The sequence below is a fragment of the Sorangiineae bacterium MSr11367 genome (assembly GCA_037157805.1).
GTDB lineage: Bacteria > Myxococcota_A > Polyangia > Polyangiales > Polyangiaceae > Pendulispora > Pendulispora rubella.
Genome location: CP089983.1, coordinates 8,963,601 through 9,021,271, shown reverse-complemented (window position 1 = coordinate 9,021,271; position 57,671 = coordinate 8,963,601). Strand labels below are relative to the sequence as shown.

Annotated in this window: 39 protein-coding genes (2 of these 39 cut by a window edge); 11 read left to right on the top strand and 28 right to left on the bottom strand. The window is 62.9% G+C overall.

The window, feature by feature from the left end; all coding sequences use genetic code 11:
• From LVJ94_34430 to LVJ94_34415, 4 genes are all read left to right on the top strand, one after another.
• Positions 1-1,604, top strand: the final stretch of a protein-coding gene (locus tag LVJ94_34430; protein WXB10774.1) for an SDR family NAD(P)-dependent oxidoreductase. 2,281 nt of this gene lie to the left of the window's left edge; 1,604 of the gene's 3,885 nt are visible here — the last part of the coding sequence; its start codon lies beyond the left edge, outside the window; its stop codon occupies positions 1,602-1,604.
• A 147-nt stretch (positions 1,605-1,751) separates the two neighbouring features.
• Entirely contained in the window at positions 1,752-5,195 is a 3,444-nt protein-coding gene (locus tag LVJ94_34425) for an AMP-binding protein (protein ID WXB02000.1), read from the top strand.
• Positions 5,192-10,855 (top strand): type I polyketide synthase, encoded by a 5,664-nt coding sequence (locus LVJ94_34420; GenBank protein WXB01999.1) that lies wholly within the window; start codon positions 5,192-5,194, stop codon positions 10,853-10,855. The genes LVJ94_34425 and LVJ94_34420 overlap by 4 nt, the downstream gene beginning before the upstream one ends.
• Entirely contained in the window at positions 10,848-13,643 is a 2,796-nt protein-coding gene (locus LVJ94_34415; GenBank protein WXB01998.1) for an acyltransferase domain-containing protein, read from the top strand. Before LVJ94_34420 ends, LVJ94_34415 begins: the two co-directional genes overlap by 8 nt.
• 301 nt (positions 13,644-13,944) lie before the next feature.
• Here LVJ94_34415 and LVJ94_34410 read toward each other — a convergent pair whose 3' ends face one another.
• The 3 genes from LVJ94_34410 to LVJ94_34400 all read right to left on the bottom strand — a co-directional run bounded on the left by LVJ94_34410 (position 13,945) and on the right by LVJ94_34400 (position 17,577).
• On the bottom strand, positions 13,945-15,198 hold the full coding sequence (locus LVJ94_34410) for a DUF790 family protein (GenBank protein WXB01997.1): 1,254 nt from the start codon (positions 15,196-15,198) through the stop codon (positions 13,945-13,947).
• Complete coding sequence (locus LVJ94_34405; GenBank protein WXB01996.1) at positions 15,137-16,513, bottom strand: DEAD/DEAH box helicase family protein; 1,377 nt, start codon at positions 16,511-16,513, stop codon at positions 15,137-15,139. The genes LVJ94_34410 and LVJ94_34405 overlap by 62 nt, the downstream gene beginning before the upstream one ends.
• A gap of 134 nt (positions 16,514-16,647) precedes the next feature.
• Positions 16,648-17,577, bottom strand: coding sequence for a hypothetical protein (locus LVJ94_34400; protein ID WXB01995.1), 930 nt, complete (start codon positions 17,575-17,577; stop codon positions 16,648-16,650).
• A 2-nt stretch (positions 17,578-17,579) separates the two neighbouring features.
• Here LVJ94_34400 and LVJ94_34395 point away from each other — a divergent pair, with 2 nt between their 5' ends.
• The gene (locus LVJ94_34395; protein WXB01994.1) at positions 17,580-18,080 is read left to right on the top strand and encodes a PKD domain-containing protein; all 501 of its coding nucleotides are present in this window, start codon (positions 17,580-17,582) and stop codon (positions 18,078-18,080) included.
• Positions 18,081-18,098: 18 nt separating this feature from the next.
• Here LVJ94_34395 and LVJ94_34390 read toward each other — a convergent pair whose 3' ends face one another.
• The 14 genes from LVJ94_34390 to LVJ94_34325 form a co-directional block, all read right to left on the bottom strand.
• Positions 18,099-19,253, bottom strand: coding sequence for an acyl-CoA dehydrogenase family protein (locus LVJ94_34390; protein ID WXB01993.1), 1,155 nt, complete (start codon positions 19,251-19,253; stop codon positions 18,099-18,101).
• A complete protein-coding gene (locus LVJ94_34385) occupies positions 19,250-20,029 on the bottom strand; it encodes an SDR family oxidoreductase (protein WXB01992.1) in 780 nt (259 codons plus the stop codon). Before LVJ94_34385 ends, LVJ94_34390 begins: the two co-directional genes overlap by 4 nt.
• Entirely contained in the window at positions 20,026-21,492 is a 1,467-nt protein-coding gene (locus LVJ94_34380) for an SDR family oxidoreductase (protein WXB01991.1), read from the bottom strand. Before LVJ94_34380 ends, LVJ94_34385 begins: the two co-directional genes overlap by 4 nt.
• Positions 21,492-22,514, bottom strand: a complete 1,023-nt coding sequence (locus LVJ94_34375) for a CoA transferase (GenBank protein ID WXB01990.1) — start codon at positions 22,512-22,514, stop codon at positions 21,492-21,494. The genes LVJ94_34380 and LVJ94_34375 overlap by 1 nt, the downstream gene beginning before the upstream one ends.
• Positions 22,511-23,734: a hypothetical protein gene (locus LVJ94_34370; protein ID WXB10773.1), complete on the bottom strand. Its 1,224-nt coding sequence runs from the start codon at positions 23,732-23,734 to the stop codon at positions 22,511-22,513. The genes LVJ94_34375 and LVJ94_34370 overlap by 4 nt, the downstream gene beginning before the upstream one ends.
• Before the next feature lie 65 nt (positions 23,735-23,799).
• On the bottom strand, positions 23,800-25,149 hold the full coding sequence (locus LVJ94_34365) for a hypothetical protein (protein ID WXB01989.1): 1,350 nt from the start codon (positions 25,147-25,149) through the stop codon (positions 23,800-23,802).
• Between the two features lie 28 nt (positions 25,150-25,177).
• Positions 25,178-25,990, bottom strand: a complete 813-nt coding sequence (locus tag LVJ94_34360; protein ID WXB01988.1) for an SDR family oxidoreductase — start codon at positions 25,988-25,990, stop codon at positions 25,178-25,180.
• Positions 25,987-26,766: an SDR family NAD(P)-dependent oxidoreductase gene (locus LVJ94_34355; GenBank protein ID WXB01987.1), complete on the bottom strand. Its 780-nt coding sequence runs from the start codon at positions 26,764-26,766 to the stop codon at positions 25,987-25,989. The genes LVJ94_34360 and LVJ94_34355 overlap by 4 nt, the downstream gene beginning before the upstream one ends.
• Before the next feature lie 52 nt (positions 26,767-26,818).
• Positions 26,819-27,790 (bottom strand): ketoacyl-ACP synthase III, encoded by a 972-nt coding sequence (locus tag LVJ94_34350; protein ID WXB01986.1) that lies wholly within the window; start codon positions 27,788-27,790, stop codon positions 26,819-26,821.
• Positions 27,780-28,820: a ketoacyl-ACP synthase III gene (locus LVJ94_34345; GenBank protein WXB01985.1), complete on the bottom strand. Its 1,041-nt coding sequence runs from the start codon at positions 28,818-28,820 to the stop codon at positions 27,780-27,782. Before LVJ94_34345 ends, LVJ94_34350 begins: the two co-directional genes overlap by 11 nt.
• Complete coding sequence (locus tag LVJ94_34340; GenBank protein ID WXB01984.1) at positions 28,817-30,517, bottom strand: hypothetical protein; 1,701 nt, start codon at positions 30,515-30,517, stop codon at positions 28,817-28,819. Before LVJ94_34340 ends, LVJ94_34345 begins: the two co-directional genes overlap by 4 nt.
• A 120-nt stretch (positions 30,518-30,637) precedes the next feature.
• Positions 30,638-31,906, bottom strand: coding sequence for a beta-ketoacyl-[acyl-carrier-protein] synthase family protein (locus LVJ94_34335; protein ID WXB01983.1), 1,269 nt, complete (start codon positions 31,904-31,906; stop codon positions 30,638-30,640).
• 1,177 nt (positions 31,907-33,083) lie between these two features.
• Positions 33,084-33,821 carry a hypothetical protein gene (locus LVJ94_34330; protein ID WXB01982.1) on the bottom strand — a complete coding sequence of 246 codons (738 nt, stop codon included), beginning with the start codon at positions 33,819-33,821 and terminating at the stop codon, positions 33,084-33,086.
• Between the two features lie 52 nt (positions 33,822-33,873).
• Positions 33,874-34,500, bottom strand: a complete 627-nt coding sequence (locus LVJ94_34325) for a TetR/AcrR family transcriptional regulator (protein ID WXB01981.1) — start codon at positions 34,498-34,500, stop codon at positions 33,874-33,876.
• 89 nt (positions 34,501-34,589) lie between these two features.
• Between LVJ94_34325 and LVJ94_34320 the strand changes: the two genes are divergently transcribed.
• Positions 34,590-35,411, top strand: a complete 822-nt coding sequence (locus LVJ94_34320; GenBank protein ID WXB01980.1) for an SDR family oxidoreductase — start codon at positions 34,590-34,592, stop codon at positions 35,409-35,411.
• Between the two features lie 3 nt (positions 35,412-35,414).
• Here LVJ94_34320 and LVJ94_34315 read toward each other — a convergent pair whose 3' ends face one another.
• Together LVJ94_34315 and LVJ94_34310 are read right to left on the bottom strand one after the other, a co-directional pair.
• Complete coding sequence (locus LVJ94_34315) at positions 35,415-36,284, bottom strand: hypothetical protein (protein ID WXB01979.1); 870 nt, start codon at positions 36,282-36,284, stop codon at positions 35,415-35,417.
• 188 nt (positions 36,285-36,472) lie between these two features.
• Positions 36,473-37,453, bottom strand: coding sequence for a hypothetical protein (locus LVJ94_34310; protein ID WXB01978.1), 981 nt, complete (start codon positions 37,451-37,453; stop codon positions 36,473-36,475).
• Between the two features lie 159 nt (positions 37,454-37,612).
• Between LVJ94_34310 and LVJ94_34305 the strand changes: the two genes are divergently transcribed.
• From LVJ94_34305 to LVJ94_34290, 4 genes are all read left to right on the top strand, one after another.
• The gene (locus LVJ94_34305; GenBank protein WXB01977.1) at positions 37,613-38,617 is read left to right on the top strand and encodes an alpha/beta hydrolase; all 1,005 of its coding nucleotides are present in this window, start codon (positions 37,613-37,615) and stop codon (positions 38,615-38,617) included.
• A 94-nt stretch (positions 38,618-38,711) separates the two neighbouring features.
• Positions 38,712-39,176, top strand: coding sequence for a VOC family protein (locus tag LVJ94_34300; protein WXB01976.1), 465 nt, complete (start codon positions 38,712-38,714; stop codon positions 39,174-39,176).
• The gene (locus LVJ94_34295; GenBank protein ID WXB01975.1) at positions 39,173-39,508 is read left to right on the top strand and encodes a metalloregulator ArsR/SmtB family transcription factor; all 336 of its coding nucleotides are present in this window, start codon (positions 39,173-39,175) and stop codon (positions 39,506-39,508) included. Before LVJ94_34300 ends, LVJ94_34295 begins: the two co-directional genes overlap by 4 nt.
• Positions 39,505-39,984 (top strand): SRPBCC domain-containing protein, encoded by a 480-nt coding sequence (locus LVJ94_34290; GenBank protein WXB01974.1) that lies wholly within the window; start codon positions 39,505-39,507, stop codon positions 39,982-39,984. Before LVJ94_34295 ends, LVJ94_34290 begins: the two co-directional genes overlap by 4 nt.
• A gap of 299 nt (positions 39,985-40,283) precedes the next feature.
• Here LVJ94_34290 and LVJ94_34285 read toward each other — a convergent pair whose 3' ends face one another.
• Both LVJ94_34285 and LVJ94_34280 read right to left on the bottom strand, forming a co-directional pair.
• Positions 40,284-42,434, bottom strand: coding sequence for a M1 family metallopeptidase (locus LVJ94_34285; GenBank protein ID WXB01973.1), 2,151 nt, complete (start codon positions 42,432-42,434; stop codon positions 40,284-40,286).
• A 448-nt stretch (positions 42,435-42,882) separates the two neighbouring features.
• Positions 42,883-43,872: an MBL fold metallo-hydrolase gene (locus tag LVJ94_34280; GenBank protein WXB01972.1), complete on the bottom strand. Its 990-nt coding sequence runs from the start codon at positions 43,870-43,872 to the stop codon at positions 42,883-42,885.
• A 366-nt stretch (positions 43,873-44,238) separates the two neighbouring features.
• On the opposite strand from LVJ94_34280, the gene LVJ94_34275 reads away from it, so the two are divergent.
• Positions 44,239-44,712: a group II truncated hemoglobin gene (locus tag LVJ94_34275; GenBank protein WXB01971.1), complete on the top strand. Its 474-nt coding sequence runs from the start codon at positions 44,239-44,241 to the stop codon at positions 44,710-44,712.
• Positions 44,713-44,721: 9 nt separating this feature from the next.
• Here LVJ94_34275 and LVJ94_34270 read toward each other — a convergent pair whose 3' ends face one another.
• The 7 genes from LVJ94_34270 to LVJ94_34240 all read right to left on the bottom strand — a co-directional run.
• Positions 44,722-46,317, bottom strand: coding sequence for an AMP-binding protein (locus LVJ94_34270; protein ID WXB01970.1), 1,596 nt, complete (start codon positions 46,315-46,317; stop codon positions 44,722-44,724).
• A gap of 1,813 nt (positions 46,318-48,130) precedes the next feature.
• Entirely contained in the window at positions 48,131-50,701 is a 2,571-nt protein-coding gene (gene ppsA / locus LVJ94_34265; protein WXB10772.1) for a phosphoenolpyruvate synthase, read from the bottom strand.
• Positions 50,702-51,204: 503 nt separating this feature from the next.
• The gene (locus LVJ94_34260) at positions 51,205-52,635 is read right to left on the bottom strand and encodes a cytochrome B6 (GenBank protein ID WXB01969.1); all 1,431 of its coding nucleotides are present in this window, start codon (positions 52,633-52,635) and stop codon (positions 51,205-51,207) included.
• A 484-nt stretch (positions 52,636-53,119) separates the two neighbouring features.
• A complete protein-coding gene (locus tag LVJ94_34255) occupies positions 53,120-54,766 on the bottom strand; it encodes a S41 family peptidase (GenBank protein WXB01968.1) in 1,647 nt (548 codons plus the stop codon).
• A 37-nt stretch (positions 54,767-54,803) separates the two neighbouring features.
• The gene (locus tag LVJ94_34250; GenBank protein ID WXB01967.1) at positions 54,804-55,772 is read right to left on the bottom strand and encodes a trypsin-like serine protease; all 969 of its coding nucleotides are present in this window, start codon (positions 55,770-55,772) and stop codon (positions 54,804-54,806) included.
• A gap of 9 nt (positions 55,773-55,781) precedes the next feature.
• Positions 55,782-57,392, bottom strand: coding sequence for a hypothetical protein (locus LVJ94_34245; GenBank protein ID WXB01966.1), 1,611 nt, complete (start codon positions 57,390-57,392; stop codon positions 55,782-55,784).
• Positions 57,393-57,553: 161 nt separating this feature from the next.
• Positions 57,554-57,671: the end of a hypothetical protein gene (locus tag LVJ94_34240; GenBank protein WXB01965.1), read on the bottom strand. It continues 1,394 nt past the right edge of the window; the window shows 118 of its 1,512 coding nt (coding positions 1,395-1,512); the start codon falls outside the window, past its right edge — the gene reads right to left on this strand; the stop codon is at positions 57,554-57,556.

The window sequence follows — 57,671 nt, the reverse complement described above, 5'->3', positions numbered from 1 at the left end:
ACGGTACGGGTACGGAGTTGGGTGACACCATCGAGGTCAATGCGCTGAGGACCGCATTTGCCGAGCTGTCTCGAGAGAGCGGAGGTGGCGAGATGGCCGGCCCGCACTGTGGCATAGGTTCCGTGAAGACGAACATCGGCCACTCGGAGCTCTCCGCCGGCGTGGCCAGCGTGATCAAGGTGCTCTTGCAATTCAAACACAGAAGGCTGGTGGAGAGCCTTCATTGCGAGCAAATCAACCCGAATATCGATCTGCGAGACGGTCCCTTCTACATCGTACAAGAGTCGCGACCGTGGGAGGCTCTTCGTGACGACGCGGGTGAAATGCTGCCGCTTCGCGCAGGGGTGAGCAGCTTTGGCTTCGGCGGTGTGAATGCTCATGTCGTCCTGGAGGAATACAGGGCGGAGCCAAGGCATCGCGCGAGCGTCGGCGCGACGCTCGAGGCTCCCGATCCGGCGGTCGTCGTGTTGTCGGGCCGGAGCACGGAGCGCGTGCGAGAGTATGCTGGAAAGCTTCTGCGTTTCATTCAGCGCGAGGCAGGTCCGGCTTCCAACCTCCGTCTCGAGGACCTTGCTTACACACTCCAAGTAGGGCGGGACGCGATGGAGGCCCGCTTGGGCCTCCTCGTCCATTCGACTGCAGAGCTGGCAGAGCGACTGCAGCAATTCGTCGACGGCAAAGAGACGACTCTTGGCCTCTATTCTGGACAGGTCAAACCGGACAGAGAGATTTTGGCAGTCTTTGGTTCCGATGAAGAGCGTCGGAAGGCGACCAGCGAATTCATCGAAACCAAGAAGTTCGGCGAGCTTTTGGACGCGTGGGTGCAGGGGCTCGATGTCGATTGGAGTCGACTCTATGGCGAGCGCCGACCGCAGCGTATCAGCGCGCCTACCTATCCGTTCGCGAGAGAGCGGTACTGGATAGAGTCCGAAAGGCCGTCGGTGTCCGATAGCGTGGGGGCGGACACCCGCCATGCACCGCCCTCGGACGACGTCGCGGCCTCCGTGAAGGCCGGCCCCCACGCGGGCGTGGGTGAGCCGAACTTTTCGCATGGGTGGGCACGAGAGCTGAGCGCCATGGATGCGCCGCGCCGTGCAGCGGCGGTGATGGACGCGGTGCGCGCCGAGCTCGCGCGTCTGTTGTCGCTCTCGAGCGCCGACGCGGTGGCCCCCGATCGTCCACTCGGCGAGCTGGGCCTCGACTCGCACACGGCCCTTCAGCTCCGCGATGCGCTCGGCAGACGCGTCGGCACCACGCTGCCCGCGACCCTCGCCTTCGATCACCCGTCGCCCGCGGCGATCGCCAAGTTTTTGCTCGACCGGGTACTCTCGACAGCGAAACCACAGTCGACCCTTTCTGCGGACGATTTGCTTGCAGCACTCGATCGATTTGATGCCTCTGTCTCCGCACGAGATCTTCCCGACAAGCTCCGTACGGCCCTCGCGACAAAGATGAATTCGCTCCTCTCGAACTCGGTGAACGTCGCTTCCGCGCAAGCCGATGCCGCCTCTCTGCCCAATCGCATCATCACGGCGGATACCGAAACGCTCTTCGAGCTTCTCGACAATACGTTCGACATTGGAGCGGGCAATGGGCACGGGTAGCGAGCAAAACGAAGCGCGCCTCCTCGACTATCTCAGACGCGCGACCCTGGCCGGCACCACTCGCGCCAATTCCTATTCGGTTGGCGCGATGCACCCCAACGCCATCCTTTGACCGGTAGATAACTTCTGATATTTCCAGGATGACCAATGACCATCAGTCAAACCGAGAGAACGCCTAGCATCAGCGCAAGCCGGCGAGACGTCATACTCGACCGCCTGGAGGACGACGTTCAGGCAAACCCCGACGCTTTGGCCTTGGTGATGTTGACGCTCGACGGTGAACGTAAGCGATGGACTCGTGGTGCCCTCTGGGAGGCGGCTCGCCGTGCGGCTGGAGTACTGGCCAAGAACGGAGTGCAGCGAGGCGACGTGTGCGCACTGATATTGCGCCACCATCCTCTCTTTGCCCCATTCTACCTCGGCGCGAGCATGCTCGGAGCATTGCCAACCGTACTCGCGTGGCCAACTCCGCGATTGCATCCCGACAAGTTTCGAGCCGGCCTTTCCGGAATGGCGCGAAAATCGGGCCTCGACGTGATCATCACCGAGCCCGATTTCCTTCCAATACTCGAACCGCTACTTGAAGACTCGACGGTACGTTCGACCATTCTGGCGGAAGAGGACCCCACCGTCGCCGGCCAGAACCGCGTGTTGGTCCCTCCATCGTCCCCCTTTCTTCTGCAACATTCCTCAGGCACGACGGGACTACAAAAGGCCGTCGTGCTCAATAACGAAGCAATTCTCCGCGATCTCGATGGGATGGCCAAGAGAGTGGGAAGGCCCGACGACGTCCTCGTGAGTTGGGCGCCGCTCTACCACGATATGGGGTTGGTCGGAAATTACCTCTATGCGTTGTGCATGGGCCGCCCACTCTACCTCCTCGACCCCATTGATTGGGCCACGCAGCCAGCCTCTCTTCTCCTTGCACTGAGTCGCTATCGCGGGACGCTAGCCTGGTTGCCCAATTTCGCGTTCGCACACCTGGCACGTCGAGTGAGCGACGCCGAGCTCGACGCTGCGAACGTGAGGCTCGATTGCGTGCGAATGTGGATCAGTGGCGGAGAGCCGGTGCGTTCAGGCAGCATCAGTGCCTTTGTGAATCGCTTTGCCCGGTGGGGCGTCCGGCGAAATCAGATTGGGGTTGTCTACGGCATGGCCGAAGCAGTGCTCTGCCTCAGTGTGACACCTCCTGGTGTCGAACCCCGGGAGCTGACCGTGGATCGCGTTGCACTCGAGCAGCGCGGCCAAGTTCAATTGGCCAGCGACGGCTCGAGTGGAAGAACGTTCGTATCGTGCGGAATTCCACTCGAAGGCGCAGAGGTTCGGATCGTGGATACCTCTCGTCGGTCGCTCGATAGCGACACTCTTGGCGAGGTGGCGCTCCGAGCACCGTTTCTCTTTGCAGGCTATCATCGCAATCCGGAACGGACGAGCAAGGTGCTCGATGATGGGTGGCTGTACTCGGGGGATCAGGGATTTCTTCACGAAGGCGAGATCTACATCCTCGGCCGGAAGGACGATCTCATCATCATTGCGGGCAAGAACATCGCGCCGGAGGATCTCGAGTACGCCACCGGTGAGGTTCCCCAAGTTGCTGCGGGCCGCGTGATCGCGTTTGGTCTCGAGAACGAGAGCTCGGGAACGGCAGAAGCGCATCTGCTCGTCGAGCCCGTGCCCAGCGCCTCGGACCTTCCCGCGCTCGCGGCAGAGATCACCGAAGCCGTTGCAGCGGCCACGGACGTGACCGTCAGCGGCGTTCACTTTGTGCCCCCGCGTTGGCTGATCAAGTCTTCCGCCGGTAAACCAGCACGTCGTGAGAATATCGAGCGCTTCGTGAAGGGTGAGCATAGGGGCGCCTTTTCAAAGGATGCCTCTCAGGCCGACACATACGCTGAGCCGCAAACGCAGGACGAGAAGGATCTCGCTGAGATCTGGGCACATGTCCTAGGCGTCCAACGGGTGGGACGCAACGACAGCCTACTCCTACTCGGCGGAGATTCGTTGAAGGCAGCGTCCATTGCCGCCCTCGCCGCAAAGCAGGGCTTTGCAGTGACACAACAGCAGATCGTCAAGTATGGAACGGTTGCTCGTATCGCAGCCGCCGTGTCTCGTTCGCAGGGCGAAGCGCCACAAGCAAACGTTGGCTCCGTAGGGGCGTTCGGATTGTGCCAGCTGGATAGGCGATTCGTCGAACGATTGCGACAGGAGCACGATATCGTCGACGCGTATCCTTTGAACGACGTGCAGGAGCAACGCTTGTTCCTTTGGGTGACGAATAAGACTCTCCCATACTGGGTGGAAACCATATCGTTGACCATCCGGGGCAAATTCGATGTCGTGAAATTTCGGGCTAGCTGGGAACGCATTGTCGAGCGCCACGACGCGCTTCGTACGAGCTTCGTTTGGGACAACGTTCCCCGGGCGCATCAGATCGTACACCGTCGAGCTGCTTTGGCTTGGAAGGAGCTCGACTGGACGCAGATGCCAAAGGACCGACAGGCGGCCGCCCTCGAGGCTTTGATGCAAGAAGAGGTCGGACGGCCATTCGACCTTTCACAGCCATCGTTGTTCCGAATCGTCATCGTGCGCGTCGCCGCCGATCGCATTGTATTTCTATCAAACTGGCATTTGATCACGTTGGACGGTTGGTCGTTGGAGATACTTTTGCGTGAAGCCTTCCAAACTTACGAAGGTCTCGTACGTGGAAGTGAAACCTCATTGCCGCCGAGCATTTCCTTCAGAGATTTTCGCGCTTGGGCCGAGCAACAGGATTATTCTGCCGGCATCGCTTACGCGGGTAACGCAGCCAAACGGTCGACCGCCAAGCCAAATCGTATCGAAGATTTCGTCGCGGCTGCTTTCGACAAGATGCCGAGGTTTTCGTTCGTCCCGCTGTCGGTCGGGCGCCTGAGTTCTCGGAGCTGGGGAAGGCTCCCAACGCTGGAGCGAGCCGTTGCGTCGGCTGACTTCGAAAAGTTCGCGCGGAACGCCGGCCTCACACTGAACACGCTACTCCAGGGGGCTTGGTCCGTGATGATCGCGCGCGCAAAACGAGAGACTAGTACGTGGTTGTCGACAATCCATCATGCACGCAATCCGTCCGTGACCGGCGTCGACAACATCGTGGGGCAGATTGCAAACCCTATTCTCTTTCTTGCCGAGTCGGCCGATCAGTCTGTCGGCAAGTGGCTGGCAGCCATGCAGGAACGTTATTTGGACGTCATCAACTATTCAAATACGCCTTTGGGTAAGTACGTCCCATTCTTCAAGAAACTCAGTAACGTTCACCTGTACGACAGCCTCGACTTCCTGAGGACGTGGCATGGCAGATCTCTTGGTGAGGATTGCGTCGTCGAAGTAGACAAAGTTTCAGCGATCATCCCCAACGTAATAGACACGATCTTTGCGCCGCATCGCCTGGGTGACAAACTCGTTCTGTTATTCGGACACAAGCTGAGCCACGTCGACGCAACCCTCCTTCTCGAACAGTACGAGGCGTTGTTGCGCATGATTATCGTCGATCCGGATCGCAATGTTGCCGATCTCTTCGTCCAATCGGTCTTCGAATCGGAGACGCCACTCATCTCATGAAGGGTAGCGAGCAAAACAACGAAGCGCGCCTCCTCGACTATCTCAGACGCGCGACCCTCAAACTCCATGGCGCTGAAGAGCGCCTGCGCCGCATCGAATCGGAACGCAACGAGCCGATCGCCATTGTCGCCGTGGGTTGTCGCTACCCGGGTGCCGTGCGCGATGAGGAGTCGTTCTGGCGGCTACTGGACGAAGGCATCGACGCGGTAACGGAGGTGCCTCTCGAGCGGTGGGACATCGACGCTTGGTACGACCCAGACCCCGACGCGGCAGGCAAGATGATCTCGCGTTGGGGCGGGTTTTTGAATACCGCCGAGCTCGAGCGGTTCGATGCACCTTTTTTCGGCCTCTCGCCCGGCGAAGCGCGGAGTATCGATCCCCAGCTGCGGCTGCTCCTGGAGACCAGCTGGGAAGCGCTCGAGCGGGCCGGCATCTCGCCCGAGCGGCTGATGGGCTCGGACACCGGCGTCTACGTGGGGCTCAGCTCGACCGAATACCAAGTCCGCGCGATGGCCGACATCACCCGCGCCGATGCCTATTCGGGTTTGGGCACTGCGCACAGCGCAATGGTAGGCAGGCTGTCGTATTGGCTTGGGCTCAAAGGGCCCGCCATGGCCATCGACACCGCCTGCTCGTCGTCGCTCGTCGCCGTGCACCTCGCCTGCCAGGCCCTGCGCTCGGGCGAATGCAGCCTCGCGCTGGCCGGAGGCGTCAACGTCACGCTGGGCCCCGAGAACACGGTTTATTTGAGTCGCCTTCGCGCGCTCTCGCCCACGGGGCGATGCCGCACGTTCTCCAACGACGCCGACGGCTACGTACGTGCCGAGGGCGCGGGCATGGTGGTGCTCGAGCGCTTGTCGGATGCACGCACGCACGGCCACGAGGTTCTGGCGCTCATCCGCGGCTCGGCCGTCAATCAGGACGGGCGCAGCAGCGGGCTGACCGCGCCGAATGGTCCCTCGCAGGAAGCGGTGATTCGCGAGGCGCTCGCGCGCGGTGGGGTCGAGGCGTCTTCGGTGGATTATCTCGAATGCCACGGCACCGGCACCCCCCTTGGAGATCCCATCGAGGTGCAGGCCGCTGCCGCGGTGCTCGGGCAGGGACGCGATTCGGACAAGCCGCTGGTCTTGGGATCGGTCAAGAGCAACATCGGCCACACGGAGGGAGCGGCCGGCGTCGCGGGCATCATCAAGGCCGTGTTGGCGCTGCGGCACGGACGCATCCCGAAGACGCTGCATGTGGCGGCTCTCAATGCGCACGTGCCCTGGCAAGGCCTCCCCGTCCATGTCGCGGCCTCTGCGCTCGACTGGCCGCGCGGTCCGATGCCGCGCCGAGCAGGCGTCAGCTCCTTTGGGTTCGGCGGCACCAACGCGCACGTGGTGCTCGAGGAGGCACCGGCGCCAGACACGACCGACCAGCGTCCCGGCGACACCGACCCCCATGCATCGCACGGGTTCGTCCCGATTCTCCTTTCCGGCAAATCCGAACTCGCCCTCCGCGCGCAGGCCGAAAAGCTCCGGGATTTTCTCGATGCCCATCCCGACCTCGACCTCCTCGATGTCGCCTACTCCCTCGCAACTACTCGCGCGCACTTCGAACACCGTGCGGTCCTCGTCACCCAAGACAAAGGCGATCTCCGCACAGAGCTCGACGCGCTCGCGGGAGGAACGCCATCGGAGGCTACCGTCGCGGGACGGACGCTCGATCGCCTCGGCAAGCTCGTCTTCGTCTTCTCGGGACAGGGATCTCACTGGCCAGGGATGGCGCGCACGCTACTCCGCGAGGCAAACGTATTCCGCACCGAAATCGAGCGCTGCGAGCATGCCCTGTCCCCTCACGTGGATTGGTCGCTCATGGCCGTGCTCGAGGGGAGAGACGGTGCCCCATCACTCGAGCGTGTCGATGTCGTCCAGCCGGTCTTGTTCGCCGTCATGGTCGCGCTCGTCGCCCTCTGGCGTTCATTCGGTATCGAGCCAAATGCGCTCGTCGGACACAGCCAGGGGGAAATTGCAGCGGCTTACGTCGCGGGCGCACTCTCGCTCGAAGACGCCGTCAAGATCATCGCCCGACGGAGCCGTGCCCTGACTGCCTTCGTGGGACAGGGGAGTATGGCCGCCGTGCAGTTGTCCCTCGCCGAGCTCGAGCCCCTGCTCGACCCTTTCCAGGACCGACTCTCCATTGCTGCCATCAACGGCCCTAGCTCGATCACCATCGCCGGAGAAAACGACGCCGTCGAGACCCTCCTGCAGGTTTTGGAGTCGAGGGGCGCCTTCGCCCTCAAGTTGCGTTCGGCGGTCGCCTCTCACTGCTCTTTGATGGAGCCCCTTCGTAAAACTCTCTCGCATGATCTCGCGGAGATTCAGCCACGGAAGGCTCGCATCCCGCTCTACTCCACCGTCACGGCATCGCCCATCGACGGCGTCGAGCTCGAGGCGAGCTACTGGTTCGACAACCTCCGACGCACCGTCCGCTTTGCCGATGCGGTCGAGCGATTGGTTGCCGATGGGCATCGCTTCTTCGTCGAAGTCAGCCCTCACCCTCTCCTCATGCTGCCTCTGCAAGAGACGCTGCACACGGGTGAGCCTTCCTGCACCGTGGGCTCGCTCTGGCAAGACGAGGGTGATCTCCACCGCATCCTTCTTTCTCTCGGCGAGCTCCACGTTCACGGCTATGGCGTCGACTGGACAGCGTTTTTGCAGCGTCTCGGCGGCCGACGCGTGGCGCTGCCTACCTACGCGTTCCAACGCGAGCGCTACTGGCTGGACGCAGGCGCAAGCCGAAGCGCCGATGTCGCTTCGGCGGGGCTCACCGCCGCCGAACATCCGATGCTCGGCGCTGCCGTGGCGTTCGCGGACGGAAACGGGTTCCTGTTTACTGCGCGCGTGTCGTTGTCCGACCATCCATGGCTCAGCGGACACGTCGTGTTCGGCCATGTGCTTCTACCCGGCACCGCCGTGCTCGAACTCGCGCTCGTCGCCGCGCGCCACGTCGGCCTCGAACGCGTCGAGGAGCTCACGATCGAAGCCCCGCTCCTCCTCTCTTCTTCCTCCGCCGTCCGTCTCCAGCTCTCCGTTGGCGGCCCTGGCGAGTCCGGCCGACGGGCCTTGACCCTCTATGGTCGTGAGGAGCGTCGCGACGAGCGAGAGGGAGACGGTCCTTGGACCCGCTTCGCCACCGGTACCCTCGCACCGACGGAGGAGCCGGTCTCCTTCGACATGGGGACTTGGCCGCCCCGAGGCGCCACCGCGCTTCCCATCGCCGGCCTGTACGAGCGCCTGCGCGAAGCGGGCGGTGACTACGGTCCGGAGTTTCAGGGTCTACGTGCCGTCTACGAGCGCGGGAGCGACCTCTTTGCCGAAGTGGTCCTGCCCGAAGCCGTCGCCAAGGACGCTCCCGCGTTCGGCATTCATCCGGCCTTGCTCGACGCGGCCATTCATGCTCTCTCGGTGCAAGGCATCCAGGAGGGGAGCGCTATCAGGCTGCCCCACGCGTTCTCCGGCGTCACGCTCCTCGCCACGGGCGCCACGACGATACGCGTCCGGATCGCCCCGAGCCCGGAGCAAGGCGCCTTCTCGCTGGACGTCGCCGATGCCTCAGGACAGCCCGCCCTTCGCATCGAGGCGCTGACCACGCGCCCCGGCTCGGCCGAGCAGCTCCTCCAGTCGAGCACCGACGCGGGGCTTCTGCGTATCGAGTGGTCCGCGCTGCCCGCGACCTCGAGCGAGTCAAGAAGCACCGATGCGGCCGATGCGTATTGGGTCGTCCTCGGCGACGACCGCGTCGGCCTCCGTTCTCTCCTCGAGCCTCATCTCCGCCAGGTCGACCACCATCTCGACCTCGACGCCTTGAAGGCCTCCCACGACGGAGACGGCGCTTGGCCCGATGCCGTGGTGGTGCCGCTCTCGTCCAAGACGGAGACCACCGACCTCATCGCAGCGGCGCATCTCGCCACCGAGCAAGCGCTGACCTTCCTCCAAGCATGGCTCGCCGATGACCGCACCGCGAGGACGCGCCTCATCCTTCTCACCCACGGCGCCGTGGCCACCGCGGGCGGCGACGTCGACCTCGTCCATGCCCCCCTCTGGGGCCTCGTCCGCTCCGCTCAAAACGAGAACCCCGACGTCCCGCTCTTCCTCGTCGACTCCGACGACGATCGGGATTCCCGGCGCGCACTCGCCACCGTCAGCCATGCCAGAGAGCCTCAGGTCGCCCTTCGACGAGGGCACGCCTTCGTCCCGAGGCTCGCCAAGGTTCCGTCCTCCACGACCCCATCCTCTTCGTCGTTCGCTATCGCGCCCCAGGGCACGGTCCTGATCACGGGAGGGACGGGCACGCTCGGCGGGATGGTGGCGCGACATCTTGCGCGCACGCATTCGGTGAAGCATCTGCTGCTCGCCTCTCGACAGGGCCCGAAGGCCGAGGGCGCCCTCGCGCTGAAAGCGGAGCTCGAGTCGCTCGGCGCCGAAGTCACCCTTGCGGCGTGCGACGTCGCCGACCGTCCATCGCTCGAAGCGCTCTTGAAGGGGATCGCGCAAGATCACCCGCTCACCGCCGTGGTGCATACGGCGGGCACCCTCGATGATGGGCTCTTCAATTCCCTCACCGGCGAGCAGCTACGCTCCGTCTTCCGCGCGAAGCTCGACGCCGCCGTCCACTTGCATGCGTTGACCGAACCGCTCGAGCTCGCCGCCTTCGTGCTCTACTCCTCGGCGGCTGGCGTCCTCGGCTCGCCGGGGCAGGCCAACTACGCCGCTGCCAATGTCTTTCTCGATGCGCTCGCCGAGCACCGAAGGGCGCGAGGACTCCCCGCGCTCTCGCTCGACTGGGGATACTGGCAAGACACGAGCGGATTGACCGCCCGGCTCTCCGCTGCCGACCGAGAGCGCATCGTGCGCAGCGGAATGCGCAGCGGGATGCGGCCCATCACCGAAGCGGTCGGGCTCGCGCTGTTCGACACCGCGCTCGCTCGTCCTGAGAGCTCACTCGTCGCCGCTCCGTTCGACACCGCGGTCCTCGCCAAGCAAGCGGACGCCTTGCCGACCATCTTCCGAGGCCTCGTCCGAACCCGGCCGGTTCGCCCCGTCGCCAACAACGTCGCCGCGGCGGCTTCTCTCGAGGAGCGGCTCCGTTCTCTTTCTGAAGCCGAGCGCGACGCTGAGCTTCTTAAGCTCGTACGCACTCAGGTCGGACTTGCCCTCGGCAAGAGCCCAGACGCCATCGACCGAAGCCGCCCGTTCAAGGAAATCGGAGTCGACTCGCTGACGGCGCTCGAGATCCGCAATCGCCTCGCGGCGGCAACAGGTCATCGTCTTCACCCAACGCTGCTGTTCAATTATCCAACGCCGAACGCGCTTGCTCAGTTTTTCATCGAAGAGCTTGCGGGACTCGTCAACCAGCGGCCGAAGTCTCTCGTGCCCGTCATCTCGAATTTCAGCGATGAGCAAATTCGCGCCGCAATCGCCGCAATCGCCACTATCCCTCTCGACCGACTCCGACAAGCGGGGCTCGTCGATACGTTGATGCAACTCGCCAGCGAGCAGAAGATGGCTGTCGTCCAGCACGGAGACGATCTGAAGGCGATCGCGACGATGAGCGCCGCGGAGCTGGTCCGGTTGGCGCTCAGCGAATCGAAGGACAACGCCGGACCAACCAATGAGTAATTCAGAAGACGATACCGTCAGAGCCCTTCGCGCCTCCCTCATGGAAGTGGCGCGCCTGCGTCAACGAAATACCGAGCTCGTTCTGGCTTCGCGAGAGCCGATCGCGATCGTCGGGATGGCGTGTCGGTATCCGGGTGGTGTCGATACGCCCGAAGGTCTCTGGCGCATTTCCTTCGAGGGCAAGGACGCCATCTCCACGTTCCCAGAGAACCGCGGGTGGGAGCCAGAGTCGCTCTACGACGTCGACCCCGACGCCGCGGGAAAGAGCTACACGCGCGAGGGGGGCTTTCTCCACGATGCGGACCACTTCGATGCGGCGTTCTTCGGAATCGGCCCCGGCGAGGCGCTTACGCTAGACCCGCAACACCGCCTCTTGCTCGAGACTTCTTGGGAGGCCTTCGAGCGCGCGGGCATCGATCCCGCGTCGCTATTGGGGTCGCAGACCGGCATCTTCGTCGGAATGAGCTACACCGGCTATGGCGCGGCCGTCGGGCTGGCCGACCCCGACGGTGACGTGACCGTGGGGAGCCTCACGAGCATGGCGTTGCGCAGGCTCGCGTATGTGTTCGGCTTGCAGGGGCCCAGCGCCCTCGTGGACACGGCCTGCAGCTCTTCTCTCGTCTCGATCCATCTCGCTTCCCAGGCTCTTCGCCAGGGCGAGTGCTCCCTCGCACTCGCCGGAGGTGCCTGCGTCATGGCGGCGCCCGGCGCGTTCATCACGTTTAGCCGGCGACGCTCTCTCTCTCCTAGTGGACGCTGCAAAGCCTTCTCCGCCGAGGCCGACGGCATGGGCCTCAGCGAGGGCGCAGGCATCTTGCTTCTGGAGCGGCTCGCTGACGCGAAACGCAATCGCCATCCAATTTTCGCTGTCCTCCGAGGGTCGGCTGTCAATCAGGATGGCAAGAGCCAGGCACTCACCGCTCCCAACGGACCTGCGCAGGAACGCGTCATGCGCCAAGCGCTCGCGAATGCTGGCATCTCCCCGGCAGACATCGATGTCATCGAGGCCCACGGCGCCGGGACTCCGCTCGGAGACAGTATCGAGGCTTGGGCGCTCCAGAGAACGTACGGAGAGGTTCACTCGAAGGACAAGCCTCTCTGGTTCGGGAGCCTCAAGTCCAACATCGGAAATGCGTTGGCCGCTTCAGGAGTCGGGGGCCTCATCAAGATGGTCCTCGCGATGAAGCACGCGGCGGTGCCCAAGACCCTTTACACGGACCATCCCTCTCTTCAGATCGATTGGCCGTCCGGATCCATCCAGCTGCTCCGCGACTCGGTACCGTGGCAGGCGAGCGGTCGCCCGCGCCGTGCCGGCATCTCCGGGCTTGGCATGTCAGGTACCAACGCTCACGTCATCCTCGAAGAAGCGCCCCCGCAGGAAGCGTCTGCGCCGCCCTCGGGCCCGAGAGCCGCCCCCCTTCCGATCCTGGTCTCTGCTCGAAGCGACGCGGCACTCCGCGCCCAGGCAAAGCGTTGGGCGGAGTGGCTGAAGGAGCATCCGACCGAGCGGCTTCGGGATGTGGCGTACACCGCGGCATGCCGTGGGCAGTTCGAAGCGCGCGCTTCGATCCTCGTGCGAACCATCGAGGAAGCCGTGGAGGCGATGACCGCGCTCGCGGAGGGTCGGTCGCATGAGGCCTTGGTCCAAGCGCAAACCGAAGAGTGTGGGAAGGTGGCGTTCGTGTTCCCGGGGCGGGGGGCGCACTGGGAGGCGATGGGCAAGGCGTTGCTCGCGGAAAGCCCCGTCTTCGTCGACGCGGTGACCGCATGCGACACGGCCTTCCGCGCCGCGGGCGACATCTCCGTGCTCGCGCTGCTCCGCGGCGACGGGGTGGCCGATGGTCACGCTGTCGATCGCCAAGACCTGGTTCAGTCGGCCTTGTTTGCCATGTACGTCGGCCTCGCTGAGGTATGGCGCAGCCTCGGCGTGCAGCCTGCAGCCGTGGTCGGGCACGGCCATGGTGAAGTAGCGGCAGCCGTGATCGCGGGGGCGCTGACGCTGGAGGAAGGAGCTCGCATCGTCGTCTCGCGCGGTCGAGCGCTCCAGCGGTGCGGCGAGCAAAGCGCGCTGGTCGCCGTGGAGCTGCCCGCCGCCGAGGTGCTCGACCTCATTGCGCCCTATGGCCCGGCCCTTTGGATCGCCGCGGTGAACAGCAGGAGCTCGACGGTGATCTCGGGAGATGCAGACCTCATCGACGAGATACTCAAGGAGTTGGGTGACCGAGGTGTGACTTGCGGGCGGCTCGACGCCGCGTGCCCAGCACGCTCGCAGCTGGATGCTATTTTGCCAGCGCTCGATGCGGATCTTTCCAAGCTCACCCCCAAAGCAAGTCAGGTGCGGTTCTACTCGACGGTGACGGGGGGCATTCTCTCCGGAGAACAATTGAACGGTGCTTATTGGTGCCAAAATCTTCGTGACCCGGTGCGCTTGGATCGCGCGCAGGAGCAGCTCCTCCTCGACGGATACCGCGTCTTCGTCGAGGTGAGCCCGCACCCCGTACTGGCGCAACTGCTGACGGACGGGAGCCGCGACGCGCGCGGTCTCGTCGTAGCGAGCCTCGAGCGGGACGCCGGCTCGTCGTCGGCGTTGCTCCGAGCGCTTGGTACCTTGCACGTGCGCGGATACCCTGTGGACTGGAAGCTCGTCCTCGGGGGTGAAGACGTCCGCCTTGTGGAGCTACCGACGTATGCCTTTCAGCGCCAACGTTACTGGCTTGGGACGCATCCGCCCGCCGCGAACGTGGAAATGAGCACATCGCAAGCCGAACAGACGTCTGGGAGGCCGTGACCAGCAGCAGGGTGGATGGCCGAGCATCTTCCACCCGCGACACCGAGCAGCCTCCTCCATGGCGATCTTCATGGTGCGAAGCTTCTCTTGAGAGAGCGTGAACGCGATGCTGTCGTCGGTTGGGAGTGCGCGCAATCGGGCGATCCCGCGTACAAGCTGGCTGTTGCCGTGCAAGGCATGGCCCGCTCAGTTAGCACGGCCCGCATGTTGGAGGGATACGAGCGAGCCGGTGGCGGCGCGATGCGTTGCGAGCATGTGACTTTTACGAGCTCGCCCTAACGCCGCGATGCCCAGCAAGAATTTAGATGCTCATGTGGGCCGCCTCCTGATGCTCATCGGCGGGCGCCTCGTGCTCGCGCTCGAGAATCGAGGCCAGCCTGTCCGCGGTTTCGAGGAGGACGAGGGCGTCGATGCGGTGGCGGTATCGCAGAACTGCGCCGGCGACGATTTGCTCGTCGCTGCAGGCGAGGGTCTCGTCGACGCACACGATGATGTTTTCGAGTCCCGCTTCGCGGAGGGTTCGCAGTTTCGATTCGAGGTATTCGGGGGTGTAATATCCGACGATTTCGACGAGAATCTGGCGGTTTCCTCGGGTGAGCGTGAAGTCGGGAAATGCGACGTGTCCGCCGATTTCGAGTGCCGTTGTCTCTCGCGCAATCGTCCAGGAAGAGATGCGGCGGACGTCGCGAAGAAGGTGCCGCTCCACGAGGCTGTCGACATCTCGCGGAAGAGCGTGCGTGGAGGCGATCGGATCGCCGCTGTTCGCGAGCAGACGCGCCTCGCGACCTCCTTCGATGCTGCACTTGGCTTCGAGTGACCATCCGGGGGTTGCGATTGCGGCGGGGACGAACGTCGCCAACGCGTGGCCATATTTGGTCGTATGCCGCAATACGGAGAGGGGGCCGGAGAGGGTCAATCGCAATCCTGCTGCGTCGTTCGCGTAGGTACAGAGCAGTTTCTTCAGGCGTGCAAAACGAACTACGCTTCTCACGTGGGAGCGCGCATGGATGACGACCTCGGTGGCGCGCAGCAGCAGACCTTGAAGTAGAGCCAAATTGTAACGTTGAACGAGCTCCGCGGGCGAAGGCATCGGAGTCGGAGGTTGGAGACGTCGTTCGGTGGGGCGATCTGCGAACAGCGAGTCAAGGATTCGTTCGCGGGACAATCCAAGCGCCGCCGTCGCCGCGAGGAGCGCTTCGTCGCGCGTTCGCGACGTGGCCGCTATGTCGAATACGACGCTTCGTAGCCGCGACGGAGGTAGGGCCGCGACCGACTTCAAGGTCCAAGCGCGCGAACAGACGTGCCGGAGGCCGTGGAGCGTTCGCCGTGGCACCCGCGCCGTGCGCGCGATTTCGGAAAGGCGCGCCGAGAGTGCGTTGTCTACGTCGAGTGCCTTTGTCCCGACCAGGGCATCGAGATCGGTCATCACCTCGCGGACCCAGGGCTCATCGCGCGCCGTGAGGTATTGCGGAACGAGCTCGCCACCACGGAAGCTATAGACCAGCAGCCGCGCCGGCAGCATCGTGCCTCCTTCGCGCGCGAGCGCGCCGATCATCGATGGTTCCGGCGGTAACGAGCTCGTAAATCAAGGCGCGCTTGCCCGGCGCGGGGCGCAAGACTCGGCCAATCCGTTGAATATGCTCGCGGCGACCTAACCTTCCGCCCAGGACGATTCCGACGCGCGCGTCCGGAACGTCGATTCCTTCGTTGAGTACCCGTGCGGAAACGAGGGTTCGATATCGGCCATTGCGAAAGCGTTCGAGAATTTCGTCGCGCTCCTTGCGCTGGGTCTCTGCGGTGAGGAGCGGAACCAAGTGTTCGAACGAAATGGCGTAGGCATCGTCCACGCTCGCCGTGAAGACCAGCTTTTTGTCGTCTCGGTGGCGCGTGAGTAGGATCGCGCAAAGGTCCTTCTTGGCGCGAGGAAATGTAGCCAAGGCAACGGCGCGGCGATAGTCGGCGAACACCTTTCGACCTTCCTCGGAACGGGCCATCGCTCGAACGAGCCCGCTCCAATCCAGATCGGGGTCTGCCCTTGCGAGGCAGCGGCGCATTTCCGCGAAGGGGCGGTAGAGTCTCGCGTACTCGCTGGCCTCCTCCGCGTCGAGATGCACGTGAAGACGAATCAGCTCGAGATCGGCGAGATGCGTCCCGAGCAGCGCACGAATGCTGACTTCGCAGACCGTCGGACCGACGAGAGCGCGAAGGCATGCGTCTCCGGGACTGCCCAATTCGGGACCTGTTGCCGTCAACCCAAGGCGGATCGGTGCGATGCACATTTCGAGCGCCTCGGCGCGTATTCCTCCTGCAAAGTGATGGACTTCGTCGACGACGAGGGCTCGAAAGCGATCTCCGAGCATGTCGAGGCGTCGGTAGGCGCTTTCGAAGGTCATGACGGAGACGGGGGTGACGCGAAAAATGCCATCGCTTACGACCCCCACGGGCCCGTCATAGAAACTCCGCAACTGCTGCACCCATTGCTCGACGAGGGCGCGCGTGGGGCAGAGCACGAGGGAGGATACGCCAGCGCAAGCCAACGCAGCGATGGCCACGAGCGTTTTGCCACTGCCCGTAGGCAGCGACACCACGCCGCGCGACCCGAAAGCGTGAAACGCTCGAAGGGCGTCTTGTTGATAGGGGCGGAGTTCGGGCGTGCGCCATGGCGACACCGGAAGATCGGACTGCGGTCCCACTCGGTCGTCGAGGACGAGCTGCGACTCGGCGGCCAATGCCACGATGTCCCAGTACCGATAGGCCGCACACCGAAAGCCCTGGACGCGTTCGTCCCAAACGACGCCAGGCATCCCCGCTGCGGGAGCACCGCGGAGGCGCACCGTGCCGCGGTCGAAGTCGATGCGAAGGATGTCCATGGCCGGCGGTCCAAAGCGAGGCGCATGCCGAGCCCGCACCTCGCTATTTCTGCGAAAGTCGGCGTCGATGCCCTGTCCCGGACGACATGACCGGTGTCCCGGACAGCTTCGCCGCCCACGGATTCTCTCGTCGATCAGCGCTTCGAGCCCGTTCCACGCCGATTCTTGCCTTTTGCGCGTGTGTCGAGCTGCTTCGTTCGCGCCTTCGCGGCAGCGTCCTTCTTCTTTTGCTTGGCGAGCGCTTCGGCCTGCTCGCGGTTCGAGCGTATCTCCTTCGCCTTGGCGCAAAGGTCCCCGACTCGCCGTCCAGGTCGGCGTTTGGGCTTCTGCTTTCGGAATTCGCGATGCAGCGCGGCGCCGAGTGCGAGCTCCGGATCATCGACCGCACGCGCAAGCCACTCGTCCTTCGCGCGAGGATCGAGTCCCATGACCCAGGCCCGGAACGCAGTCTCGTCGTCGCCTTCGGCGGTAGCCGTCGCGGCGGCCGCGAGCAGATCCGCGTCGACCCGCAGGAACTCGACGAGCGCCGATTGCGCGGCGGTGAGGTTGGAGAGTCCATCGCGCACCGGTGGCTCCATGGCGTCGTCGTCGACGTCGCCCATCTGGACGGCGAGAAGCCACGCAAGATAGGCGGGACGGGTATCGCCGCGTAACAGCTCGGCCCGTATGGGGGCGATCGCGGCGAGTGAAACCGAGTCCTCCTCGTAGTAGTAGTCCGGTTCTTCGTCTTCGCTGTGCAGATCGAGAATCAAGTGCGCGCCGGCGCGGCGTGCCCGTGCCGCGTTACCGGTAAAGTACGCGCGTAGGCCGTTTGGCTCGAGGCCCTTGGCCGGGATGCGGAGCATGAGGCGATGGGTGCCCCAGTTTGCAAAGTACATGTATGCGTCGAAGTATCGTTCGACGAGCTTCTCGGGTTTCGCCTTCAGATCACCCCAGTGGTACTCGTTCTTGAAGCGTGTGCTCGTGATCTCTGCGCGCGTCGAGATCGCGCGCAGGTCCTTCATCTGTTGCGCGGTTAGCGGCCGATCGAGCGCGATGAATTCGTGGCATTGGTACTCGCTCATGCTTGTCAGCGTTCTACTACCACCGAGCGCCGCCGTCAGCGGTGCTCTCGCTCGGATTGAGGCTCATTTCGCTCAACATAGGCCAGGTGGTGGCCGAAGAAGTCGATATGACCGATCATGTCCGCTCTTCCCCCCTCCTCGCCGTGCTGCTGCCGTTGGCGCTGCTCGCGTGTTCGTCCGATGAGGCCTCGAACAGCAGCCCCGGCGTAACCACCGTCGCACCCCATCTGGACCATGGGCCATCGCCAAGGTTCGAGATCGTGATGAACTCCCCCAGCCCGAGGGCCAACGAGAGGGTCCAGTTGACGGTCAGCAATGTCGCCGGCATGCCGCCGATAAGTGCAAGATGGAATTTCGGCGATGGCCAAACCGGGGTTGGCGTTACCACCGAACATCAGTGGGCAGTCGCGTCGCCCACCCCGTACCTGGTCTCCGTGACCGCCACGACATCGGACGGCCAGCAGGGGACGACGTCGAAGGCCGTCACCGTCCAAAGCGAGTAAGCCGGCAAGGGGACGTCGTCAGCCGCCCGTCCTTCGCACGAGGTGACGGGCGATGACGTTGCGCTGGATTTCCGAGGTTCCGTCGTAGATTTGAAATGCTTTTGCATCGCGCATGAGCTTTTCGACGGGGAAGTCGCGCATGTAGCCATAGCCGCCGAAGATCTGCACGGCGTCCGTACAAATGGTCATGACGCTATCGGCCGCGAATGTCTTGGCGCAGGCGAGTAGCTCGGGGGCGGCTTGTCCGATATCGACGCCCCATGCGGCTTTCCACATGAGCAGGCGCCCCGCTTCGAGGTTCATGGCCATTTCGGCGAGTTTGTGGCCAATGGCCTGATGTTTCCATATCGGCTGCCCGGAGGCCTGTCGCTCCTTTGCATAGCGAACGGATTCCTCCATGGCGCGTCGGCCGACGCCCAGGGTTGCCGCGGCGGTCCATGGGCGTGCGCCTCCAAAGGCCTTGGTCATGATGGCAAGGCCCTGTCCTTCCGCCCCAATTCGGTGCGATGCCGGGATGACGACTTCGTGGAGTTCGATTTCGCCCGTGTCGCTGGCGCGCTGTCCCATCTTGTCGAACACCCGTGCCACACGCAGGCCCGGGCTTTCGCGCGGAACGATGAAGGCGCTCATGCCCGAACGGCTGTCCGACCCCGGCGTTTTCGCGAAGAGCAGGAAAAAGGCGCTCTCGGCGACATTCGATATCAATGTTTTCGTGCCATGTAGGACGTATTCATCTCCCCGGCGCGTGGCCGTCGAGGCCATCGCACCGAGGTCCGAACCCGCGCCCGGTTCGGTGACGGCGAGGCTGCCGAGTTGGCCTTCGACGAGGGCGCCTAGCCATTTGCGGCATTGCTCCTTCGTCCCGTCGGAGATGATGGGGAGCGAGACGACCTCGTTGATGGTGAATGCGTTGGCGACTCCTCCGCAGCCGTGCGCGATCTCTTCCACGACGAAGCAGCCTTCGAGGACGCCGTGGCCGAGCCCACCGTAGCTCCGCGGAACGCAGATGTTCCGCAGCCCCGCGGCGCGTGCGCGTTCGAGCACGGTCCAAGGAAACGACGCCTTGGCATCGTGATCCTTGGCGACGGGGTCGATTTCACGCCGTGCGAAGTCACGGGCTTTCTCTCGCAAGCGGAGTTGCTCGTCGGTGAGGGCGAATCCAATGGCCGTCATGCGTCTCGATTCCTTGTGATGCGCGCGAAGTCTGCAAGGCTCGAGCGCAGACTTGCCTCGGGGGCCGTCGGGCGGATGGCGATGATCGGTCCTACCTGCACGTGTGGCGGGAGCGCTACGACCCATGCGACCATCGCGGCAATGTCTTCCGGGCGCAGAATGCTCGCAGGCGAGAGGCCAATCGCGTTCGGCGAAAACGAGAGCTCGGTCGAAACCCAGCCGGGGCAGACGGCGATGGCGTGGACGCCAAACGCCCGATTCTCCTCCGCGATCAATTCCGTCAGCCGATTGAGTCCGCATTTGCTGACGGAATAGGCGCCCGTCTCCGCGACGGGCTCCAAGGCCGCCTCGGAGCTGACGTTGACGATCCATCCGCGCCGTCGCTCACGCATCTTTGGAAGCACGGAGCGCGACAGAAGGTAGGGGGTGCGCAGGTTGAGGCGCAGATTCAAGTCCCAATGCTTGATGCTCATTTCGTGGATCGGACCGCGACGTACGACCCCGGCATTGTTGACGAGGATATCCGGTGCGCCCAACGCGCCCTCCACCTCCGCGAGGGCACGCTGGAGCGCATTGTCGTCGGTCAGATCTGCGTATGCTGCGAATGCGCGCCCGCCGGAACGCTGGATGTCGTACTGCACGCGCTCGAGCTCTTGTTTGCGGCGTGCGATGAGCCCAACGGCCACGCCGGTCTCGGCCAGCGACTTTGCAATCGCTTCGCCAATGCCAACGGATGCCCCCGTGACGAGTGCGACGCGGTCTTCTCCGCGGTTCATGGTGCGTCTCCGAGAGGCGGAATTCGCCCGAGGACGAAGCCGCCGTCGACCTTGACGACTTCGCCCGTCACATAGTCCGACGCGGGGCTCGCCAGGTAGGCGATGGGGCGCGCGATCTCTTCCGGCTCGCACAAGCGTTCGATGGGCATTCGGGCGATCCAACCCGCTTGAAAGCGTGGGTGGATCCACTCGGCCATGGGGGTCCGAACGATGCCCGGCTGAATGCAATTGGCCCGGATCCCGTGCCGAGCCCACGTGCGGGCGAGGCAGCGCGTGTATTGCGTCATGGCGGCCTTGCTCGCACCGTAGCTTTCGAAATTTGGCACGATGACCGCCTCGTGGGCGCCGATCGAGCTCACGGAAACGATGGTCCCTGGGCGCCGGCGCTCGACCCACGAGGCGATGGCTGCTTCCGAAGCTCGGACGAAGCCATCCAAATTGACGCCGAACGTGCGCTGCCATCCTTCCTTCCCGGTATCGCCGGATTGAAGCGGCATGTACCCCGCCGCATAAATGAGACTATCGAGACCACCGAGCTCTCGCCATACGCGCTGCACGGCGCTTTCGATCGCCCCGGGTTCGAGAACGTCGCCAGCAATCGCCAATGCCGTGCCCCCGGCCGACGTGATCTCGGACACCACCGAATCGAGAGCATCAGTCGAACGCGCGACAATCGCGACGGCTGCCCCGCGTGCGGCGAGCTCCAAGGCCGTCGCCCTGCCAATTCCCGAGCTGGCGCCGAAGACGATGGCGGTCCGGCCCTGCAGGAGGAACGGGTTCGAACCCACCGGAGCTTGCACGCCACGCTCGGGAGGTGGGCTTTCTTGCGTGGGGGTGGCCTTGCTGGGAGCGGGGATCGGGCAGAGGCCGAGCCCTCCGCTCAACGACAAGACCTGCCCCACCATGGCGGTGCAGTCGTCGGACGCCAAGAAGAGAAGGCTCGCGGCCAAATCATCCGAATGCGCCGGACGCCGAATGGCGAGGTAGCGATAATAATCGCGCTCCGCCTCGGGGGGTAAGCTGTGGCCCGCGAAGGGCGCATACCCCAAGGCAATCATGTTGATCAGGACCCCGCGGGGGGCAAACTCGGCGGCGAGATGACGCCACCAATGAAGTTCGCCGGCTTGGAGGGCGGCCTGCCGAGCGCCCGCTGACGAGAAAACCTGGCGGCTTTGTTCGGTGGTGACGAGAACCATTCGGCCGCGACCGCGGCGTGCCATGGCCGTGGCCATCGCGCGAATGCGCGCGCGGGACGGCTTCGACGAACGCGTGCGCGGCCCGAAAGGGCCGTGGAATGGGCTGAGAGCACAATAGAGATCTGGGACGGCCTCTCCGGCCGCCACGGCCATGCCCGAAGCCTGGAGGCTCGCCCGTACGGAACGGCCGAGCGTCGACTCGGCATCGTCGATGACCGCCGTGCGTCCTGCGACGGAGGAGAGTACGGGCGCTCTTGGGAAATTCATCACGATTGTCCCCGCGCGTTCACCGCGTTCGGAAGAGGGAATGCCCCATCGAAATCGAAATTGGGCGTGGAGGGCACGACGCCGGCACCATATGTCCGCATGTCCGTGAGCGCCTCCTCCGGAGAGAGCACCGGAGTGACCGGCAAATCGGCGTCCGTGAGCAGACGGAGCCAATGTTCCCGCGGAGCTTGCGCAAAGCACTCGGCGAGCTTTGCTCGGCCCTTGGCCAAGCCAGGGCCGGATGTCTGGTAGCCAATGCGCTCGAGATCGGAAAGGCCGAGGACGGCCATGAGCCGATCCCAGATCCAAGGCTCCTGGGTCGCGATGGCGAGCCATTCGCCATCGGCGCAGCGATGCACGACGGCCGCGTGCATGGTCCCCAATGGGGTAATCGCTTCCCCGGCCTGGAGCTGAAGGCCTTCGAGAAGCAGCGGCGCGTGCCCGTAGGCGCAGGCGTGCTGCATGCTCAAATCGAGGTATTTGCCGCGATCAGATTGCTCGGCAAAGTGGGAAATGACATGGATTGCGGCCATGATTCCGGCGAAAATATTCGCGAGCGGCGCGATCGGAAGCATGGGCTGCACTTGATGCAGGTAGCCGTGCAGCACGCCGCTCAATGCTTCGCAGTTGATGTCGTGTGCCGGCCGATTGCGCTCGCGACCAAACGCCGATATCGAAACGTACACGAGCTTTGGATTCAGGAGTCGAAGCTCGTCGTAGCCCGCCCCGAGCCGCTCGCACACGCCTGCGCGAAAGCCGTCGATGAACGCATCTGCGCCCTGCACGCGGGCTCGAAAGTCGTCGCGGTCGCGCGCCTGCTTCATGTCCAAGGAAATGCATTCTTTGCCGGCGTTCAAATAGGCAAATAGGCGCGGGTTGAACTGCCGCATGGCGTCCCCCTGGGGTGGTTCGATTTTGACCACGCGCGCCCCGAGATCCTCGAGGACGCGTCCCGCGTAGGGACCGGGTATCAACTGCCCGAACTCGATCACGGTCCGGCCATTCAAGGGGCGTTCGGTCATGATGCGCACCCCATGGGCGGTATGCGTTCGATGAGCACGCCGGTGGCGTCCCCTCCGGCTCCTGCCGATACGACGATCGAATACCGTGTTTCGAGTGGTATGGCGGCGCCCACGATCGGCTCGTCCTCGAGCTTTCGGTACGGTTCTTGGCAATTGACGACCGGCGTCACCACGGCGTGCTCCATCATGAGTACATTGCTCACGAACTTGATCAGCGCACTCGGCCCCGCAATATGCCCGAAGGCCGCCTCTTGGTTGGTAATTTTTAGACGGGTATCATCGCCCAAACGCGAGCGGGCTCCGGCCATCGCGTCGATGAAGAAGTCCTCGATGTACCGCGTGCCTTCGCAGAGACTGTTCATAAAGCCCACCTGGCCCAAATCGATGTTCGCTTGGTCCAATAGACCTACGATGTCTTGGCTCACGTTTTCCGGAGGCCCGGAGGCCATGGGACTGCGCCCATTGCTGCGCGAGGATCGCGCGTACAGGCGCACGCGGGGGACCCCAGCCTGGGGCATCTCGCCCAGGTCGTCCGACTCGAGAACGACGGCGGCGGCGCCTTCACCGGGGGCATTTCCGTCTTGCAGAGCGTCGTGCGGTCTCACCGCGCGAGGGTCGTCGGACAAGGTCGATGGCCGATATCCTTGCTTGCTCGTGTAGCAGGTACCGGACAAGAAAACGGGATCCAGGCAATCGTCGGCGCCCACGATGATGGCCCGATCGATATCGCCGACGCGGAACATGTCATGGGCAACTTGCAATGCACGGGCGCCCACGTTGCAACTGCCTGCTATGAGAAGGGTGGGGCAGGAGAGGTCGAGTACATTGCAGATGATGCTGGTGATGCTCGCCGGCGTGCCCCCGACCCAATAATCGATCCCCAGCTCCTGATGGCCACCCCGCGCGTAGGCGTCGAAATAGCGATGCACATGGGCGAAGGTGAACTGCAGCGACGCGAACACCAGCACGGTGCGTGGATTGGACAGCTCGGCGGACGTCAGCCCCGCGTCCTCGATCGCGCGCAGCACGGCGTGCGCGCCGAGCAGTGCGGCCCGCGAATAGCGCTCATTCTGTTGCTTCGTGATGCCCAGGGATCGAACGGGGTCGAAGCCTCTCACCTGGCCGGCGACTCGGAGCGGCACCGCGTCCGAATGGAACGACGAGAGGCAACAGAGACCATTGCGCACGATGTGCCAGAACTCAGCACGGCTTTCGCACATACCTTCCGGTCCCGGGAGGGCGAATCCCATTCCGCGCAGTCGGAGCGGGGGTCTTGTGGCCAATGTCACGGATGCCTCGGAGGGGAAGATGGTGCGTCGTAGCGTCCGAGCAGCAACGCGGTGGCCACGCCGCCAACTTGGTAATTGAGGCTCAACGCGTAGTCGAAATCATGGGGCCGGCAGGTGGTTCCCGCTACGGGATCGAATGGTAGGATCGGATCCGGTTGCTCGCAGCCGGCCGTTGGGCAGATACGTTGGCGTTGCATCATGAGGAGCGTCGCGGCGGCCCCGATGTTCCCGAGCGGTGAGCCCGAGTGGCCGAAGCAAGCTTCTTGGCTGCTTACCAGGGGATGCTGAGCATGCTCCCCGAAGAGGGTGCGCATGGCATGGCTCTCCACGATATTGAAAAGCTTGTCGCCCTCCGCACCGCCATTCACGTAGCCGATTCGATCCCAGGGCACGCGACGCGCGACACATCGTTGCGCCGCGGAGACGATGCCGCTGCCGTACATATCGAGTGCCATGGCACTCGGCAGGGCGCTGCGTGCAGTCGCCTGGGCCAGAATTTCACCGTAGATCGCGGCGCCTCGTCGGAGCGCGTGCTCCTCGCTCTCGAGCACCAAGGTTACCGCGCCTTCCCCCATGTTGTAGCAGTTGGCTCGTTCATCGTAGGGGCGCATCTGGGAATCGAAGCGAAACGCCGTGCGCGGTGGTGTTGCCCCTTCGCGCGGGCGCTCCGGCACGCGTTCGGCCACGGCCGCGAGCTCGTAAAAGTGGTCGGCGCGTGCGAGATCGAACCAATCGGCCCCCGTGACGACGGCCACGTCGACCTCACCGCTCACGATGAGATTTCGTGCGATGCCAAGGAGAACGTTCGACGAGGCGCAACCGCAGGCAACATTGAACGTTGGGCCGTCCGTTCGAAGCAGTGCCGCCTGCACGTTGGCCACGTCGGTCGGAGGCGAAGAGATGCCAAGCCGCACGAACAATCGACGCGCGTCCTCGGGCGTGATGGTCGCGGGATCGGCCTCGACCCCCTCCAGATAGCTGTTGACCGAGCTCTCGATGGAGACCTTTGCCGTCAGCACGGCGGCGTGGCTTAAATCGCCCGCGCGCCAATCGAATCCCGCATCGTTGGCCGCCTCCTGCATCGCGGTGAGCCCGTAGAAATGGACGCGGCTGTAATTCGCGGCGTGCCGCGAAGATATTTCGGGAAACCATTGCTGAAAATCGGCCACGGATTGAAAGATTTGACCGTAATAACGACCATCGAGCCCCAAGCAGATCCGAGCATTGGAAATGATATCCCAGAATTGCTCTTTGGTTCGGCACAGCCTGCGATCCGGACCTGGGAGGCAGAATCCCATCCCGGTGACGACGGCACGCCGTCCTTTCACGGAGTCGGGTGGTTGCATGATTTCATCCCTTCGTGCGGCCATCGGATTAGATGGCTCCGCCGTCGACATTGATGGCCTGTCCGGTCATGGCTTCGGCGAGGGGCGACAGGAGAAATGCGATCATCTTCGCGACCTCCTCCGGTTCGACCATTCGCCCGAGCGCGGTGGTGCGAAGGGCGCTCTTGACGTACCGCGACCAGGTGAGATCCGGCGGACCATGATGACGGCGGATGCTGTCGACGAACGATGCCCCGTATTTGGACGGGTCCTGCATGGTATCCGTATTCGTGAGGCCAGGACATACCGCGTTGACGCGGACCCCGAAGCGAGCCACCTCCCATGCGAGTGATTCCATGAGCCCGAGAACGCCGAACTTCGCCGCGCAATAGGCCGAGTTTGCGGCCAAGCCCCGCTTCCCCACCACCGACGATATGAACACGATGCTGCCCCGCCGGAGCTCCATCATGTCGGGAACCACCAAACGTGCGATGCGAAAGCTGCTGGTGAGATTCACGTCCAAAGTTCGAAGCCATTGTTCTTCGCTTTGTTCGCACAAGAACACTTGGCCTGGGGCCGCCCCGGCATTGCTCACCAAAAGATCGATGGCTCCCCATGCGTCGCGTACGGCGTCGTGCGCCCGCGCGAGCGAGCCCGCATCGGTGACGTCGCCGGCAGCGACCATGGCCTGCCCGCCTTCCTCCACGATCCCACGCTGCACCTGCGCGAGGCGCTCCACGTCGCGCGACAGCAGGGCAACGCGTGCTCCTTGGCGGGCTAGCTCGCGGGCCGTCTCGGCACCGATACCACGGCTGGCCCCCGTGACGAGGGCGACCTTTCCTTCGAGTAAACCCGGCATCATCGTAATCCTTTGTTCGTCGTGTGAACGCGAGCGGGTACGCCACCGCCATGAATCTCCAACACCGTGCCAGTGACGTACGCATGGGTGGCTGCAAAAAATACGGCTTCGGCGATTTCCAGTTCCGTCGCCCAACGACGCAGCGGCACGTGGTCGCGAAGGATTTCCATGTAGAGCGCGTGGCTCGAATGTTTTTCGCATTTGTCGCGAAGGGCCTGGCCATCGATCACCCCAGGGGCCACGGCGACCACCCGGACCCCATGCTCCGCGAGCTCGAGCGCCCAAGACCGGGTGAGGGAGACGACGGCGGCTTTGGCCGCGGCGTAGGCCGATTGCCCGAAGGCGCCCTCGTACACCGCCGAGGAGATATTCACGATGACACCCGGACTGCGTTGCGTGAGCATCGCCGCAGCGGCTTCGCGCCCGCACAAGAACACGCCGGTGAGGCATAGATTTATCGTGCGCTCCCAGTCGGTGAGCGCGTGGGTCTCCACCGAACCGGTTTTCGTCGTCCGCACGAGCCGGCGCGATAGGTTTTCGCCGGCGCTGTTGACACAAAGGTCCAATGGGCCGCCGAGGGCCATGGTCCGAAAGAGCGCCTGGACGGACGACTCCGAGGTCACGTCGGCGACGACGCCATGGAGGCGAATCCCATTGGCGCGTGCCTTCTCGCACACGCTTTCGAGCCGACCTGCATCGCGGGCGGCGATGGTGACGTCCCAGCCACGTTGGCCGAGCAAAAGAGCCGTCGACAACCCCACACCGCGGCTGCCGCCCACGACGACCGCGCGAGAAGCGCGACGGCCGCGACCCGCAATGGCGTCGCTTGGATTAGAGTCGGAGGAGAATGGCACCATGATAAAACCCTGCTCCAACGGCCGGTGCCAGGATGAGATTTCCTCGGCGAATGACACCCCGATGGTGGAGATCGGAAAGGACGATGGGAATGGATGCACTCCCCGTGTTGCCGCAGGTCGTGAAGTTCTGCGCGATGCGCTCGGCCGCGATGCCCATGCGTTCACGCACGCGCTCGCGAATGGCATCGGTGCCGGGGTGTGGGATCATCCAATCCAGATCGCCGACGTGAAGTCCATTGCGCTGGAGAAGCTCCTCGGCCGCTCTCGCCGTGCGATCCGGGGCATACTCGGCGAGTTCGACTTTGCTGCGTATCCAAGGCTCCGGCGCGCACGACGTGATGAGGTCGGCCAGCTCGCCCTCCGAGTGGAGGCAGGTGTCGATGATGCCCGATGTCGTTTGGTCGGACGGGTCGGATCGTTCCAAGACGACCGCCCCGGCGGCATCGCCAACGACCATGAGGGCTCGTGAACCGGGTTTGACGCCGCGTGAGAATTGGTCCGAGCTTACGACCACCGCCCGGTTGCACATGCCGGCTTGCAAGTAGCTCACGGCCGTCATCACACCCAGGACGAACCCCGTGCACGCGCCGCAGACATCGAATGCGAGTGCTTTCGTCGAACCAACTTTCGTGGCAATGCGCGGGGCGAGCTCGGGGACGTGGCGTCGCGACGTCCAGTTGGACAGCACGAGAAGGTCGATGGAGTCGGCGCGCATGCCTGCATGTTCGAGGGCCATGCCCACGGCGCGAGCGGCCATGACCTCCACGGTCTCGTCTTCGTCGGACCAACGGCGAGAGGTAACGCTGATTCGACCGAGAACCGCCTCGTCGACGGCGTGGCCCTGCGAGGCCAGCGAGGGAATCAGCATGTCGTTCGTGACGACCTGCTTCGGCAGGTAATGCCCTAGACCCCGAATGACGACGCGATGGGATGCTTTAGCGGCCATTCGAGGGACCCCCGGCGTACTGAAACAACATGGCGCCCCAGCTGAAGCCCCTGCCGATGCTCACGGTGAGGATACGATCGCCGGGTTTGACGATACCTTCGCGCACGTGCTCCGAAAGACAGCTCGGCGCTCCTACGCTGGAGGTATTGCCTCGCTTGTGCAAATTCAGCAAAACTCGATCCCATGGTAGTTCGATGGCGTCGACCACCTCACGAATGAGATTGATGTTCGCTTGGTGCGGAATGAACCAGTCGATATCCGTAGGCACGAGGTCGTTGCGCGCGAGAAGCGTGCGGCTCGCTTCGATCAGCTTGCGCGGACCGATTTGGCCGATCTGCTTCCCATGCATGATCATCTTGTCGTTCTCGTCGATGTCGAAGGCGTCGAAATATCGGCCGTCCGAGTTCAAATGGACGTCGAGGAGGCCGGAGGTGCCTTCGGTGGTCTGCCATACGCCCGCCGCGGCGCCACCGCCGAACAATACCGAGTACTTGTAATCGAAGTTCAAAATCGGTTTGGGATTCTCGGCGCAAACGACGAGCGCCGTGCGCAGGTTCATGCTGCCGAGCACGGCCTGCGCGAGCATGCTGGCGTACAGGAACCCCGCGCACGCGATCCCCTGACAATCGAACACGAACGCACGGTGCGCACCCAGTTCTCGTTGAAGCGGGGGTGCGATATCCATGTAACCGTTCTTGAGCGACGACGGATTCGATCGCGGTCGCGAGGTCGATGTGGTGCCGATAATGAGCTCGACGTCGTCCACACCGAGGCCGGCGTCCTCCAGGGCCAGACGAGCCGCTTTTGCGCCCATCTCGACGTGCCGCTCCCGGGTGGGGTCAGGCCAGTGCCGCGTCTCGACACCGGTGTTCTTGCGGATCCAAGCATCCGTCACCTGCGAACCCTCGAGCCGCTCGAAGAATTCGTTGCTTACTGGCTCGCCGGGAAAATAGTGCCCGATGCCCGTGAGTGCGACCGCTGGCCCCTTCAAGCGCGTGGGCAACGGCCCTCGTAGTCGGTCAACGTTCATCGTCGATAGACTCCTTCTGCGTCGATTTCCCAGATCAGTGCCCGTTCGTCGTCGCGGATATCCGCTTCGGTCGACACCGATTCCACCGGCAATGGCCAGTCACTCCAACGCTCGACGCTGGCGCTCGGCGTGGCCTCGCCCTCCGAGCCCACGGGAAGCCACGTGGACAGGCTCAAAGGCTCTTCGGGGGTCGTCCGTCCGAATCGGCCGAACGGAGTGACCACACCGAGCACGTTGCGTCCAGGGCTCGTGGTGTAAGCAACCTCACGCACCAACCGATTCTTTCCTTCGCGCGCCACGAGTAGGCAATCGACGGTGGACGCAATGTCGTTGGCGCCCCCGGAGCCGATGATGTATTTCCCCGTGTTGGTGCGCGTGGAATTGATGTTCCCCTTGGGATCGATTTCGCCCGCTCCCAGCACGCCCAAACATTTGCTCGCCTGGCCCGCCACGTAACATCCGAGTATCTCTGCAACGCCGGCGAGCTGCTCGCAGTGCCCCATGTGCAGCTGGCTGAACAAATAGACGTCACCCGGGTGCGGATCCATCCCATAGAATCCGAGCTCCGCCAGCAAACGGACATGCACCCCGCGGCGTTCGAGCTGCTTGGCCGCGACCCAAGCTGCAATGTGCGATATCCCGATACCGGCCAGGATCGTTTGGTAATCTCGCTCCAGAACGAGGTCGACGATCTGGCGCGCGGCCAGCGCGATCAGCCGCTCGGCCACGGTGGGCTCCCCCTGGGGTGCCGGCGCGGCTTTCCTCTCCGGCACGGCCGACAGCGCGTGCAACCGCTCCTCGCCGAGGTGCGCGAGGTACGCGTCATGCCCACGAGGCGGAGCGACCCAATCGCGGAACCACGCCTCCGCGTCGGGTGCGGTTCGAAACCGTTCGACGATCTCCAGGAGCGCGGCATAGTCGTCGCGGTAACTGGGGATGTCACCGATGCCGCACGTGCGCAGTGACTGCGGGTGCGCCCCGAACCGCGCTTCGCACAGACCCACGACCCGGTGCCCCGGCACGAGGACACGGTCCGCATGCGCATCGATCACCGCCCTGGGGACGATGCGCTCGACCGATGCAATGACGCCCCCGCGGGCAGCGAGCGCTCCCCAGTGGCCTTCCCCCGTCGGCGCACAGAGGAGCACGTTCCCACGGTCGTCCGCGCAGACACCATGCACCAGCGTGAGATCCGGCGCGAGGCTGCGCAGCAGCGTGATGGACTCCGATGGCTGGGCCGGATCCGGAATGGTAAAGAGGACATCTTCTTTGGCTCGTTCGAGATCGCTACCCACGAGCGAACGCGTCACCGCATACTGCGAGCCGAGCGCCGCGGCCATGAGGCGTTGTACGAGGCTCAGAATGGACCATTGTTCGAGAACAAATGGCTTGCCTGCGAGCAGGTTCTGATAAATGCGATTGGGTCGCGGCGACGGGTAATTGTCGCCCGCGAAGCAGGTGATCGCCCGCTCGATGACGCCAGCCAATGCGAGGGCATGCCCGCTCCCCTGCAGCGCCGTGGTGCTGATGGTGAATCGTGGATTCTTGTGGCGAAAGTTGCGCGCCAGCGCATGAATGAGCGCGTTCGGGCGCGAGGGGTTGGTCGCCAGATGAAGATGCATTCCAGGCTTTACGTGCGCCTGGACCATGGCATCGACATCGGCGTGAATTTGCGGCAAAGACGAACGAGTGTTCATTGCGCGGTTCACACCTTTGCAGTTTTGAATGATGTGTCGAGGACGCGATGCACGATGGCGCGTCCGATGGTTTGATATTGAACTACGGTACTCGTCAAATCAAGTCGTCGAGGCGATTAATCACGCCGTCCCCATTCCGACGACGGCGGTCTGGCTACCGAGGCCGAAGGACAGAGACAAGAGAAGATCGACGGGGACCTGTCGGGGGCCCTCCGTGATGTGATCCCAATCGCAATCGGGATCCGGGGACTCGCAGTTGATATTTGGGCACAGCGTCTGCCGATGAACCATGAGTGCGCTGGCGGCAAGATTGACCACGCCCGAAGCGCCCATGGTGTGACCATAAATCGGTTTGATCGAGCTCATGGGGGCCCATTGCGTCCGCGGCGTGCTGCCGTAGAGTGCGCGGATGGCCCGGCCTTCGGCCATGTCGTTGTACCGCGTGGCCGTGCCATGGCCGCAAAAATAGTCCACGTCCTGCAGCGGGCGTCCCAATGCGCGCATCATTTCCTGCAGAAACGCCGCGGTGACCTCGCCGGTCAGGTCCATGCTCGTGGGATGATTGGCCTCACTCATGCTGCCGACACCGAAGATCTGCGCATAAATGCGCGCTCCGCGGGCCCGCGCGCGATCCATGCGCTCGAGGGTGAGCACCACCGAGCCCTCGCCGAATGCGAAGCCGGTGCGACGAGCGTCGTAGGGCTTCATGGCCTCGGTGGGATGTTCCGTCGCCGTGCAAAGCAACTTGTTGGCGGCATAAATCTGCAACATGGGTCGGAACAGCGGAAACTCGTACCCGCATACGAACATGGCGTCGGCGCGATCTTGCTCGAGCTCGTTGATGGCGGCATTTACGGCCTGATATCCCCCCACGCAGCCGCTGCTCAAATTCATGATCAGGCCGCGGATACCGCCATAGATGGCGGCCATGGCCGAAGCCGTACACGGCAAGCCGGGGAGCATGTGATGCGCCTCGAAAGCGTGCTCGCCCCTGCTTTCGGCACGAATACTATCGTACCACCACTCCATCGTGCTGCGAGAGCTGCACGATATTAGCCCGAGACGCCCCGGCGCCACGTCCTCCCGTCTCAGGCCCGCGTCGTGGCGGGCTTGCTCCAATGCCGACATCACCACGAGGATCTCGCGACTGTATTTGGCGGCGTACTTCTCGGGCAGCTCCGGCAGAAAGCGCCGGTGGTCGAAATCGCGCACTTGAGCGGCAAATTTGATGGAAAAATCGCTCGTATCGAATCGATCGAGGTAGCCTATCTGGGACTTTCCATCTCGTACATGCGACCAGAACGTGTCGACCGAGGAGGCGTTGGGTAAGACGACTCCTATACCGGTGACCGCGATGGCGTTGTCCTTGGAAACGGGATGAAGCAACATGAAATCTCCGGGCATCGTTCAGAGGCCACGCTTCGTCGAGGCGCGAATCGGGCCGATCCGAGATCAGGGAAGGGCGCGCATTAATTCGATAATGGCGGCAAAAATGTCGAAATGGTCCTCGGTCCGTTCTCTGGCGCGAATCTCCAGGACGGATAGAACGCAGGCACGCGAGTTATCGCGTGTTCGCTTTCGTCAACGGACGGAGCCTCGCGCGATGTCATGAAGACGATGTGCCATTGCTGCAAAGCTAATTCGTACGCACGATGAGTGTTTGTATGGGGCGAGGCGCTGGTCAAGGCGCTTCGATTCATTTCGGATCTCTTGGCGACCAAATGTTCAAACGACTTGGACCAAATTCAGTCCAGGATGGCAGCTACGTACGGACGTACATGCCAGTCTCGTGGAGCCGAATTTGGCAATGAAGATGACATCATTGCCACCGGTGTCAAACGTCAAAATCGAAGATCATCTTCGATTTAAGTCGAATAGAGACGAGCTCAATACGCCGTTGCGTTACTACCGGTCGGTGCAAAATTGCCGAATCGAACGTAGCCTCGCGCGGGAAGGACGGCTGCATCCATCGCGCATACGAGCCGAGATTCAATGTGCCATTGGTATCCTGCACCCACGAAACCGCATCACTGCCGCGGCCCGCGCGCGCACACGTCATACGATCATGGCCGACTCACGGTGAACGCCGCCGCGTTCACCCGCCAGGCTCCCATGGACGAATCGCGCCTTTACGTCGCAACGCGCGCCCTTACCGCCAATGGCACGTTCGTCTCGACCCTCGAGGATTGTGCTACGCGTCGGACTCCTGGTGCTGTCGTTGCCATCCTCTCCGCGCCGCCACTCCCCGTGTCCACCGCATGATGTGGGCTGCCCCCGAACGGGTTGCGGAAATCGGACGCAGCTATGGGACGCAGAACGGCATCGTTCGTTGCACGAAAAGTTGATCGGAATCTGCCGATCCCTTCGCACCCACGTACACCACGCCCTCCTGCCGACGACACGTCGACCGTTCACGCGTGTCGTCCGCGCAAACGCAAACCGGACGGATGGCGGCGAAGTGAAGATTGCCGTTGATCGTTACTTTGTATTGATGATGCGCGACATCGAATTCACCGTCGCGTTTCTCGGACCCATCAACTCGCGCCAATCGTTGCCCGAGAGGCCCTTACATTTCCCACGACTCGCAGTCGACGCGATCTTCCTCCGTGAAGGCGGTGCGTTCGGGCAACTTTCCGACGGCGACCAATTGGGCAACCAGCGCCTTGGTACGCTCGAGGAGGCGTGACCGATGCTCCGGGCGGAAAGGGGCTTCTCGGCCAAGGAAGTTCCACATGACGCCGCAGGAACTCATGATGTCGTTTTTGTCGAACGGAGGAAGTTCATCGAAGCTTCGGATCATGGGCTGTCCGGACCGCCTGGCCTTCTTGGCATGCGATCCGGGGACGAAGAACGTCACCACGTTGGCGGGGCTCCGCATGTCCGCAATCCACGCATCCACGGTGACCGGTGCGCTCTCCAGCGACGGATCGATGACCATTTGCTTGCCGTCGATCTGAAGCATCGGTGCGACGTGGTACTCCCATTCGACGTCTTCGCTCGGTCGCAAGTCACCTTCGGCATACAGCGCGCTCGATGGAATCTTCTGGGCCGCGAGCTCCATCGCCATGTAGAGCGCACGCTCGTTGCAGCCTTCCTCCTTGTATCCGAATGGCAAGTAGTCGACCCCTCGTACGATGTCGAAGGCACGCGCAGCGACCTCGGGCGAGACGACGGCACGCTGCCCGATGTGTCCGGCGCCTTCGGACGGCTTCTCCGGCGATGGCGCGACGGTGCACGCTGACGTGCACAGCATCAGAACCGCGAGCGATACGCCCGGCAAACCTCCACCGCGTTGGATCGACATGGTTTTCCCTCACCATGCCTGACGCGTGCTTTCCCCATTTGGTGCACGAAAATCAGCATTTCCTCAATAAGAGCATGAGCGTGTCGGCGACCGTGGCCGCGAGACTGTCGGCGTTGTCGACGAGTCCTTCGCTCTCGAGGGGACCGTCGAGCCAAAGCACGCTCGCTCCGTGTACGGTCGACCACGCCAGCAGGATGAGCGGCCGCGGGTCGCCCGGAGGAAGTGCGCCCTCCGTCTGCGCGAGCGCGATGGCGTCCGTGAGGAGCGCGAAGGCCTCGTTGACGTCGGCGCGATCGATGGTCGACTTTACCTCGGGCCGAAACATGATGCGAAAGTAGCCGGGATGTTGGAGCGCGAAGCGGACGTACCCTCGTCCGATGCCGCGGAGCCGTGCTTCTCCTGTTTTCTCGCCGGGGCGCGGCACCGTCGACTCCGCGTCCTCTTTCATGGACGCGGCGAGGAGACCGAAGCCGTCCGTGGCGATGGCCGCCAAAAGCTCTTCACGATTCTGGAAGTGGTGGTAGGGCGCGCCCGACGACACACCCGCCTTCTTCGCGATCGCGACGAGACTCAGGGCCTCGACCCCCTCCTTGTCGACGACCCGGACGGCCGCGTCTACGAGGGCCCGGCGAAGATCGCCATGGTGGTAAGTGCCTGATTTCTTTGCGATTCGAGCCATGCCCTCGAAGTATAGCGCATCGCCGATCTTGACGGTTCTTAGATCTGATCTAAGTACATCTTAGATTGATGACGGAACTGGAGGATGGCATGAACGCAATGAAGATCGGGACGGCACTCATCACGGGCGCGAGCTCGGGCATCGGTCTCGAGCTCGCCCGTTTGCTCGCGGCACGAAAGCACGACCTCGTGCTCGTGGCGCGCAATGAGCAGCGGCTCGTGCAGCTCGCCGAGGAGCTGCATACGGCACACGGCGTCGCCGTGACGACGTTTGCGAGCGATCTCGCCCGCCAAGGGGCCGCGCAAGAGGTCTACGACTTCACGAAGGGGCGCGGGCTCGAGATCGAGGTGCTCGTGAACAATGCGGGGGTCGGTCTGTATGGCGAGCACTCGGGGCTGGGGCTCGAACGTGTCGACCAGATGCTGCAGCTGAACGTGACGACGCTCACGGAGTTCTGTCGGCTCTATGCACCGGATATGAAAGCGCGAACGTCGGGCCGTATTCTCAATATCGCATCGACCGCCGCGTACCAGCCGACGCCGTTTTTCGCAGCATACGGTGCGTCGAAGGCCTACGTGCTGAACTTCTCGGAAGCGCTCGCAATGGAACTCGTCGATCATGGCGTCAGTGTGAGCTGCCTTTCCCCCGGCCCGACCGACACGGGCTTTTTCGGTGAGATCGATCAGAACGGATTGGAGATCGCCCACTTCGCGAAATCCGGGCGCCATGATGCTCTCACCGTCGCGAGGACGGGGCTCGAGATGCTCCTCTCCGGCGAACTTTCACGGATCGTCGGGACGAAAAACTATTGGCGCGCCGCCGCGGGGCGATTCGCGCCGCGCTCGATGGTCGCGAAGATCTCGAAGGGCATCATGCGCTCGGCGATGGCGCGCCCGCCTGCGAGCGGGTGACCCTCAACACGTCAGGCAGTGTGGCTGCGTCGCCAGCAGCTCGCCGGTGAAGGCGTCGACCAGAAGCCGCTTGCCCACACAATGCTCGAGCGTTGACCCCACGCAGCAGAATAAATCGCTCTTGAGAAGCTCGGGCGTCACATTGGTTGGAGCAAGGTAAACCTCGACCGCGCGCACGCGATGAAGGCTTGCGCTCGCGTCGAGGTAAAAGCCCTCCTCCCCAATCTCCACCTCGTCGTTGCTCGCAACGGCGTAGGCTCCGGCGTCGCCTGGAAGGCAACGCGAATACGTGCGAAATGGCAATTCACGTCCAGGAACGGAGGCGCGCACCTCCGAGCCATCGAGGCAGCCCGGGCCTGGAGCGGTGCCCGCGGCAACGAAGTCACCATGCAAATACACGACTTGGTTCGTCGCGGTGACATGGACGACGATATCTTGTTTTGGCTCGAACATTCGCTCGCCCGAATACGACGAGGGGTAGACTCGGACGATCTCGCGATTCAATAGATTGTCGTGCTCGCATTTGCCGGTGGCATCGACGGCATCGAGTTGCGCCAATTCGGGCGGGCGCTTCGTCGGATCGGGGCTCGTGAGCGCGCGCAGGATTTGGGCGCAACGGGTCCCGGAACCATCGAGCAGCAGCGGGAAGCTCGGCTCCACGCCGCGTTGGGCCGAGACGACACACGCCGCCGCCGGATAGTCCCGCATGCTGCACCGGCGCGGGTCGGCCGAACTGTTCGCGTGCGCATCACCATCGCTTGCTGCACCATCTTCCGTGGCCGCAAGGTTTCCCGGAGCCCGATCGGGCGTTGCCTCATTGGTGCCGCACGCGGCAATGACCAGGAGTGAAGGCAGCCAATAGCTCTTCCTCATGATTGTCCCTCTTCCGGCAAGGTCCAGCGCGTCAGTTCCGCATGGACATCACCGGGGCCGAATGATGAGAAGCTCGCGAGGCCGAGATGGTTGCATCTACCACCGATGGCGCCATACCGGAGCGAGCAGGCCTCCGATCTCGAAGAGCCGTCGAGTGCGCCGGAAAAATCGACGAAGTCGCGAAATGCTCACGGAAGCGGCGGCGTGGCGATCATGTAGATCTGCGTGCCACGCTCGCTCGCATCCGGATCGCCATCGCTCGACTCGAAGGCGATGAATCGGCCGTCGGGCGACCATGATGGGGCACCGTCGTATCCGCCATGTCGCGTCGCGCGAATGCGGCGGCTGCCGTCGCGCGAGATGATGAACAAATTCGCATGCTCCAGGTCCCCTTCATTCGACGAGTAAACGATGTGCATTCCATCGGGTGACCATGCAGCGTCGGTATCGTCCGCCTGCGAATGGGTGACGTTTTTCAGGGAACCACCGTTCGGGTCGATCGTGTAGATATCGAAATTGCCATTTCGGGCCGATTGAAAGAGGATGCGATCGCCGGCAGGCGACCAATTGGGCTGTCGGTCGTTGCCGCGGCCGTTCGTCAGTCGAACGAGGCCGCCTCCATCGGTACCCACGCGCCAAATCGAGGCATGCTTTTCGTCGTCCACGCGGTGGGATTCGAAGACGAGGGATCGGCCGTCGGGCGAAATGGATGGCTCACGCGCTTCGGCGCCGCTTCGTCGTGTGATTTGGGTGCGCTGGCCGGTGGCGGGATCGAGGAGATAAATTTCATCGTGCACCGCCACGTCGGAGCTCAAGGCAACGCGGTGAAGCGAAGCATTCCAGCATGCCCCTGGGAGATTCACGTCTTGCGCTTCTGCCTTGTCCCACCCGAGTGGTGCCCCGTCGGTGGCGGTGACGCGGCCGACCATCGCGAAGCCTTTGTTGTACCCTTTGACGAATCGGGTGAGCACGAGCTCGCGCCCATCGGGCGACCAACACGGATTCTGCAAGCTTCCGCCGAGTGGAATGGGCAGGCGGCGTGCGCCGTCGCTGCGCGTGAGGCCCGCCGCCTGATCTGTTGGAGGCGCTGGCGTGCTCGTGGGGGGATTGGCGTCGTCCTTCGGGGTCGACGGCGAGGCGCGATGGCATGCCGCGGTCAGCATGGCCATGACCAACAGGGTGCGCGTCGATGGACGTGGGCTGTGCTTCCGTCCCGAGCGATGGAGGTGCCGGCTCATCAGCATGATTCCAGGCCGATTCGTTCGATGAATGGCCTCCCGTTCCTTGGCCGCAACATTCCCGCAATGTACGCGTGGTTTCCTGAAGATGTGCGTCCACAGAAGAGCAACGGTGCCACACTCACGGGGATCGATTCGGACACCTTCGAGCTGCGTAGCCGGGTCGTCCATGGATACAAGCGAGCCTATCGCATGGCGGGGCGGGGCCCGGCCGTGCTCTTCATTCACGGTATCGGCGATGACTCGTCGACGTGGCTGGACGTCTTGGCGTCACTGGCCGGCGACTTCACGGTCATCGCGCCGGACCTGCTCGGCCACGGGGGCTCGGACAAGCCACGCGCCGACTACTCCGTAGCCGCCTACGCGTCGGGCATGAGGGATCTGCTGACCATCCTCGAGATCGAACGCGTGAACATCGTTGGTCATTCGCTGGGCGGCGGCATTGCGATGCAGTTCGCCTACCAATTCCCGGAAATGTGCGAACGGATCGTGCTCGTGGGCACCGGCGGGCTCGGCCCCGCGGTGCATCCCTTGTTGCGCCTGGCCGCGGCGCCGGGGGCCGGCTTGATGCTGCCGCTGATCGGCTCGGCGCCGGTCACCGCTGCATTGCGCGTGTTTCGCGATCTGCTGCGCAGCACCGGTGGAATCCGATTTGGCTCGGACATGGACTACGTCGCGACCAAATACGTACGACTCGTCGAGTCGAGTTCGCGCCAAGCCTTTCTGCGCACGTTGCGCTCGGTCGTCGACTGGCGAGGCCAGGTCGTCAACATGCTCGATCGCTGTTACCTGACCGACGGAATCCCGATCATGATCGTCTGGGGCCGGCGCGACCGCGTCGTGCCGAGTGCACACGCGGTTCGCGCGCACGCGGTCATGCCGAGCAGCCGTTTGGAGATCTTCGACGAGGCGGGGCACTTTCCGCATCACACGGATCCACAGCGGTTTCTGCGGCTCCTGCGGGAGTTCCTGATGGAGACCCAGCCCGCGCGTCACGATGTCCGGCGCTGGCGCTCCCTCTTGCGATCGGGCGGTGGCATGCGAGCTGCCGGCCGTGAAGTCCTCGACCGCTCGACGGTCTCGAGCGGTACCTAGAGGATGCCGGCGAACCTCCGCCGCGGTGTTGGAAAAAGCCGTTGATTTACTTTCCTATTTGGGAAACTATGTCCTCTATCGGAAAGGAATGCACATGGAAACTCCGACCTTCACATCGAGCGTGCACTACCAGGACCCCAAGGCCGCGCTGGCGTGGCTGGAGAACGCCTTCGGCTTCGAGGTGACGATGGCCATCGATGGGCCTCCGGAGGCCCCGGCGATGTGCCACTACGAGATGAGCGTCGGCGGGCGCGGGCGGATCATGATTGGCGGACAATGGGAAGAGACGGTGAAGAGCCCCAAGAGCTTGGGCGGCGCCAATACGCAGGTCGTCCACGTCATGCTCACGGGCGATCTCGATGCGCACTGCGAGCGTGCGCGCGCGGCGGGGGCGCGAATCCTCGCCGAGCCGGCGGATGAGTTCTACGGCGATCGCCGGTACCGCGTTGCGGATCTCGAGGGGCACCGGTGGTCATTCTCCGTGCACGTGCGCGATGTGTCGCGCAGCGAGGCCGAGGCGGCGCTCGGTCAGCCGATCGTAGCCAAAGACTGGCCGTGAGCGTGCGGGTCAAACGGATCGACGACGCATTCGCCGCGCTCGCCGATCCGGCCCGGCGTCGGGCCGTGGAGCTGCTTGCGCAAAAGCCGCGACGCGCGGGCGAATTGGCCGGCGCGCTCCAGGTCTCGCCCTCGGCCATGAGCAAGCACCTGCGCATCTTGCGCGATCGGGGGCTGGTCACCGAGACGCATCCCGCGCACGATACGCGCGTGCGCATCTACTCGCTGCGATCGGCGCCAATGGCGGATCTGAGGGCATGGCTCGACGCGGCCGAGCGCGGATGGGCCGAGCAGCTCTCCGCCTTCGCCGAGCATCTGGAGCGGAAGCCATGACGCAGCAGGGGCAAGCCTCGCGCGTCCTCTTGGCGATTCGGGTGAACGCCACGCCGGCGCGGGCCTTCGCGGCGTTCACCGAGGAGATCGGGCAGTGGTGGCGGCCCAACGGCTTGTTCGAGTTCCGGCGCGGACGGAGCGGCGTGCTCTCGTTCGAGCCGGGTTCGAATGGCCGTCTGATCGAGACCTACGAGGACGGTACGATCTTCGTCATCGGTGAAGTGCGCCTCTGGGAACCACCTCGCCGCTTGGTCGTAGCCTGGCGTCAGGAGAGCTTTTCCCCCGATCAGAGCACCGAACTACACGTCCGGTTCGAGGAAGCCGGCGAGCAGACGCGGGTCACGGTCGAGCACTTTGGCTGGGACACGATCCCTCAACGCCACGCCGCACGCCACGGCTTCCCCCTGGGGGCCTTTCAGCTCCGCTTTGCCGAGTGGTGGCAGGTCATGCTCCGCAACCTGCGCGACCGCGCGTGAGCCGTCTTTTTCGCCAAAGGACACACGCCGTGCCGAGGAGGAGCCATGAATGGGCCCGACGAAGCGGATCTGCGCCCACCAGGGCGGCGGCGAACACGCCTGACTTTCACGCCCATGCGAAATCAGCATCGTCCCGGTAAAGGCGAACAGCGCGAACTTCATGATTGGAGTCAGCCGACCTTGCATCCACGCACACCTGGCCCACCATCAAGACACGGGCATTAGGCTCGTCACGTGCCGGTAGCCCACGCCAGGGCCGCTCATGCCAAGCCATGCACGAGCGGCTCGGGCGCGAACCCTCAGCGCGACGTGTTTTCGCGTAGCGTCAAGTCGCCATGATAGTGCAATGAGTGTGTAAGCATGGGCGATTCACTCGACAGCGGCTGCGGCTGCGCGGCGGGCACGTTGATGACATTCTTGATCTGATCGTACTGCGCTTGCGAAATGAGGCCGGCATTGAACAGGCGCAACGCGTCGTTGGCGATGTTCGCGAGCAGCGGCTTGTTGCTGGCAACGGCTTGCACCTTGGCCAGCAGAGCGCTCCACGACGGGCTGCTGTAGTTGGTGACGTAGTAATCCAAGCCCGTCGGATTGGCGATCACGGCCGTGCAGCCCGGCAACTCGATCTGCTTGGCGTTGGCCGACAGTTCGATGGTCTTGCGCTCTTGCAGCCCATTGCCATGAGCGAGGGTCAAAGGAATATTCCATTTCGACGCCGGATACGCATTCTGATTCGGGAATGCCTCCTGCTTGATCGATACATACGTTTTGTTGCCCGTGCATTGGGCGTCGATGGTCACCAGCGGCATGCCGGTTTGGCGGATGAAGCTGTCGCCGATGTCGGCCACCTTCTTGCCGCTGCCCTGCTCGAGCGAACTCCATAGCCGCGACGGCGTGGCGTTCCCGAAGCCATAGTTCTTCAGGTAGATCTGGAGGCCCTTCTTCATCCCCTCGGCGCCGAGATAATTCTCGAGCATCTGCAAGATGTAGTTGCCCTTCGTGTAGACGAAGATGCCCGGGTTGATGAACCCGAAGGAGCCGGCATCGCTCAGGTTGCGCTGCACCGGCACCGCCGTGCTGCGCACGTCCTCGCGGAAGACGTTGACCTTGCCGTTTGCATAATCCGTAAAGGTTAGGTACTCGGGGTGGAACTCGATCACCGTGCGGTTTCCGAGCCAGGTCGCGAACGATTCGTTGAGCCAGACGTTGTCCCACCAATCTGGCGTCACCAGATCGCCGAACCATTGGTGCGCGATTTCATGGGTCACGACGTAGACCGCAAAGGGGGAGGGCCGCTCGCCGGGCTTGGTCAACACGGCATTGGCGAATTCGAAGATCGCGCCCCAGTTTTCCATGCCGCCAAAGCCGGTGTTGGGCTTGTTGTCGTAGCTGTCGTTCGCCGTCACCGTGTCGAACTTCGTGAACGGCAGCGGAATGCCCGTGTACTTGTAATAGAAGTCCATCGACTCCTTGGTCCACTGCATCGCAAAATTGGCCCAGGAGGCGTGGCCGGGTGGCGTGAACCAGCGCAGGTGCACTTGGCTCCCATCCAGCGGGCTCGTGAAATTATCCTCGAGCGTATCGAACTTGCCGCCGCCGAAGAAGAGAAGATACGTCGGCATCGCCGGCGTCTTCTCGAACGACACCTGCTGGTAGCCGTCGGGCAAGGGGATGGGCGTGTTCGGTGCGCCATTGGACACGGCCTTCCATTCTCCCGGCACCTCGGCGGTGACCTCGAAGGTCAGGCGGAAGGCGGGTTCGTCCCAGCCTGGAAACCATTGGCGCGCATAGTTCGTTTCGCCCTGGGTGACGATCGCATCGCTCGTTACGCCATCGGGTGACGCGAGTCCTACTTTGAAGATGCCCGTGGCGGCGGAGCAAAGCGGATTTCGTGCCACTTCGTCCGGCGGGCAGTATTCCGCATCGGAGAACTGGATTTTGCCATCCCACTCCATGTGCAACTGGTACTTGCCCGGGCCAACCTGCCCGTCACCGAGGCGCAATTGGACGAAATCGCCCTGTGTCTGCGGAGTCGGGATCAGCGGAATCACCTTCGACGCGTCGGACAGCGCACGCAGGGTCGTGCGGCCTTTGGCGAATTTGAGGTCGCGCGCTGCGACCGTGATGGCACTAACGGGCTCGAGCACGTCGATTTCGACGTCTGCCCGCCCGGTGAAGGTCTTGAGTGCCGCGTCGGGGCGGAACCACAGCTTGTAGTTCTTCGGCCAGATCGTGTCGGGCATCTCCATGGGCTTGGCCGACTTGTCGATCTTGGCGACATTGGTACTTCCTGGCGTGGCCGGGCTGTCGGGGCGCGGCGTGTGGTCGCTTTTGTCGCCTTGCATCCCAAGGGCGGGGGCGTCATCCCCAGTGCTGCACGCGGCCATCGGGGCCAGCGCCATCGTACCGATCGCGATATTCGTGATGACGGGTTTGAAGACCGATTTCATGGCTTCCCTTCCTTGTACGTGTGACAGCGTTCACGCGGCACGCCGCATGAATCGCAAAGAAGCCCCCTTCGGTTGTAGGGGCCCCATGGAGATGATTTCTAGATCGACGCGCACGAAAAAATGCGCGCCCGCGAGAAGGTTAATTCGCTCTTATTGTATTTGCGGTATCCGCCGAACACGAACCGTTAGAGATGGATACACCGCCGGCTCGTGGCTCGCGTGCACGGCGACTGCGCGTTGCGAATTTGACGCTCGCGATAAGCGAAATCATTCCGTGCGTCTTCTGCCATAAGCTCCCTCCGAAACGTGAGTTCGTACGAGGGGCCGACTTAATTGCACCTTATTTCCGGATTGCGCTTTTGTCCGGGGCGCCCTGATTGCGAAAGAGCACGAACAGGGCAGGCGTCGGCTTGGTGTCCGTGTCACATCGGCGTCGGCCGGGACGGATTTACTTGGTCGATGACAGATCGACGTGAAGGCAATCGATCGCGAAGTGGACCGGGCCTCCGTACGAGGCGCGCACGGAGCGGAGGACACCCTCGCTCCCCTTTTCGATCGAGGGCGGGATGTGGCTCAAAATCAGCGACTTGACGTGCGCCTTTGCCGCCACGTCGCCGATGCGCTTCGGCGGCGTGTGCAGCGCGTAGAGCGAAGGTGGTGAGCCAGGGGGATCGGGCACCGCGGTGTCGTAAACGAGGACGTCGGCGCCGGCCGCGAGCTGGATCAGGTTGTCGTTCTTCGACGCGAGGTCGCCCGAAACGACCAGCGAGTGGCCTCCGTGCTCGATGCGGAACGCGACCGCGGGGACGTCGTCGTGGTCCACTGCCACGGAGGTCACGTGAAGGTCCGGCTCGCGTAGCACCTCGTGGATCGGCGCGCCGGGATCCGTTGGCAAATCCACCGTCGTGAGCCGCAATTCATTGCGGAACTTGGGCAGATACGCGAACGCGCCGCGTGCGCCGAGGAGGCGGTCCACGAACGCGCTCGTACTCGGGTATTCACCGCCACCATCGGGACCGAAGAATCGGAATGCAAGGGGCTCGTCGTAGGTCAGGTCGCGCGACTTCACGTAGGCGGGTAGGTCGGCGCTGTGATCGATGTGGAGGTGCGTGAGCAGGACCGTGTCGAGGCGACGGTAATCGATGCCCAATTGGCCGAGGCGGAGCACCGCACCGGGGCCTACGTCGACGAGTACGCGTGCGATGCCATCGACCAAGACCACGTAGCTGGATTCTGCGCGGCCGAAGCTCCGCGGACCGCCCGAGCCCAGCACGATGAGCGCGAAGTTCGCGGACCTAGGGGCGGCGGGCGACGTGCACCGAGGGGAGTCCGCTCCCCCGGCCGACGCCGCACCCTGCGACGCGGAACTCTGGGGAGCACGTGCGCACCCCAGCTGAATCGAGACGAGCGCAATCGAGGTGAGGAGCACGTGGCGCATGCACGCATTGACGTAGCATGGCGGCGTCGTGATCGTCCATTTCTGGTAATACAATAAGTGCCGCAGTTGCCCAAGTCGAGACGAACCAAAAGCAATGTGGCCCTTCTCCATTCCTCGATGTCGATGGCTTGTTGTTCACGAGCAGTGGCGAGTTCATTTGGAAAGGCTCGGAGTCGTCGAACGTCACGAATGGCGGATCCATCGATGAAGCGTTCTTGAATCTCCTGGCACGTGTCCCGGCCGTCTTCGCCGAAGGAGCCGACCGCACCCGTCGAAGCTGCGACGAGGTGAGATCCGCGCCTTCACTGCATGGGCGATCTCCGTTGGACCTGCTGACGAGGCGCGACAAAAATGGTAGGTAGGCGCATGGTCGACAAATCCGTGCCGTCGCTCTTCGAGTGGATGGGAGGGATGCCGGCGCTCGAACGTCTCTTCGATACGTTCTACGCCCGCGTGCCGAACGATCCGATCCTCGCGCCCGTGTTTGCGAAGATGTCGCCTGCGCATGCGAAGCATGTTGCCGCGTTCGTCGGGGAGGTCTTCGGCGGCCCGCGGGTGTACAGCGAGCAGTTCGGCGGGCATCCGAAAATGATCCTCCACCACGTGGGTCGCGCGCTCACCGAGGAGCAGCGCGCGCAGTGGATGCGCCTTTTGCTTCAGTGCGCCGACGAAATCGGCGCGCCGAGCGATCCGGAGTTTCGCTCCGCCTTCGTCGCGTACATCGAATGGGGAACCCGGCTCGCCGTGATCAACTCGCAGCCGGGCGCAGACGTGAGCGGCGAGGCGCCCATGCCAAAGTGGGGTTGGGGCGAGGCAAAGGGCCCGTACATCCCCGGTTAGCCGCCATGGCTACCCCGTCGCGAGGCGCCAGCCGGCGGCGACTTCGGCATCGAAGCGAAGCCGGCGCTTGTCCGGCTTGCCGGAATCGAGGGAGGGCAGCTCGGCGAGCACCGTGATCGTCGCGGGGACGTATCCGGCCGACAGCGCCAGTGCGACGTGCTCGCGCAGCGCGGCGGGGTCGAGCCTGCGGCCCGGCCGCGGCACCACCGCGGCATGGATGTGCTCGATGTTGTCCGCGTCGGCCACGCCGTAAACGGCTACTTGCGCAACGGCGGGGTGAGCCAAAAGCACGTTCTCGATCGTGGTGGGGTACACCTTGATCCTGCGCGTCGTGATCATGCCGGCCAGGCGATCGACCAAATAGAGATATCCCTTGTCATCCAAGTAGCCAATGTCGCCCGTGTGCACCCACCCATTGCGCACCGTCCGCGCCGTCAGTTCGGGGTTGCGCCAGTAACGATCCATCATGTTCGGCGAGCGCACGCAAACCTCGCCGGGTTCTCCGAGCGGCAGATCTTCGGCCGTGCGCGGGTCGCGGATGGCGACCTGCACCATCGGCAGCGGACGCCCCACGGTCCCCAGCAGCCTTGGATTGGAGTGCTCCGAAGGGCCGAGAATGCTAATGCCCAGGGTTTCGCTCGATCCGTAACTCTGCATGAGCACCGGACCGAAGGCCTCGACGGCTTGCGCGACCCTACGGGGCGAGGCCGTGCAACCCGTGTAGACGATTTGCCGCAAGCTGGACGTATCGGTCGTCGCGCGGGCTGGGTGGTCGACGAGCTGATACAATTGGGGCGACGCCAAATAGAGATGGCTGACCCGGTGTTTGGCGATGGCCTCGAGTACGCGGGCGGTGTCGAAGCCCTCGTGGAGTACGACAGTGCCATCGGAGGCCAACGCACCATCGGCCGTGAAGGCCCCCGATTGCCCGAGTAGGGTGGTGACGAGCATGGTGGGCTTTTGGCCGTGCGTCCTCATCTGCTCCACGTAGCGGTGGAGCGTCGCGAAGTCGCGTTCAATCCCCTTTGGGCCGCTGGTGCTGCCGCTGGTGTATACCACCGTCGCGGTCGTGCCGGAGACCGCGCTGGTCAGCGAGAATGGCTCGCTTTCTCTGGCGGCGGACAGGTCGACGATGCCTGCTCCGCCTCCGCCTCCGCCTCCGCCTCCGCCTCCGCCTCCGCCGAACGCCGCGAGCACGGGCGGGACGGCCATGTGCGCGATGATTTGGCGCGCGCGTTCGACGTTGGAGGCGTCGACGGCCAACAGCGCGCTGCCACTTTCGGCAAGGAGTTCGGCCTGCGTCTGCACGGATATCTCGTCGAGCGGATCGACGGCATTGAGCGACTGCGGTTGCAAAACGGTCGCCCCGAGAAGGTTTGCCGCGTAGCGCATGACGAGCATTTCCGGGTTGCTGCCCGTCGTGAGCAACGTCACCGTACTCGTAGGACCGATGCCCCTACCGCGCAGGACCGAGGCGGCTGTCGTGACCGCGCGGATGAATTCTGCGGCAGTGACGCTCCGATCCCGCCACGACAGCACCGTGCGGTTCGGATTGGCCGAGAGCACCGAAAGAATCGTTGCCACGTAATGGTCACTGGTCTGCATCGAATAGACCCCCGTGTGTGATTTCGATCTGGCGGGTACGAGCGCAGGTTCAACTTTGCATGGTCGGTGCCAGGCTCCGGATCGCCCTTGTCCCAGGAAACGAGCAGAAACATCGCGCAACGTCGAAGCGAGTGGACGCGCTCGTCCTGCACCTTGGACGGGATCGGCCGCGGGTTGGATGCGGATGACCTTCAGGGTGCCGGAAAATCCACATCACCGATTGCAATGCGCCTCGATGACTTCCTCGAGCGCGTCGGAGAATGGTGGAAGGGACTGCCGATATGAGCACTCTGTGAGAAATGGTCGGCAGCATTCGCCGCGACGTCGTCTCGTCCAGGCACGCGCGGGCATACGAAGATGTACGGGCTCGTCGTCCCGCATTCGCCGACCACGAAAGCATTGAGTCGATCCTCGTCGCACGTGTCGCGTCCGTGACGGAGAATGGCGTGCATTGACCTGGAGAATCGGCTCACCGTTCGCTCTCAGAAAAGTTCCGTCCCGACCTACGAAGAGTGTTTCTGTCGGCGAATAGAAGACCGTGTGGTTAAGACTTCTGCAATGCGTACCTTGAAGTTGCGCATTCATTACGTTCTATACACGACCTGCCGAAGGTCGATTGCTAACCGGTACCAATTGCACGAGCGTTAGGATGGTATCTCCTTCGAACCATCATTTCCCAGCGGGCGCCCTCGTGCCCGTCATGATCTTATCGGTGCAAGTCGTGGCAAGACACGACGTATTTTGATGTTTTGCGACATCGATTGGCCGTCGTCGCGATCAATGAACATGCTGTCGATATCCACTGATTTAAGGGATAGTCCCTCTTTGGAGACAAATTCGCAGCCTCGGCCACAATCCATCTTCGACGGCTTCAAGCCCGAGAAACGCACTTGATCGTAACCAGGCGAGGCTCGTACTTATTACGCATCCCACGCTGAAAATCATTTGGCCGTGCACGGAGTAAGTAAAATGAAAGGAATGTCTATGTTTGTCTCAATGCGACTCGCCTTTTCTACGATGTTGTGTATGTCTCTTGTCACCGGTTGTACCGCCGGCACCGACGAGGATCAGCCTGCGCTGACAGAACAAGTGAACTCGACTTTGGAGGGCCAGTCGATTGTTCCTGCTTCGCAGCCCGTTGCAATTCAGGGAAGTTTCCAAAATAGTTGCAGCGCCACATTTGCGCGTGTGAGTTGTGGCCTTCACTATTCTGGATTTCCCGGAGGGGCTCTCTATGTGGATGTTGACGAGGATGGGTCGAGTACCCGAGGTGAAACTTGGACGTTGGTAGCCAACGGACAGGCAAATTGTTACGGAAACTTTACTGCCGCGGATCCATTTCGGTCGTGGGTGTGCTATCCTCCGGCCGGTAATGGCGACCTGGTTGCCACGAAAGGCGCATTCCAATCTGAGTACGTAAGGGTTCATTGGTGAGGCGCCTGCTATTCTGACACATGCGAGTAATCTCGCCGCTGCCGCGGTATTGCTCAACGGGGCGAGCCGTGCGGCGCTGTACCTCCGTCCAACCCCGCATTCCGCCGAGAGTGCAGGGTTGGGCGTTGGCGACCTCTGTTGCTGTAGTTGGATTCACGAGCGAATTGAGGAAACCGGACAGTCTACTCTGCCGCTAGACGTTTCTTGCTGTTTGCTCCTGAGCCTGCGCTCCGTCTGCCGACTGTGGGCTTTGCTGTTTTGTGGACCAGCGACAGGATCCGACCCATGTTCCCCCCGGTTGGACGGCTCGTGGCCGGCTTCGACGTGGGAAGGCGGCACTACAGGTCAGAAGTGGCGTGTTCGCGGAGGTCGAGCCACTTCATAGGATTTCGACGTAGCCTTCCGTTCCGTGTACCCGAATTCGCTGCCCGTTCTTTATCAATTTGGTGGCGTTTTCCACGCCAACGACGGCGGGGAGGCCATATTCGCGCGCGATAACCGCACCATGGGTCATCAATCCGCCCACTTCGGTCACCAGGCCCGCGATGGACACGAACAATGGCGTCCAGCTAGGGTCCGTAAAGGAGGTGACCAAGATATCTCCTTTTTCGAGGTCGGCATCTTCCAGCTGCAGGATGACACGCGCGCGCCCCTCAACGACCCCGGCAGACACGGGCAGACCGACGAGGGCCTCCGCGGGAAGATTCTCCCGCTTGTACGTACCTGCAATGATTTCGCCATCGGACGTGATGACACGGGGCGGAGTTAGCTTCTCGTAGGACGCGTGCTCCGCTTTTCGCGCGCCGATGATCGAGTATTCGAGTGTATTCGTGCGGACGACTTCCTGAAATTCTTGGAAGGTGAGGTAGTAAATGTCTTCCTTCTCTCGAATGACGCCGGCCTGCACGAGTCGTTCGGCCTCTCGTAGGAGAGCCTGTTTGTAGACGAAGTAGCGGTTGACGATGCCGTATTTGGGATACTCGCGGTAACCTATGAAATTGCGGATTAAATCGATCCTTCGTTTCGTTTCCGCGACTTTTCGTTCACCGTCCGGCAGCTGCTTCAGCCGCTCCAACACCTCCCGCTCCTTCGCCAAAGCCTCCTGTCGCCCTTGCTCGAATTTTCGATGGCTGGCGTTGGGTTCGAAATTTTTGATGTTGCTCAGAATCATGGGAACGAGTGTCGCCGGCTTCTCGCTCCAACGGGGCTTGGTGATGTCGATCTCTCCGGGGCATCGGATCCCGTACTTGGCCAGCCAAGCCGTGATGGCATCTCGGCTTTCCCGTCCCCCCTCGAACTTCAGCAATTCATCCATGAAGCCGTCGTCGTTCACGTGGTGGAGATAGTCGATGACCTCGGGATAGGGACGGATCGCATCCGCGACATCCATGAGCTCCAGACCCATTTCCGAGGTAATGTTGTTGGGGACGGACCGAGAAAGCGTGTCGGCCACGTTTTTCTCCCCCAGCCAATCGTTCAAATTGTCATTGATCCATGTCGAAGCCTCGATGGCGGCCATGAACACCGCCGTGCTTCTGGGGTCGGACAGGATTTTCTTCGATTCCTGATTGTCGTCCAGGATGAAATCGAACAAGTCCGATCCGGACTTCGTTTGGATCTCATTCGAGAGTTTCTCGACCGAGGCTTGATTGCTACGGACGAGACTGGCGACGATGGTCGGGTCGGGGTCGAGTTGTGGCGCTTTTGGACTCGGGGGCGAAGCGACTTTACCGTGTTCGCCGGGGCCCGATGCTTTTTCATCGCTTGGCGGCGGCTTGATGAAATCTCCGCGGTCCATCAAGGCAACGATGGCGTCTTTGATGAGAGGATCGTGTTGTCCCATGGCACGGACGAGAATCTCTCTGCCAGCGGGTGACGCCAGGTTGGACGTGATGTCGACGAACAGCCGCCCGCCCGCTTTGAGCATGGGGCGAAGAGCTTTGAGCTGAAACAGGGACAGCCCCAATGGTTTCATGGCGTCGGTCATCATTTGTTGGTGGCCGACGGATAGATAAACGCGATTCTCCTGATCGGTTGCTTCGGGAATGGGGAACAGGGTCGTGATGGGACGGCTCTGGACGATATAGAAGGTATCGTCCGCCAAACACCATTCGATGTCCTGGGGGCGGCCGAAGTGCGCTTCGAGCTTTCGGCCCGTGTGTCCGAGCTGCACGATCTGCTCGTCCGTCAGCACCTGCCGATGCTGGCGCTCGGGTTCGACCGCCTGTTCTTTCGTTCCACCGCCTTTTAGGGCATGAATGGCCAGCTTCTTCGTGGAGATTTTCGTGTCGATGACCTTGCCGTCACGCACTTTGTAGATATCGGCGTTCACCAGGCCGGAGACCAAGGCCTCCCCCAGGCCGAAGCTTGCCTCGATGGACAACACCTTCCGATTCGAGGTGATGGGGTCGGCCGTGAACAAGACTCCTGCCGCCCGCGGGAAGATCATCTTCTGAACGACCACCGCCAGGTGGACTTTGGCGTGCGCGAAGCCATTTTGAAGGCGGTAGTTTACGGCCCTCTCGGTGAAGAGCGATGCCCAGCACTTGCGGATGTGCTCGAGGATGGCCTTCTTTCCGATGATGTTCAGATACGTATCGTGCTGGCCGGCAAAGGATGCCGTTGGCAGGTCCTCGGCCGTTGCGCTGGAGCGGACCGCGTAGGCATTTTCTTCTCCGAGCCGGGAGAGAAGGTGCGTGATCTCTTCATCGAGGTCGTCGGGGATGGCGATTCCTTCGATGACCCTGCGAATCTCCGCGCTGAGTTCTCGGATCTCGGTCCGGTCTTCCGCCCGTAGAAGCGATAGTCGCTCGAGCCGTTCGCGGATCGACGACGTTTCCCCCACGGTCCTTCGAAAGGCCTCGGTGGAAATGCAGAAGCCATCGGGCACGCGTATTCCTTCGATCTTGGAGAGCTCCCCCAGGTTCGCGCCCTTGCCCCCAACGACCATGAGGCTCGTTTTGTCGACGTCGTGAAAACCAAGCGCGCCCGCAGCGATCTTTGTCATCATGGCCGATGACTGTGCGGCATGACCGGGGGCTTGCGGCAAGCCCCTATCTCTGGCATAAGTTGGAGGTGGAAGGAGCCGGGGGCCGCGCTCCTCCGCTCGTTGCGTGCCCGTCCCTACCGGAGACGGCGGCGCGCCAACATGCAACGCCTCGTCGCCGCGAGGCAGGTGGGCGCCCGAGAGAGCGCGTGAGACGAATCATTTGCCCTTGTCGGGATATCCAACGTCCAATGTCCGGGCGCGCGACTCCAAAGTTTCTTTGGCGATAGCCCATAGTCTTGATGCCGAGCTCCCCAATGCTCGCTATCCGAGTGGCGGCTCGGTCAAGGTCGCGGTGAGCCTACGGTAAACGTGCGGACGTCGTGGGATTCTGAGCGTCGGCGGGCGACCGTGGGACGTTCTCCGAGAGGATCCGGTCGAACGTCCCACGGCTCATGGCATTCGAATCAGAGGGCGCACAGGTAAGTGACGAGGTCTTCCTTTTCCGTCGTCGAGAGCCGAGTACCTAGAATGAGATTGAAGAACTCCACGGTATCCTCGAGGGTGAGAAGTCGGCCGTCGTGGAGATAGGGAGGCGTGTCCTTGATCCCGCGTAGGCTGAACGTCTTGATCGGACCGTCGTCCTTCGTTTGCTGTCCGTTGACCAGGCGGTGGTTGAAGAATCGCTCAGCCTGGAGGTCGTGCATGGAATTGTCGCTGAAACCGGTGCCGTCGTGGCAAGTTGCGCATTTGGCTTTGCCGAAGAAGAGACTTTCGCCGCGCAATTCAGCATTGCTCGCACGATGGCGGTCGAGTTTTCCGAAGACGTCCAGATTCGATGGCGGAAAGTCGATGATGCGTATCATTTCCGCCATGGCGTGAACCTGCGTCGCGCGATCGAGCGTGTTCACGCCCTTGCGGGCTGCCGCCTCGGGATCTCCGTCGAAATAGGCCGCCCGCTGCTCGAACTCGGTGAAATCCTCTACGCTTTCCAGCCCTCGCTGGGAGCCGAAGATCTGTTGAACGTTGGTCCCGCGGAGCGCAGGCGTATCGATGCGGTTGCGCACGGCCTGGGGACGAATATCTCCCACCAGGTGAAATGCGCCGTTCGTGGATCCATTGATGTGACAATCGAAGCAGGAAACGCCCAGGCTCGGACGCGCGGAGCGTCGATCCGTGGTCAGGTTGAACTGCGCCTGGGCGAAGGGGGTGAGCAAAAGACGCAGTCCGTCGAGCTGTTTCGGATTGAGAATGTCCTTGAACAGGACATAGAAATTCTCCGTGGTGATCAATTGCCCCTGCGAGACGTCCCCGAGATCTTTCCGCGTGCTCAAGAACACGCCCGCGGGGAACTCGGCCAGGAAGTGCTCCGGAATGTCGAAATCCAAATCGAAACGCTGGAGATCTCGCCCGGTCTGCTGTTTGAGATCGGCGATGGTCGACGCCGGAAACACCATTCCCCCCTCCGGATGATTCACGTGGGGTAGCGGAAAAAAGCCTGCCGGGAACACATCGGCGGCTTTGATGGCCGCCGGCGACATGGAGGCGAGCTGCTGCCAAGTCACCCCGGCTGGGAGCTTGACGCGAATTCCCGCTTGTGCGGGCTTCCCGCGCGACATCTTGCAGGAAGAGGAAGGACGATTCGACAAATCGTAACGCATATCCAGCAGAGACAGCTGCCGCTGTACGATTTCCGGTTTCAGGCTCACGGCATTGGCCATGAACTTGGCGAAGTCTCCGTTGAAGTCAGCGAGTGTCGGCGGCGGCGCCGTGGGATTCGGGAATACACGATCATATATGGAGCCCTGCGCGTCGGAACCCGTAGTGGCACCGTCGCTGCATGCGGCAAGGACTGCGGCGAACAGCAGCGAAGAGCTAACACCGAGCAAACATTTCATGCTGCCTCCTGATGGTGAGGTCGGACGCTTCGGTTGCATCTTTCCAAAACAAGGCAAAGCCGTGTCGGGACGGAAGGCTTTTCAATGTGATGGAGATGTTGTCTTGGCAACACTCACGTTCGTTCTATTTCATGAGATCACAGCGTTTTCAAAATTCCGCCCAATAGCTTGTATACGTCACTGATCGCAATTTCATGAAGCGGATTCTGTCTTCTGTGATGCGAGTCTCGGCGAATACAGTCGAAGCGTTCGCTGGCTAAGCTGTATTTGTTCATTTGCTTTCGGTGTAATTGATATTGAATACCAAATGCGACTACGCCTCATCGGTATGCTCCGAGCCGTCGTTTGTCGCCGGAAAAGCGCCTTCGGACGAGAGCTTATCGGTGACACGGCGGCGCGTTCGTCGTGAAGGCCCAGTCCGGCACGCGCTGAGCCATCTTCGATGGCGTCCCGCGCTTCGGGCCGGTGAACGATCGCTGCGCGACTATTTGGCGCGATCCATCGCCAAGAGCACGCTGGTATTCGGGTCGAAGCCGTGGGCCGCGTAGGTCGCATAGGTGAGCTCCTGGTCCGGCCGGAGCATCTCACCCCGTTTCGGATCGTCCGGTAGTCCCATGCTCCATTTGAACGATAGCCCGCCGCGAAGATGCGAGTGCTCGAGTTCGAATGTCAGGTTATCGATGAAGCAGTTGGCCGCTTGCGCCGAAGGAACGCCCAGGACGGTGGCCCCGTGTGCACGAAGAACGAGCACCGCGTCGAAGCCGGCGCTGTACGTGCGAGCGGACGTGAGTACGACGACGCGCGGCGACCAGGTGCCGTTCCAAGTTCCTTCGCCATGAACTTTGGCGAACGTGGGAGACTTCGCGACCTCACCGGCGTATTCACGCCTCCGCCGCGCGAGCTCTTCGCCGCTGGGCGCGCCATGAAAGCGCTGCCAGGCGCGCTCCTCGGTGAAGTCGAAGTCGCCTATTTGGAACGTGGGGGATGTGCGTGCGCGCACCTTCTCAAGCGTATCGCTGGTATGGTTCGCGAAATAGAGGGCCGAGTAGCGCGGCACCTGATACCCGCGGTCCAATGCAAGAATCGTATCGATTGGATAGAGAAAATACTCGAGGATGGCGGCAAAGAGAGAATTGCCGCCCTCGTTTTCACGCAGATCGACGACGAACAAGGCGGTCTTCTTCGCCTTCATTTCCGCAAACAACGTTTGGAGTGTTTGGGTGACCGACGGAATACTTTCCAGCTCGCGCTTCTCCCTGGCGTACCCTGTTGCCTGCCACACTTCGAACGCCTCGCGGTAGCGCATGGCCGAGTCGAGCCGAAAGTACCCAATTCGATGCGCGTCATCCAGAAATCCCGAGGCCATCGCCGCCGAATCGCGGGGCGGAAGAACGACGCGGCTCGGCGGTTCGATCCGCGCCCCTGGCGATTGGCGGCTGATGCGCACGTCCACCGACGCCGCAGTTCCGTCGGCCAGGCGCAGATCGAGATGCACGGAATCGCCCAGCGGCGCGCGTTCGAGCAGGTCCACGAGCCCGGCCGAGGAGCGCAACGCGTCCGTCAGGTGCCATAGGTTCGTGTAGACGTTCTCGTAACCTCGACGTGTGGCCATCCGCTCCGCCAGCATGGCCACCGGCACACCTTGAATCGACGTTACCGTTGCTCCGAGCACTTTCTGCTGGTCGGGCGCGTACACGGCCTGGACGACCACGCGTTCTTCGATGAGCCCGAGATCGACCCAGACGCGGGTACCGATATCGCTATCGCGTTCCCGGAGCTGCGTGTGTCCATCGCGCACTTGCGCAAGAAGGGGACGCACCAGCCGCCGAAACTCCTGGGGCTCGATGCCCGAGGGCGGGATGGCGGCCTCCGCGAGCTCGAATCGGCGTCGAAATGCGACGACTCCGCCCGCTCGCTGATAGGCGTCAGGATGACTCTCTTCCAGAATCGCGCGCAGCTGCCGAAGGTCGGCGCGCGCATCCTCCTCCGAGAGCATCGCCGGCGACGATGGCGGGCGCGCCGAATTCGTCTGGTGCGGTGTCCGAGCCACCGGTGCCGGTCCGCACGAGCCCATGCAGATGGCCAGTGCCGCGACGGTCGGTATTCGAGCTTTGATGGAACCTGCGCGCATCGCGTGAATCGTACAACTCTCCAGGTGCCATGGTAAGCTATCGCGCCCAGAGCGGTGCGGGATACTGCCCCTTTGCGGCGGCGGCGCGGGCGACGGTTCGAATGTAGTCGGCGTGCGGTTGGAGACGAACGCCGTGGCTCCCGCGGGGCAGGCCCTCGGCGTCGATGGCGCCGAGCGTGTTCGTTGCGATGACGAAATAGCGTCCCTTTGCGAAGGCTGCTTGCGAAAAGACGCCGGAGCCGGAATCGCCCGAGATGGATGCGCGGCCGTAGGACATGAGCCCAGGTCGGACGTCGAACGTGTGCGACGAGAATTGGAAGTAGTCGACGATCGAACAGTCGCCGAGCTGCGTCGGTGCGCAGACGAAAGGAATGGCCTCGAGCTTCCGTCGCTCGAGATTCCCATTGTCGTACTCGATACGCGTGCCCGTCTCCGTATCCCAGCGGGCATGGATGGCCCCGCGTCCGACGATGGCAACCGAAGAAGGCGGCCGTTCGGCGACATTGGTGAAGAGGTCGACGCCGGCCGGCCTGACGCCGGTGACGTTTCGATCGAGTGTGAGAAACGCGAGGTCGTCGATGCAGCTGTTGTTACCGGACGGACCTTCGGACGATTGAACGGTGTACCATTCCGCTCCGGGGCGAAGGACCGTCGAATCCGTGGTGACGTGCATCGATGCGTTGATCAGCACGCCATTGAAGGCCGATCCGCAACTGTCGTTCGGATCCACGGCCACCATGCGCTCGACGCAGTGCCGGGCCGTCAACACGAGGTTCGGCGCGATCAAGGTTGCACTGCATCGCGTCGTATTGGCGCCACCCGTCGGGCACGATCCATCGGCTTGGAGCGGTCCAACGCACAGCCCGACTGCAAAGGGATGATGCGGATCGAGCGGTGCACCGACGAGCGCCCCACGTTGCTCCCCCATCGATTCGACATCGTTTTCGCCGGCGGCGTTTCCACATGCGGCCGCCATCAGCATCATCCCAAGCGCGAATTTCTTCATCCCCGTTGTCTACGGAGAACCCTCCCGTTTCATTAGGCTCGCGGCGCGTAGCTTGGATTCGGCGTCGGGCCACACCCGATCGAGCCATCGGCGAAGGTCCCGGTCGATGGCGAGGTCGTGCAGGATGCGCGCGGCCTCCTCGCTCTGCGGATTCGCATCGTCGGTCGTGACGAGGGCGTCGGCCAGCGTCTCGACGGTGATGGGCAGCGGGAGATCGTGGGTGCGCTGCATGGCGAGCTCCCGCGCCAGCGGCAGATGTCCACGCCGCACCGCTTGCAGCAGGCGAACGCCAAGCTGGAAGGACCCCATGAGATGAAACGCCGCGTTGACCTTCTCGATGCTTTGCAGCGTCGCCGTCGCTTCGTCGTGGCGTCCGAGTGCGGCCAGCGCCGTCGCGCGTTCCCCCAAGAGCGACGGCACCAGGATTTGCCGACCCGTGGCGCTGTCCGTGCTGCGGCTCAAGCCATGATCGCATTCGTCGATCGCTTGCTCGAACTGGCCGCATCGGGCGGCCTGTTGCGCGAGGTGCAATCGCGCCTGGGCTGCGAAGAGCGCGAGGGGGCTCTTCACCATCGTGCGAAGCGACGCTTCGGACGATGCGAGATCTCCGTCGACCCAGGCCCGCGTGGCATGCGTGAGCTGGCGAGACTGCCGGTCACGGTACATTCGGCCAAGGACGATGATCGCGATCACCAGCAGCAGCAAGGCGAGCTGCAGGTCGAAGGAACGAAACGGTTTGGCGGATTGGCCGCCGACGTAGACGCCCATGATGCCGACCAAAAAGGCGAGAGGGCGCAACCATCGCTGCGCGAAGGACTTCGCCACGGTGCGCTCCGCCGCGGCCCGTGCTTCGCCCGGAATGGCCTCGAATTTTCCCGGGTTCGCGGACGAGAGCGGATTGGCCGCGGGGGACTCTTCGCGTTGGGCGATGGCGCGCTGCATCGCGCGCACGATGGCGCGCTCGCGGGGCGTGGCAAAATCGAGGAGCAGTTTGCGCTTTTCATCGATGAGGACCGCCGCTTCGTCGTACGCGCCGTCGCGAAATAGCAGAATGACCTCGGCGAGCGTTACCCGCGAGAGCATTTCGGTACTGGCGAGGGGGCCCATTCGCACCGCTTGGGCGTCTTCCCGCACCATCGCGTGCTCGCTGCACATCGCCGCGGCCACGGCGCGAATGCTGCGGGCATTGAGCTCCATGGACGTCTCCTCGGTGCGACCGAGCCAGGCGTATGGCCCTCCAATGGCGCGCGAGGCATGTTGGATCGCGCCCTTCGCATCGTCGCGGTAAAGGGCAATTTTGGCGCGGTAGTTCGCAATGGCACGCAAAACTTGTCCATTGCGGGTCGATGCCGTGTCGAGGATGGCCTCGGCCTCGTCCAAACGGCCGCGTGTGATCCGATCGTACGCCGCGCCCAGGAATTGCCCTGCCTCGCCGATGCGTAAGAGCCACGACCCCAACGCGATGCCGAGCGCGGCCATCACGCACATGGGCCAAGAATCCGTGTTGCCGCGCCTCAAGATGGGAAAGATGCCGAATACGAAAAAGACGGCCCCTCCGACCTGCATGACGAGGGCAAAGCGCCGAACGGGGCTCGGTGGCGCCTTCAACGTGCTGCTCATGCCAGGAGGAATCGCATGTTTCGCAAAAAAGACAACGGGGTGTCCTTGCGAAATCGCATATCGCCATTTCGACGTAGCGCGGGCCTATTTTGGATTGAGCAATACTTGCGCTTCGAGCTGGGGTTCGGCGCAATGACCGCTGCGAGCGTGCCGGCCCCGGACTACTGCTCGCCCACGGGCGCGCAGGAGGCCGGCTGCGTGCCGGGGAGACGGCTCGGCGTTCGTGCGCCGTTGAGCGTCTCTTTGAAGATGGCGCCCAGGTCCATCCCGCCTTGGGAG

Bases quoted from the DNA above. Each gene is read 5' to 3' on its own strand.
- LVJ94_34425 (WXB02000.1), top strand. From the start codon at position 1,752: ATGACCATCAGTCAAACCGAGAGAACGCCTAGCATCAGCGCAAGCCGG.
- LVJ94_34420 (WXB01999.1), top strand. From the start codon at position 5,192: ATGAAGGGTAGCGAGCAAAACAACGAAGCGCGCCTCCTCGACTATCTC.
- LVJ94_34415 (WXB01998.1), top strand. From the start codon at position 10,848: ATGAGTAATTCAGAAGACGATACCGTCAGAGCCCTTCGCGCCTCCCTC.
- LVJ94_34410 (WXB01997.1), bottom strand. From the start codon at position 15,198: ATGATCGGCGCGCTCGCGCGCGAAGGAGGCACGATGCTGCCGGCGCGG.
- LVJ94_34405 (WXB01996.1), bottom strand. From the start codon at position 16,513: ATGGACATCCTTCGCATCGACTTCGACCGCGGCACGGTGCGCCTCCGC.
- LVJ94_34400 (WXB01995.1), bottom strand. From the start codon at position 17,577: ATGAGCGAGTACCAATGCCACGAATTCATCGCGCTCGATCGGCCGCTA.
- LVJ94_34390 (WXB01993.1), bottom strand. From the start codon at position 19,253: ATGACGGCCATTGGATTCGCCCTCACCGACGAGCAACTCCGCTTGCGA.
- LVJ94_34385 (WXB01992.1), bottom strand. From the start codon at position 20,029: ATGAACCGCGGAGAAGACCGCGTCGCACTCGTCACGGGGGCATCCGTT.
- LVJ94_34380 (WXB01991.1), bottom strand. From the start codon at position 21,492: ATGAATTTCCCAAGAGCGCCCGTACTCTCCTCCGTCGCAGGACGCACG.
- LVJ94_34375 (WXB01990.1), bottom strand. From the start codon at position 22,514: ATGACCGAACGCCCCTTGAATGGCCGGACCGTGATCGAGTTCGGGCAG.
- LVJ94_34370 (WXB10773.1), bottom strand. From the start codon at position 23,734: ATGTGCGAAAGCCGTGCTGAGTTCTGGCACATCGTGCGCAATGGTCTC.
- LVJ94_34365 (WXB01989.1), bottom strand. From the start codon at position 25,149: ATGCAACCACCCGACTCCGTGAAAGGACGGCGTGCCGTCGTCACCGGG.
- LVJ94_34360 (WXB01988.1), bottom strand. From the start codon at position 25,990: ATGATGCCGGGTTTACTCGAAGGAAAGGTCGCCCTCGTCACGGGGGCC.
- LVJ94_34350 (WXB01986.1), bottom strand. From the start codon at position 27,790: ATGGCCGCTAAAGCATCCCATCGCGTCGTCATTCGGGGTCTAGGGCAT.
- LVJ94_34345 (WXB01985.1), bottom strand. From the start codon at position 28,820: ATGAACGTTGACCGACTACGAGGGCCGTTGCCCACGCGCTTGAAGGGG.
- LVJ94_34340 (WXB01984.1), bottom strand. From the start codon at position 30,517: ATGAACACTCGTTCGTCTTTGCCGCAAATTCACGCCGATGTCGATGCC.
- LVJ94_34335 (WXB01983.1), bottom strand. From the start codon at position 31,906: ATGTTGCTTCATCCCGTTTCCAAGGACAACGCCATCGCGGTCACCGGT.
- LVJ94_34330 (WXB01982.1), bottom strand. From the start codon at position 33,821: ATGTCGATCCAACGCGGTGGAGGTTTGCCGGGCGTATCGCTCGCGGTT.
- LVJ94_34325 (WXB01981.1), bottom strand. From the start codon at position 34,500: ATGGCTCGAATCGCAAAGAAATCAGGCACTTACCACCATGGCGATCTT.
- LVJ94_34320 (WXB01980.1), top strand. From the start codon at position 34,590: ATGAACGCAATGAAGATCGGGACGGCACTCATCACGGGCGCGAGCTCG.
- LVJ94_34315 (WXB01979.1), bottom strand. From the start codon at position 36,284: ATGAGGAAGAGCTATTGGCTGCCTTCACTCCTGGTCATTGCCGCGTGC.
- LVJ94_34310 (WXB01978.1), bottom strand. From the start codon at position 37,453: ATGGCCATGCTGACCGCGGCATGCCATCGCGCCTCGCCGTCGACCCCG.
- LVJ94_34300 (WXB01976.1), top strand. From the start codon at position 38,712: ATGGAAACTCCGACCTTCACATCGAGCGTGCACTACCAGGACCCCAAG.
- LVJ94_34290 (WXB01974.1), top strand. From the start codon at position 39,505: ATGACGCAGCAGGGGCAAGCCTCGCGCGTCCTCTTGGCGATTCGGGTG.
- LVJ94_34285 (WXB01973.1), bottom strand. From the start codon at position 42,434: ATGAAATCGGTCTTCAAACCCGTCATCACGAATATCGCGATCGGTACG.
- LVJ94_34280 (WXB01972.1), bottom strand. From the start codon at position 43,872: ATGCGCCACGTGCTCCTCACCTCGATTGCGCTCGTCTCGATTCAGCTG.
- LVJ94_34275 (WXB01971.1), top strand. From the start codon at position 44,239: ATGGTCGACAAATCCGTGCCGTCGCTCTTCGAGTGGATGGGAGGGATG.
- LVJ94_34270 (WXB01970.1), bottom strand. From the start codon at position 46,317: ATGCAGACCAGTGACCATTACGTGGCAACGATTCTTTCGGTGCTCTCG.
- ppsA (WXB10772.1), bottom strand. From the start codon at position 50,701: ATGGTCGTTGGGGGCAAGGGCGCGAACCTGGGGGAGCTCTCCAAGATC.
- LVJ94_34260 (WXB01969.1), bottom strand. From the start codon at position 52,635: ATGAAATGTTTGCTCGGTGTTAGCTCTTCGCTGCTGTTCGCCGCAGTC.
- LVJ94_34255 (WXB01968.1), bottom strand. From the start codon at position 54,766: ATGCGCGCAGGTTCCATCAAAGCTCGAATACCGACCGTCGCGGCACTG.
- LVJ94_34250 (WXB01967.1), bottom strand. From the start codon at position 55,772: ATGAAGAAATTCGCGCTTGGGATGATGCTGATGGCGGCCGCATGTGGA.
- LVJ94_34245 (WXB01966.1), bottom strand. From the start codon at position 57,392: ATGAGCAGCACGTTGAAGGCGCCACCGAGCCCCGTTCGGCGCTTTGCC.